General features: G+C 49.1%; 60 protein-coding genes and 2 pseudogenes. 39 read left to right on the forward strand and 23 right to left on the reverse strand.

Translation table 11 applies throughout. From position 1 onward, the window contains the following. Positions 1 to 207 (reverse strand): hypothetical protein (locus ACI2J2_RS23530; RefSeq protein ID WP_404760947.1); only part of this gene is annotated, 207 nt, incomplete at its 3' end. 527 nt (positions 208 to 734) lie between these two features. Between ACI2J2_RS23530 and ACI2J2_RS23535 the strand changes: the two genes are divergently transcribed. From ACI2J2_RS23535 to ACI2J2_RS23580, 10 genes are all read left to right on the forward strand, one after another. Then, positions 735 to 1,250 (forward strand): fimbrial protein, encoded by a 516-nt coding sequence (locus ACI2J2_RS23535; protein ID WP_404760948.1) that lies wholly within the window; start codon positions 735 to 737, stop codon positions 1,248 to 1,250. Positions 1,251 to 1,357: 107 nt separating this feature from the next. After that, the gene (locus ACI2J2_RS23540; protein ID WP_404760949.1) at positions 1,358 to 1,894 is read left to right on the forward strand and encodes a fimbrial protein; all 537 of its coding nucleotides are present in this window, start codon (positions 1,358 to 1,360) and stop codon (positions 1,892 to 1,894) included. A 50-nt stretch (positions 1,895 to 1,944) separates the two neighbouring features. After that, positions 1,945 to 4,584 (forward strand): outer membrane usher protein, encoded by a 2,640-nt coding sequence (locus tag ACI2J2_RS23545; RefSeq protein ID WP_404760950.1) that lies wholly within the window; start codon positions 1,945 to 1,947, stop codon positions 4,582 to 4,584. A 66-nt stretch (positions 4,585 to 4,650) separates the two neighbouring features. Further along, positions 4,651 to 5,403, forward strand: a complete 753-nt coding sequence (locus ACI2J2_RS23550) for a fimbria/pilus periplasmic chaperone (protein ID WP_404760951.1) — start codon at positions 4,651 to 4,653, stop codon at positions 5,401 to 5,403. 75 nt (positions 5,404 to 5,478) lie between these two features. Next, positions 5,479 to 6,144 carry a fimbrial protein gene (locus ACI2J2_RS23555; RefSeq protein WP_404760952.1) on the forward strand — a complete coding sequence of 222 codons (666 nt, stop codon included), beginning with the start codon at positions 5,479 to 5,481 and terminating at the stop codon, positions 6,142 to 6,144. A 10-nt stretch (positions 6,145 to 6,154) separates the two neighbouring features. Further along, complete coding sequence (locus ACI2J2_RS23560; protein WP_404760953.1) at positions 6,155 to 6,649, forward strand: fimbrial protein; 495 nt, start codon at positions 6,155 to 6,157, stop codon at positions 6,647 to 6,649. 12 nt (positions 6,650 to 6,661) lie between these two features. After that, on the forward strand, positions 6,662 to 7,162 hold the full coding sequence (locus tag ACI2J2_RS23565; protein WP_404760954.1) for a fimbrial protein: 501 nt from the start codon (positions 6,662 to 6,664) through the stop codon (positions 7,160 to 7,162). A gap of 13 nt (positions 7,163 to 7,175) precedes the next feature. Continuing rightward, entirely contained in the window at positions 7,176 to 7,703 is a 528-nt protein-coding gene (locus ACI2J2_RS23570; protein ID WP_404760955.1) for a fimbrial protein, read from the forward strand. Positions 7,704 to 7,811: 108 nt separating this feature from the next. Then, positions 7,812 to 8,639, forward strand: coding sequence for a hypothetical protein (locus ACI2J2_RS23575; RefSeq protein WP_404760956.1), 828 nt, complete (start codon positions 7,812 to 7,814; stop codon positions 8,637 to 8,639). Positions 8,640 to 8,931: 292 nt separating this feature from the next. Next, positions 8,932 to 10,791 carry a hypothetical protein gene (locus ACI2J2_RS23580; protein WP_404760957.1) on the forward strand — a complete coding sequence of 620 codons (1,860 nt, stop codon included), beginning with the start codon at positions 8,932 to 8,934 and terminating at the stop codon, positions 10,789 to 10,791. A 112-nt stretch (positions 10,792 to 10,903) separates the two neighbouring features. On the opposite strand, the gene ACI2J2_RS23585 is transcribed toward ACI2J2_RS23580, so the two are convergent. The 5 genes from ACI2J2_RS23585 to ACI2J2_RS23605 all read right to left on the reverse strand — a co-directional run bounded on the left by ACI2J2_RS23585 (position 10,904) and on the right by ACI2J2_RS23605 (position 14,838). Beyond that, entirely contained in the window at positions 10,904 to 11,035 is a 132-nt protein-coding gene (locus ACI2J2_RS23585) for a DUF7014 domain-containing protein (RefSeq protein WP_404761012.1), read from the reverse strand. An 18-nt stretch (positions 11,036 to 11,053) separates the two neighbouring features. After that, positions 11,054 to 12,331, reverse strand: coding sequence for an ISNCY family transposase (locus ACI2J2_RS23590; RefSeq protein ID WP_404761013.1), 1,278 nt, complete (start codon positions 12,329 to 12,331; stop codon positions 11,054 to 11,056). Between the two features lie 167 nt (positions 12,332 to 12,498). Further along, the gene (locus tag ACI2J2_RS23595) at positions 12,499 to 12,684 is read right to left on the reverse strand and encodes a hypothetical protein (RefSeq protein ID WP_404760958.1); all 186 of its coding nucleotides are present in this window, start codon (positions 12,682 to 12,684) and stop codon (positions 12,499 to 12,501) included. A gap of 222 nt (positions 12,685 to 12,906) precedes the next feature. After that, on the reverse strand, positions 12,907 to 13,839 hold the full coding sequence (locus ACI2J2_RS23600) for an S-4TM family putative pore-forming effector (RefSeq protein WP_404760959.1): 933 nt from the start codon (positions 13,837 to 13,839) through the stop codon (positions 12,907 to 12,909). 3 nt (positions 13,840 to 13,842) lie between these two features. Beyond that, the gene (locus tag ACI2J2_RS23605) at positions 13,843 to 14,838 is read right to left on the reverse strand and encodes a nucleotidyltransferase (protein ID WP_404760960.1); all 996 of its coding nucleotides are present in this window, start codon (positions 14,836 to 14,838) and stop codon (positions 13,843 to 13,845) included. A gap of 381 nt (positions 14,839 to 15,219) precedes the next feature. Here ACI2J2_RS23605 and ACI2J2_RS23610 point away from each other — a divergent pair, with 381 nt between their 5' ends. Further along, the gene (locus tag ACI2J2_RS23610; RefSeq protein WP_404760961.1) at positions 15,220 to 15,660 is read left to right on the forward strand and encodes a hypothetical protein; all 441 of its coding nucleotides are present in this window, start codon (positions 15,220 to 15,222) and stop codon (positions 15,658 to 15,660) included. Positions 15,661 to 15,733: 73 nt separating this feature from the next. Here ACI2J2_RS23610 and ACI2J2_RS23615 read toward each other — a convergent pair whose 3' ends face one another. Next, positions 15,734 to 16,342 (reverse strand): hypothetical protein, encoded by a 609-nt coding sequence (locus ACI2J2_RS23615; protein ID WP_404760962.1) that lies wholly within the window; start codon positions 16,340 to 16,342, stop codon positions 15,734 to 15,736. Between the two features lie 525 nt (positions 16,343 to 16,867). Here ACI2J2_RS23615 and ACI2J2_RS23620 point away from each other — a divergent pair. Beyond that, positions 16,868 to 18,022, forward strand: coding sequence for an HNH endonuclease (locus ACI2J2_RS23620; RefSeq protein ID WP_404760963.1), 1,155 nt, complete (start codon positions 16,868 to 16,870; stop codon positions 18,020 to 18,022). A 610-nt stretch (positions 18,023 to 18,632) separates the two neighbouring features. Here the strand turns inward: ACI2J2_RS23620 and ACI2J2_RS23625 are convergent. Continuing rightward, positions 18,633 to 19,631, reverse strand: a complete 999-nt coding sequence (locus ACI2J2_RS23625; protein ID WP_404760964.1) for a DUF4435 domain-containing protein — start codon at positions 19,629 to 19,631, stop codon at positions 18,633 to 18,635. Next, positions 19,631 to 20,599, reverse strand: coding sequence for an AAA family ATPase (locus tag ACI2J2_RS23630; RefSeq protein WP_404760965.1), 969 nt, complete (start codon positions 20,597 to 20,599; stop codon positions 19,631 to 19,633). The genes ACI2J2_RS23625 and ACI2J2_RS23630 overlap by 1 nt, the downstream gene beginning before the upstream one ends. A gap of 968 nt (positions 20,600 to 21,567) precedes the next feature. Here ACI2J2_RS23630 and ACI2J2_RS23635 point away from each other — a divergent pair. From ACI2J2_RS23635 to ACI2J2_RS23645, 3 genes are all read left to right on the forward strand, one after another. Further along, entirely contained in the window at positions 21,568 to 22,230 is a 663-nt protein-coding gene (locus ACI2J2_RS23635; RefSeq protein WP_404761014.1) for a tyrosine-type recombinase/integrase, read from the forward strand. Positions 22,231 to 22,725: 495 nt separating this feature from the next. Then, complete coding sequence (locus ACI2J2_RS23640; RefSeq protein WP_404760966.1) at positions 22,726 to 22,953, forward strand: type II toxin-antitoxin system Phd/YefM family antitoxin; 228 nt, start codon at positions 22,726 to 22,728, stop codon at positions 22,951 to 22,953. Continuing rightward, a complete protein-coding gene (locus ACI2J2_RS23645) occupies positions 22,953 to 23,303 on the forward strand; it encodes a type II toxin-antitoxin system RelE/ParE family toxin (RefSeq protein WP_404760967.1) in 351 nt (116 codons plus the stop codon). Before ACI2J2_RS23640 ends, ACI2J2_RS23645 begins: the two co-directional genes overlap by 1 nt. Positions 23,304 to 23,515: 212 nt before the next feature. Here the strand turns inward: ACI2J2_RS23645 and ACI2J2_RS23650 are convergent, their stop codons facing one another. Both ACI2J2_RS23650 and ACI2J2_RS23655 read right to left on the reverse strand, forming a co-directional pair. Next, positions 23,516 to 24,505: a replication initiation protein gene (locus ACI2J2_RS23650; RefSeq protein ID WP_404760968.1), complete on the reverse strand. Its 990-nt coding sequence runs from the start codon at positions 24,503 to 24,505 to the stop codon at positions 23,516 to 23,518. Between the two features lie 33 nt (positions 24,506 to 24,538). Beyond that, entirely contained in the window at positions 24,539 to 24,901 is a 363-nt protein-coding gene (locus tag ACI2J2_RS23655; protein ID WP_404760969.1) for a hypothetical protein, read from the reverse strand. An 892-nt stretch (positions 24,902 to 25,793) separates the two neighbouring features. On the opposite strand from ACI2J2_RS23655, the gene sopA reads away from it, so the two are divergent. From sopA to ACI2J2_RS23745, 18 genes and pseudogenes are all read left to right on the forward strand, one after another. After that, positions 25,794 to 26,960, forward strand: a complete 1,167-nt coding sequence (gene sopA, locus ACI2J2_RS23660; protein WP_404760970.1) for a plasmid-partitioning protein SopA — start codon at positions 25,794 to 25,796, stop codon at positions 26,958 to 26,960. Then, positions 26,960 to 27,922 carry a ParB/RepB/Spo0J family plasmid partition protein gene (locus tag ACI2J2_RS23665; RefSeq protein ID WP_404760971.1) on the forward strand — a complete coding sequence of 321 codons (963 nt, stop codon included), beginning with the start codon at positions 26,960 to 26,962 and terminating at the stop codon, positions 27,920 to 27,922. Before sopA ends, ACI2J2_RS23665 begins: the two co-directional genes overlap by 1 nt. Positions 27,923 to 28,391: 469 nt before the next feature. After that, positions 28,392 to 28,739: a hypothetical protein gene (locus ACI2J2_RS23670; RefSeq protein WP_404760972.1), complete on the forward strand. Its 348-nt coding sequence runs from the start codon at positions 28,392 to 28,394 to the stop codon at positions 28,737 to 28,739. Then, positions 28,736 to 29,095: a hypothetical protein gene (locus ACI2J2_RS23675; protein ID WP_404761015.1), complete on the forward strand. Its 360-nt coding sequence runs from the start codon at positions 28,736 to 28,738 to the stop codon at positions 29,093 to 29,095. The genes ACI2J2_RS23670 and ACI2J2_RS23675 overlap by 4 nt, the downstream gene beginning before the upstream one ends. Before the next feature lie 461 nt (positions 29,096 to 29,556). Next, a complete protein-coding gene (locus ACI2J2_RS23680; protein WP_404760973.1) occupies positions 29,557 to 30,051 on the forward strand; it encodes a hypothetical protein in 495 nt (164 codons plus the stop codon). 45 nt (positions 30,052 to 30,096) lie between these two features. Further along, complete coding sequence (locus ACI2J2_RS23685; protein WP_404760974.1) at positions 30,097 to 30,438, forward strand: DUF3085 domain-containing protein; 342 nt, start codon at positions 30,097 to 30,099, stop codon at positions 30,436 to 30,438. 256 nt (positions 30,439 to 30,694) lie between these two features. Beyond that, on the forward strand, positions 30,695 to 31,669 hold the full coding sequence (gene parM / locus ACI2J2_RS23690; RefSeq protein WP_404760975.1) for a plasmid segregation protein ParM domain-containing protein: 975 nt from the start codon (positions 30,695 to 30,697) through the stop codon (positions 31,667 to 31,669). Positions 31,670 to 31,671: 2 nt separating this feature from the next. Then, positions 31,672 to 32,076, forward strand: a complete 405-nt coding sequence (locus ACI2J2_RS23695; protein ID WP_404760976.1) for a plasmid partitioning/stability family protein — start codon at positions 31,672 to 31,674, stop codon at positions 32,074 to 32,076. 82 nt (positions 32,077 to 32,158) lie between these two features. Continuing rightward, the gene (locus ACI2J2_RS23700; protein WP_404760977.1) at positions 32,159 to 32,716 is read left to right on the forward strand and encodes a helix-turn-helix domain-containing protein; all 558 of its coding nucleotides are present in this window, start codon (positions 32,159 to 32,161) and stop codon (positions 32,714 to 32,716) included. Positions 32,717 to 33,140: 424 nt separating this feature from the next. Continuing rightward, complete coding sequence (locus tag ACI2J2_RS23705; RefSeq protein WP_404760978.1) at positions 33,141 to 33,539, forward strand: hypothetical protein; 399 nt, start codon at positions 33,141 to 33,143, stop codon at positions 33,537 to 33,539. 525 nt (positions 33,540 to 34,064) lie between these two features. Further along, positions 34,065 to 34,571: an antirestriction protein gene (locus ACI2J2_RS23710; protein ID WP_404760979.1), complete on the forward strand. Its 507-nt coding sequence runs from the start codon at positions 34,065 to 34,067 to the stop codon at positions 34,569 to 34,571. 681 nt (positions 34,572 to 35,252) lie between these two features. Continuing rightward, positions 35,253 to 35,912, forward strand: coding sequence for a ParB/RepB/Spo0J family partition protein (locus tag ACI2J2_RS23715; protein ID WP_404760980.1), 660 nt, complete (start codon positions 35,253 to 35,255; stop codon positions 35,910 to 35,912). Positions 35,913 to 35,966: 54 nt separating this feature from the next. After that, the gene (locus ACI2J2_RS23720; RefSeq protein WP_404760981.1) at positions 35,967 to 37,295 is read left to right on the forward strand and encodes a hypothetical protein; all 1,329 of its coding nucleotides are present in this window, start codon (positions 35,967 to 35,969) and stop codon (positions 37,293 to 37,295) included. Positions 37,296 to 37,336: 41 nt separating this feature from the next. Beyond that, entirely contained in the window at positions 37,337 to 37,801 is a 465-nt protein-coding gene (gene psiB, locus ACI2J2_RS23725; RefSeq protein ID WP_404760982.1) for a conjugation system SOS inhibitor PsiB, read from the forward strand. Continuing rightward, a pseudogene (locus ACI2J2_RS23730) lies at positions 37,798 to 38,463 on the forward strand (plasmid SOS inhibition protein A). Before psiB ends, ACI2J2_RS23730 begins: the two are co-directional and overlap by 4 nt. A gap of 177 nt (positions 38,464 to 38,640) precedes the next feature. Continuing rightward, a complete protein-coding gene (locus ACI2J2_RS23735; protein ID WP_017891116.1) occupies positions 38,641 to 38,952 on the forward strand; it encodes a type II toxin-antitoxin system HigB family toxin in 312 nt (103 codons plus the stop codon). Then, positions 38,949 to 39,392 carry a type II toxin-antitoxin system HigA family antitoxin gene (locus tag ACI2J2_RS23740; protein WP_404760983.1) on the forward strand — a complete coding sequence of 148 codons (444 nt, stop codon included), beginning with the start codon at positions 38,949 to 38,951 and terminating at the stop codon, positions 39,390 to 39,392. The genes ACI2J2_RS23735 and ACI2J2_RS23740 overlap by 4 nt, the downstream gene beginning before the upstream one ends. Before the next feature lie 330 nt (positions 39,393 to 39,722). After that, positions 39,723 to 40,151, forward strand: a complete 429-nt coding sequence (locus ACI2J2_RS23745; protein ID WP_404760984.1) for a hypothetical protein — start codon at positions 39,723 to 39,725, stop codon at positions 40,149 to 40,151. 66 nt (positions 40,152 to 40,217) lie between these two features. Here ACI2J2_RS23745 and ACI2J2_RS23750 read toward each other — a convergent pair whose 3' ends face one another. Together ACI2J2_RS23750 and ACI2J2_RS23755 are read right to left on the reverse strand one after the other, a co-directional pair. Further along, complete coding sequence (locus ACI2J2_RS23750) at positions 40,218 to 40,514, reverse strand: colicin Z C-terminal domain-related protein (protein WP_404760985.1); 297 nt, start codon at positions 40,512 to 40,514, stop codon at positions 40,218 to 40,220. Positions 40,515 to 40,543: 29 nt separating this feature from the next. Next, positions 40,544 to 40,747: a hypothetical protein gene (locus ACI2J2_RS23755; protein ID WP_404760986.1), complete on the reverse strand. Its 204-nt coding sequence runs from the start codon at positions 40,745 to 40,747 to the stop codon at positions 40,544 to 40,546. Between the two features lie 704 nt (positions 40,748 to 41,451). Between ACI2J2_RS23755 and ACI2J2_RS23760 the strand changes: the two genes are divergently transcribed. The 4 genes from ACI2J2_RS23760 (at position 41,452) to ACI2J2_RS23775 (ending at position 43,729) form a co-directional block, all read left to right on the forward strand. Continuing rightward, the gene (locus ACI2J2_RS23760; RefSeq protein ID WP_404760987.1) at positions 41,452 to 41,904 is read left to right on the forward strand and encodes a hypothetical protein; all 453 of its coding nucleotides are present in this window, start codon (positions 41,452 to 41,454) and stop codon (positions 41,902 to 41,904) included. 60 nt (positions 41,905 to 41,964) lie between these two features. Then, positions 41,965 to 42,114 carry a hypothetical protein gene (locus ACI2J2_RS23765; protein ID WP_165366321.1) on the forward strand — a complete coding sequence of 50 codons (150 nt, stop codon included), beginning with the start codon at positions 41,965 to 41,967 and terminating at the stop codon, positions 42,112 to 42,114. Between the two features lie 446 nt (positions 42,115 to 42,560). After that, positions 42,561 to 43,379, forward strand: coding sequence for a DUF932 domain-containing protein (locus ACI2J2_RS23770; RefSeq protein WP_128865575.1), 819 nt, complete (start codon positions 42,561 to 42,563; stop codon positions 43,377 to 43,379). A gap of 47 nt (positions 43,380 to 43,426) precedes the next feature. Further along, complete coding sequence (locus ACI2J2_RS23775; protein ID WP_404760988.1) at positions 43,427 to 43,729, forward strand: DUF5983 family protein; 303 nt, start codon at positions 43,427 to 43,429, stop codon at positions 43,727 to 43,729. Between the two features lie 131 nt (positions 43,730 to 43,860). Here ACI2J2_RS23775 and ACI2J2_RS23780 read toward each other — a convergent pair whose 3' ends face one another. Further along, positions 43,861 to 44,202, reverse strand: a complete 342-nt coding sequence (locus ACI2J2_RS23780) for a mobilization protein MobC (RefSeq protein ID WP_404760989.1) — start codon at positions 44,200 to 44,202, stop codon at positions 43,861 to 43,863. A 268-nt stretch (positions 44,203 to 44,470) separates the two neighbouring features. Here ACI2J2_RS23780 and mobA point away from each other — a divergent pair, with 268 nt between their 5' ends. Both mobA and traI read left to right on the forward strand, forming a co-directional pair. Next, positions 44,471 to 44,776, forward strand: coding sequence for a plasmid mobilization protein MobA (mobA, locus tag ACI2J2_RS23785; protein WP_017891124.1), 306 nt, complete (start codon positions 44,471 to 44,473; stop codon positions 44,774 to 44,776). Between the two features lie 10 nt (positions 44,777 to 44,786). Then, positions 44,787 to 46,742: a TraI/MobA(P) family conjugative relaxase gene (gene traI, locus ACI2J2_RS23790; protein ID WP_241390007.1), complete on the forward strand. Its 1,956-nt coding sequence runs from the start codon at positions 44,787 to 44,789 to the stop codon at positions 46,740 to 46,742. 58 nt (positions 46,743 to 46,800) lie between these two features. Here traI and ACI2J2_RS23795 read toward each other — a convergent pair whose 3' ends face one another. The 9 genes and pseudogenes from ACI2J2_RS23795 to traW all read right to left on the reverse strand — a co-directional run bounded on the left by ACI2J2_RS23795 (position 46,801) and on the right by traW (position 56,917). After that, positions 46,801 to 47,124, reverse strand: coding sequence for a hypothetical protein (locus tag ACI2J2_RS23795; protein WP_127147014.1), 324 nt, complete (start codon positions 47,122 to 47,124; stop codon positions 46,801 to 46,803). A gap of 9 nt (positions 47,125 to 47,133) precedes the next feature. Next, a pseudogene (locus tag ACI2J2_RS23800) lies at positions 47,134 to 47,659 on the reverse strand (phospholipase D family protein). 10 nt (positions 47,660 to 47,669) lie between these two features. Next, positions 47,670 to 49,847: an F-type conjugative transfer protein TrbC gene (trbC, locus tag ACI2J2_RS23805; RefSeq protein WP_404760990.1), complete on the reverse strand. Its 2,178-nt coding sequence runs from the start codon at positions 49,845 to 49,847 to the stop codon at positions 47,670 to 47,672. 37 nt (positions 49,848 to 49,884) lie between these two features. Continuing rightward, entirely contained in the window at positions 49,885 to 50,898 is a 1,014-nt protein-coding gene (locus tag ACI2J2_RS23810; protein WP_404760991.1) for a hypothetical protein, read from the reverse strand. Between the two features lie 13 nt (positions 50,899 to 50,911). Beyond that, positions 50,912 to 52,222, reverse strand: coding sequence for a conjugal transfer protein TrbA (locus ACI2J2_RS23815; RefSeq protein ID WP_404760992.1), 1,311 nt, complete (start codon positions 52,220 to 52,222; stop codon positions 50,912 to 50,914). Positions 52,223 to 52,350: 128 nt separating this feature from the next. Continuing rightward, complete coding sequence (locus tag ACI2J2_RS23820) at positions 52,351 to 52,929, reverse strand: hypothetical protein (protein ID WP_241390002.1); 579 nt, start codon at positions 52,927 to 52,929, stop codon at positions 52,351 to 52,353. Then, complete coding sequence (locus ACI2J2_RS23825) at positions 52,926 to 55,070, reverse strand: DotA/TraY family protein (RefSeq protein ID WP_241390047.1); 2,145 nt, start codon at positions 55,068 to 55,070, stop codon at positions 52,926 to 52,928. Before ACI2J2_RS23825 ends, ACI2J2_RS23820 begins: the two co-directional genes overlap by 4 nt. A gap of 64 nt (positions 55,071 to 55,134) precedes the next feature. After that, on the reverse strand, positions 55,135 to 55,698 hold the full coding sequence (traX, locus tag ACI2J2_RS23830) for a conjugal transfer protein TraX (RefSeq protein ID WP_404760993.1): 564 nt from the start codon (positions 55,696 to 55,698) through the stop codon (positions 55,135 to 55,137). After that, positions 55,691 to 56,917, reverse strand: a complete 1,227-nt coding sequence (gene traW, locus ACI2J2_RS23835) for a conjugal transfer protein TraW (RefSeq protein ID WP_241390000.1) — start codon at positions 56,915 to 56,917, stop codon at positions 55,691 to 55,693. The genes traX and traW overlap by 8 nt, the downstream gene beginning before the upstream one ends. Positions 56,918 to 56,937 lie beyond the last annotated feature (20 nt).

The raw sequence follows: 56,937 nt of genomic DNA on the forward strand, positions 1-56,937 counted from the left end.
GTCATTCTTGACCATATCCAAAAGCAGGAGCCGGGCTTTGTAGATACTGATGTCATGGGCATCGGCAAGTTGTCGTGTAGAAGGCCATTCCTGACACGGAGGTAATGTGTCTCCAATCATTTTGGGAGACATCTCATGCAAAGTTTTTAATAAGGCCTTCTGCAAATGTTGTTGTGCCTGACGTTTAGGCGTCGTGGCTATTGCCATAGGTATTTATCCCCTGTTGTACTTTTCACTTTTAGAAACAAGAAAGAGTTATCGTGATGATTGTAATCACGATAACTACATGGTTCATGGAGTCTGTTTTGCTTCTATTAAGGCATGTTTCCTGGGCCAACAAAGCCTCTGAGGCTTGCTCATCAATATCGTTAAGCCATTGGATTATAGCGTTTGTTTTTGTTTTGCGATCAATGATGTTGGCGTTATTGTGAAGTGCGATAGATTATGCTAATTAATTAATTTCAACGATCGATTTTCTCGTTGAATTGAATTGGTTGGGTTAAAGTCGGAATGAAGTGTTTTATTTTTTGTATTTGCTGAAAGTGATTTGTTATTTCAGTGTTCGTCTGTAAGAATATATTTCATCCAAGGGGAATGGCTACATTTCTCCTCGGGACAAACTTTTAAATTATCCTTCACATCTCTTATGGCGATCTGAGGATAGCTGGTGTTGTTTTTTTGTAATTACCATCGTCAATTTTGACATCAATAAAATATGCTAAGGAAATAAATTCATGAAACTGAATAAAATCATGCTGGCTGCTGCTGTTGCTTTCGGTCTGTCCTCTACCGCTTATGCCGATCAGGGTCATGGTAAAGTGACATTCACCGGTGCGATTATTGATGCGCCATGTTCTATTTCCCCTGAGTCGATTGATCAGACCGTTGAAATGGGGCAAATCTCTAAAGTTGCTCTGCAAAATGGCGGGCAGTCTACACCGCGTAATTTCAGCATCGATCTGGAGAACTGTTCGTTTGAGGCTGGCAATAACAAGGTGACTGCGACCTTTACCGGTATGGAGTCTGAGAGTGGTTTGCTGGGGATCCATGGTTCAGCTAGCGGTGCTGGTATCGCTATCACCGACGGTGCTGGTACGGTGATCGAACTGGGTAAACCGACCAAAGAGCAAGAGCTTCAGGCTGGTAATAACACCCTGAGCTTTGCGGCATATGTGCAGGGTGAAGCAGCTTCTGACATCATTGAGGGTGATTTCCAGGCGGTCGCCGACTTTACTCTGGCGTATAACTAAGCTCGCCACTCGTAATTTTATTTTTCAAGTATCTCCGATATTTGTGTACATGCATGCGGGTTTTCCGCATGCATTTTTATCGATGCATTATTAAAAGGTAACCACGTATGAGGGTTAAAAATCGTTATTTGATAGTGGCCCCTTGCCTATTATCCCTTTGGGCTTTTTCTGCTCAGGGAGCTCATTCCGTTCAGGGGTGGGGAAGGGTCAAAATGCAAGGGGCTATTATTGACACGGCCTGTGCCATTGCCGTCGAGAGCAGGGAGCAGACCATTGATATGGATACCGTGCCATTGGCGGATATTATTCGCGATGGTCAGGGACGCAGCAAACCTTTCTCTATCAAACTGGTGAACTGTATTACCGAACGCCCCGGGAAAGAAGACTGGAAGCAATTTCAGGTAACTTTTGACGGGGAGGCCGAGGGGAAATTATTTGGGGTTCGCGGCGATGCTTCTGGCGTTGCTCTGAGAATTACGGATGCCACCGGAAATATTGCCGAGCCAGGTATTCCTTTGCCGATGGATAACATTACCCCTGGCAGTATGACGCTAAATTACGCCATGACATTGATAGCCAACAGTCACGTATTAAAAACGGGGGATTATTTCTCGTTCGTACGTTTCAAACTGGACTATTTCTGATGAGTACGGCTATTAAATGCGACGACGTGCCGCGAATAAAGATTAAGGGTATGAGAATGTCACCAATGGGAAAACAGGCTCGTCTTCAGGTGCTGGGATTTTGTATTTCGCTGGCGCTGGGGTTACCAATGACTGTGGTCTATGCGGCAGACGATATTCAGTTCAATACTGACATACTGGACGTTAATGACCGCAAAAATATCGACCTGAGCCAGTTTTCTCGTGGAGGTTACATCATGCCTGGCACCTACGGCATGACGGTGCATATCAACAAGAATGAACTGCCGGAGCAACAAATCCCATTCTACCCGCCAGAAGGGCAACCGGGGGGCAGCCGGGCATGCCTCAGTCCGGCATTGGTCGAACTGTTGGGGTTCAAGGAAAATATGCTCAAGTCGCTAGCCTGGTGGCATGGCGGCGAGTGTCTAGATGAGAGCAGTGTTCAGGGGATGGAAATGCGCGGTGATTTGGCCACCAGTGCTCTGTATCTGAGTATTCCCCAGGCGTTTCTGGAATATACCGCCGAGAACTGGGACCCACCGTCACGCTGGGATGAGGGTATTCCGGGGCTTTTATTCGACTATAACGTCAATGCCCGCAGCCAGCATCAGCTGAAGCAGGGCACTCGTGGTTATGCCCTGAGCGGTAACGGCACGACCGGGGCCAATCTGGGGGCTTGGCGACTGCGCGCAGATTGGCAGGCCAACCTCGATCACCAGACCGGCAGCGGCCAGTCGACCAACAAACAGTTGGACTGGAGCCGTTATTACGCCTATCGCGCCATACCGGCGCTGCGCTCGAAGTTGACACTGGGCGAGAGTTACCTAGATTCCGGCATGTTCGACAGTTTTCGCTTTGCCGGTGCCAGCTTAGTTTCGGACGACAATATGTTGCCGCCGAACCTGCGTGGCTATGCGCCGGAAGTGGTGGGTGTAGCAAAAACCAACGCGAAGGTGACCATCAGCCAGCAGGGACGGGTGCTGTACGAGACCACTGTGGCCTCGGGGCCGTTTCGTATTCAGGACATTAACGATGCTGTATCGGGTGAGCTGAATGTGCGCGTAGAAGAGCAGGATGGCAGTGTGCAGGAGTTCGTGATGAATACCGCCAGCATCCCGTACCTAACACGCCCGGGCACCGTGCGCTTCAAGCTTGCGGCAGGTAAACCTTCTGATTTTAACCATCATTCCCGGGGCCCCACCTTTGGCACCGGTGAGTTCTCTTGGGGGGTGAGCAACGGCTGGTCGTTATACGGTGGTGCGCTGGTCGGGGGCGATTACAACGCCCTGTCGCTCGGTATCGGTCGTGACCTGATGGCGCTTGGTGCCCTGTCCTTCGATGCTACCCAATCGCGGGCGCAATTGCCTCAGGAAGGCGGCGCGCTCACCGGTGGCTCCTACCGCCTGAGTTACTCGAAGAACTTTGACGAGTATGACAGCCAGGTAACGTTCGCCGGGTATCGCTTCTCTGAGCGGGACTTTATGAGCATGAGTGAGTACCTGGACGCGCGGTATTACGGTACCCGTACCGGTAACGGCAAGGAGATGTACACCATCACCTTCAACAAACACTTCCGCGATTTAGGGCTGAGCAGCTACCTCAATTACAGCCACGAGACGTACTGGGACCGTCCGGCCAATGACCGTTACAACCTGACGCTGTCGCGTTACTTCGATGTTGGCCGTTTCCGCAATGTGAGCCTGTCGCTGTCGGCCTATCGCACCGAGTACAACGGTACCAAGGACGACGGTGGGTACCTGTCGTTGTCGATGCCATGGGGCGACCGTGGGACAATCAGTTACAACACTACCGTCAACCGCAATGATACCACTCATAGGGTCGGGTATTACGACAGGATTGACGAACACAACAATTACCAGCTGAGCGCCGGCAGTTCGCGTAGCGGCGCTAATCTGAGCGGTTATTACAACCATGAAGGTGATGCCGCGCGTCTGAGTGCCAACGCCAGCTACCAGCAAGAACGGTACAGTGCTGTGGGGCTGTCCGCGCAGGGCGGGATGACACTGACCGCAGAAGGCGGTGCTGCGCACCGCGCCGGTATGGCTGGAGGTACACGGATGCTGATTGATACCAATGGCGTGCCGGACGTGCCGGTGCGCGGCTATGGCAGCACCACCAACACCAACGCCTGGGGCAAGGCGGTGATTGGCGACGTAAACAGCTATTACCGCAACAAGGCGAGCATCGATCTCAACAAGCTGGGTGACAAGGCAGAGGCCACCAATTCGGTGGTGCAGGCGACGCTTACGGAGGGGGCCATCGGTTACCGCAAGTTTGACGTGATTGCCGGCGAGAAAGCGATGGCAGTCATTAAGTTGGCCGACGGCAGCGAGCCGCCGTTTGGCGCTACGGTGCTGAATGCCCGTAAACAGGAGACCGGTCTGGTGAATGATGGCGGCAGTGTCTATCTGAGCGGTATTAACGCCGGAGAGGTCATGACGGTGCACTGGAACGGCGGGGCACAGTGTGAAGTGCGAATGCCGACACCACTGCCGCCGGATATGTTGATGAACACGCTGCTGCTGCCGTGTCATCCGCTGAAAGCACCGATGCCGAAGCAGGTCAGTGACCTACCGAAACCCGGCTCATCGTCTGAGGTGATGGCGGTGTCTGCAGAGTCGGGGCCGGTCTCTTCAGCACTGAACAATGAAAAGGGCATTCGATTTTAATTGTCTGAATGGGTGACATGCCCGCGCTGGGTAATGACGAAAACAAACAACGGAGCTGAGCTCGCTATGCGAAATACTTTTTTAACGTCGACCGCGGTGACTGCCGCCCTGATAGGTGCGCTGAGTATTCAGCAGGCTGTTGCGGCCATCGCGCTGGACCGCACTCGGGTGATTTTTGACGGTGGCCAAAACTCGCTGAGCCTGAACATTAGTAACCAGAACAAACAGTTGCCTTACTTGGCGCAGGGATGGATAGAGGATGAAAAAGGCAACAAAATCCAGAGCCCCCTCACCGTGCTACCACCGGTGCAACGCATCGAGCCGGGTAAGCCAAGTCAGGTGAAAATCCAGGCGCTGCCGGCGGCCAAATTGCTGCCACAGGATCGTGAGACGGTCTACTACTTCAACCTGCGCGAAATTCCGCCGAAGAGCAGCAAGCCGAATACGCTACAGATTGCGCTCCAGACGCGTATCAAGCTGTTCTACCGTCCGTCCAGCATTGAGATGGACAAAAGCAGCGCACCACCGCAGGAGCAATTGACGCTGAGCAAGCAGGGTGACAAATACGTGGTGAATAACCCAACGCCGTACTACGTGACGATTGTCGATGCAGGCAGCAAGAAGGACGTGCCGGGCGTGAAGGGATTCGAACCGATGATGGTGCCGCCGAAGAGCAGCCTGCCGCTGACGGTGGGTGTGGCGGCAGTTGGCGGTAGTCCGGTACTGACCTATGTCAACGACTACGGCGGTCGCCCGAAGCTGAGTTTTAACTGTAGCGGTACGACTTGCACCGTGGTACCAGAGAAGAAAGGGGGGTAAGCCCCTTTCTTCTCATCAATGAATCAACGATGCCTGTCGTGGGTGCACGCCTGAAGACGGGACAGGAGAATAAAAATGACAACCAAGACCGGTCAGGTTTCAGTTTACAGAAACTGGCGGCATGAACTGGGTTATTACGGCACGCTGGGTGGCCTGGCGCTGATGTTGCCACTGACGCTGGGCATGATGTTGTGGCTGTTGCCGTCAGCCCACACGCAAGCGGCAGTGGACAACTGGGATGTTGAGGGTGCCAACGGCACGTTGTACGTACACGGCGCATTGACGGAGAGCGCCTGCCGGCTGGAGATGGCGAGTGCGCATCAGGACATCGCGCTGGGTGAGACGGGGACCGGGCGTTTGCAGACCATCGGTGCCCGCGGCGAGCCTGTGCGATTTGAGCTGCGTCTGGCGGACTGCCTGCACAGTCCGGCCGGCAGCCGTGACCTGCGCACAGGAGGGTTGACCTGGGCCAATGACCAGCCGGCAGTGACGGTGAGTTTTAACGCTACCCGTGACGCGGATAACCCGCAGCTGGTGAAAGCGGAAGGCGTCTCTGGTCTGGGACTACGCCTGGAGAACGCGCAAGGTGAGAGTGTGCGTCTGGGCAGCCGGGGCAAGCCGCTGCTGGTGTCACCGGGGCAAGAGATCCTGAGCTATACCGTGGCGGCGGAACGCACACCGGCCCCGCTGATGGCGGGCAGTTACCGGGCCGTGGTGGATTTTCACCTGAGCTATGACTGAGGTGCGTGAGATGAACAAAATAACGATACGTTGGCGAACGAGTTACTGTTTTGCTGCGTTACTGCTGGTGCTCCCATCAGTAACGCAGGCGGTCACCACCGTCACTGTGAAGGTGACTGTCATGGCACCGCCATCATGCATCATTAATGATGAGCGTCCTATTGTGGTGGAATTCGGAGAAGTGATGACCACCCGAGTGGATGGTAGCAATTACCGTCTTCCTGTGACCTATACCCTGGACTGCAAAGATGCCCCTTCCAATGCGATGAAGCTGCAGGTGCAGGGAGCAGGGGCTGATTTTGATGTCGAGGTGCTTCAAACCAACCAGGCCGGTCTGGGGATTGAACTGCAGCAGGGAGACAGTAAGTTGCCAGTGAACAGTTGGCTAAACTTCACGTACCCGAATAAACCAGAACTGTGGGCGGTACCGGTGAAACAAGGCGGCGTCACCTTGACGGGCGGTGAGTTTACGGCCGGTGCCACGATGAAAGTGGATTATCAATAACAGGAGCAGGCTATGAGAAAAAAGTTGACCCGGGATGCCCTGTTACTGGTCGTAACACTGGGATTATCGTCTCCTATCCTCGCGGAGGGGGTCGCGGATATGACGTTTCGCGGGACGTTGATAGAGCCGCCGCCCTGCATCATCAACGACGGCAATCATGTGGATGTCGACTTCGGTGAACGGGTAGGTATCAACAAAGTTGACGGCGTGAACTACCGTCAATTGGTCAACTATCAAGTCACCTGCGAAAGCGGTGGAATCGGAGGAGCAACACTTAAGCTAAGCCTGAGTGGTACTGTAACGGGATTTGATGGGCAGGCATTACAGACAAATAAAGAGAATCTGGGGATAAGGGTTTATCAGAATGACCTGGCGTTTACACCGGGGAGTTCGCTGGCCATTGACCTGGCTAATCCACCACGGCTAGAGGCCGTCCCGGTGAAAAATGTCGGTTCAACGCTCAGCGAAGGGCCGTTCGAAGCTTGGGCTACATTACAGGCAGACTATCAATGAGGAGAGAAGGCGCATGAAACACCTCATATTTCCAGTTCTATTGTTAGCGCTTACGGGGGCGTCCTCCCCTGTCGTAGCTGAGCCAAACATGCGACTGTATGGTGCCCTAGTGGCAGACCCGTGCGTCATCCCGCCGGGAGACGAAGATATCCAACTGGAGTTTGGCAGTATCGTCGACAAATACCTCTATCAAAACATGCGGACACCGGGACAGTCTTTTGAGATACGGTTGAATGACTGTGATCTTAGCCTGGTCAACATGGTCTCTGTGACGTTCGAAGGGGCGGAGAACGCCGCATTACCGGGATTTCTGGCGTTGGATGGGGGGAGTGAGGCGACGGGCATTGCAATAGGATTGGAGACACCCGAGTCGCAGCCTTTACCACTTAACCAAGCCAGTGATAAGTATAGTCTGCAGGCAGGTAATAACGTGATAGCACTCAGGGCGTATGTTCGTGGAGAACCTGAGGCAATTACAACTAGGGGGATTGGACATGGGGCATTTAATGCTGTGGCAACCTTTAGTCTGAGTTATGAATAATCATGATGCGAAGTTTTTATCAATGATTTCCTGCATGGAAATGTGTGACGCATTAAATATTAATAATATTTTGCGTCAACAATCCAATTATAACCTTGGTATTCTATCATGAATTTAAATAAAAGCTTTCCTTTAATATTTATTGCTATACTTTCAATTTACACATCTTATGTTTATGCGAATATCTATTCTAGTGTAACCAGTGTAGATATTATAGGTCCGAATAATCAATATCGATACAATTTTTCAATAGATCTTTGGGATGAAGTTGGTGACATGACCCCCAATCCTTGCTACGGAGGTACCATTTGTTGGATTAAAATAAACCATTTACATGGGGGTAATCAAACAGGAGGGAATAAACCACCAACGAATCAAGCAGCAATGGTTATTAATACATACCCAACAATAAAAGAAGTTCGAGATGCATACTTACAACAGTATCCACTGCCCATTACCGGGGCAATTGAACATAGCGGCTTGAACCCGATCGATGAATGCGTTGGGTTGTTCTTTGGGGGGGCGGAGGATAATGCTTTCACTGATAGGCTATTCCCTACTTCGGTGTGTGGGATGATTCCACCTCCTGTAGGGCGATGTGATCTGACTCCTGAAAGTGTTGTGTTAGATCACGGTGTTATTTCCGAGAATGAGATTTCATCTAGTGTAGCCAGTGAGTCTTTAACTGTGAGTTGCACGGGAGAAGGTGGTAAGGATGTTGTTATTTATAGCCTGGAAGGTACAGGCGGGATTGATTTAAGTGGAGGGGTGATATCTAAGCTTTATATTGATGGTAAAGCAGCTGTGAGCGGTGTCACAATTAGAGCTACTGAAATGGGCACTACAGTAATTCTGGAGTCAAAGTTGACTGGGATTGGGGTTGTATCCAGTGGTGAACATAGTGGTAGCACAACGTTGCTCATGGCAATACCTTAGGAATGTGCTATTTTTATATAAAATTTTGTTTTTACCAGGGAGTAACGAGATTCAGTTAATTTGCCAAAATAACAATTCTAGTAATTTAATTGAATCCTATATATGTTGCACTCAAATAAGAGAGAGGTGTTTGTGAGTGAACTCGATCTGGTAAGAAATAGTGATGTGTTAAATTTTTCTGGTGTAATAAAGGGTTTGGTTTTGCTATTTCATATCAGGCTCCAAATGTTAAGTCAAAAGACATGGGCGATGAGTTTCATTATAATAGCATTTAAACATAAAGGTGAATATCATGAGTATTACTAGTATTTCTGTGCCGAAGTGTGAATGTGCTTTCAATAGTGGCGATATAAGTTTTACATCTATCATTGATTATGAAAGTCCTGAAGATCTTGAAACCATCAATATTTACTATTATTTTGAGTCGCCGGAGGATGGTCGTGAAATCCTGTTCTATGAGTATATTTCATCTCGTCGAGCTACAATTCCATTGATTGTTATTGGTGATAAAAATACAGAAATTATCAATGATTTGGTTAAAAAACACGGGAACAGAGCTTATAAAATTATTGTAAAACTGGCAGATGCAGGGGAAGCCCAGAAAACAGTTACAGAGCAATACATTCAGTTCTCAGATGTTTCTACAAATATAAATGTGGAGTCGATTTCATCTTCAATAGGTGTTGCAGAAGTAAAAGTGTCGGCAACCTATTGGAACAATGAATGTATGGAACTATCGTTAAAAACTAGTATCCATCCGGATCCGATCAAATTTTCATTTGATTATGACGTGAATAATTACCAATGGAATGGTGTAATAACCTTCTCGACTCAGCCAGGAATTTGTAATGTTCCTATCAATTTATCACTGATTGGCTCATATAATGAGTCCCAATCATGTCCCGAACTCCCATGCAAGTCATGGAGTTACTCTAATGAGTTATCTGAAACAGTTCCAGGAGGATGTATGAATACAAATTACCCTGAAGGTTTGCACATTTTTTATGATCAATCTGGTGACGATCGTAACTGCACTGTTATCAAAACAGCTTTAACAGGACACCTCGTTGCCAGTTATACAAGCATTCGTACGGGCAAAAATCGCTCTGTCTATCTTCGTGTGCTCTCTACGAGAGGGATCCTAACCCAGCCTATTTTAGCTCCGGATGTGACAGACAATGAACAGAGAGATGCTGATCTTGCTGCGATTCCTGGTACTGATAAATTTGTTGCAGTTTGGACTAGTAATGCCATTGGCGGGGCTTACCGCATTTATGTACGCCTCTTTTCAGTTGATGCCAATGGTAATCCAAGAGCTGAAGGACCAGCGAAACAATTGAGCAATTCCAATTATAATTATCTTGCGCCACGTATAGTCTATCTTAAAGAGATGGATAAATTCTTTGTTACTTGGATTGATATTAAAGATAAGCAGTTGCAATCGATCTATCTTGATAATAATGATACGCTTTCTGAAGCAAGTTATCAGGGATCAATGGTTGGTGAGATTGATAGCCATTATTTTGTTAACACACTAGATATTCATAACAGTACTACATTGAGTATTGCTCGTGTCGCAGCAGGTGACAAAGCTATTTTTGCATATAAGTCAGCTACTAATCATATTAAAATTATCCAGTTTGAGTTAAATAGTGGTAGACCTGTGGGAACCGTTCTTTATGATTATGAAGTGACTGGTATCCAAACGTTCGATCTTGCATATGACGATTTCAATAAAAAGCTTAAGGTTGTTTTCCACCGTACCGGTAGTAATGATATCTATGGAGACACACTTGCGTATTTTGGCGTAAGTGTTTCTGATGCTGCACCTATCCGTTTGAATCAACAAGATCGTTATGCTTGCACTCGTCCTTTTATTAAGAGGACTCCAAAGCTTGCTAATGGAGAACGTCACTTTGTTGTTTGTTGGGAAAATAAAAATTACGGTGATTTCTATAATTTCTTCAACAGTGAATTTTCACAATTGCAACCAGAAAAAGAGATTAACCCTGGAGTATCTACAACTGACAGTGGTCGTATAGTTGTTACTGATAATCAGCTGGCTATAGTTGTTGAAGCAACAAAATTTGGTAGCGAATCCTTGACTGGTGTTGGGTTGCTTTATTACGTCGCTCCACGCACTGATAATTAAGTAGATCTAGAGTGCTGTTAAGTGAGTTAATTTGCTAAATCCTTGCTTGGCAAATTTATCCGTTGATAGCGCGTTTACAGGAGATGTGGCGGGTGTAGTTAAACCGCCACATCTAGCCGGCTTTATCGTTTTTGACTGACAACCTTTTTTTCGTATAACTCACTTCGCAATTAGCCAAAAACAACAGATTAGTTGCAGTTAAATGAAGAGTATAACTCGCTAAGTATTCCTGAACTTTTGTTATTTCCGCTCTGAGTTGTTCCTAGACTCTGGTCTGGGCACGTCGCTTGGGCATCTTCTTGCTACGCTCTCTTTGACCATCCTGGTCACGCTCATCCTGCTGGCGCTGCGCCAGTTTAAGTACGGCGCCAAGTCGTTTGTTGTCCACGATTGCCCCCTGGTCAACGATGGCCAGCTTGTCGAAGACCTGATAGGCCAGCGTCCTGTGACCGTATTTGAAGGCCAGCGTGCCGTCCGGATAGTCATAAACCATAATTTTCTCGCCGGCGATACGCGTGTTTTCCTCTGTGGGTTCAACGAGGTAAAGCATCTTATCGTATTGGAATGTCAGCGATTTTGAGAGGGTTCTAAGCTCCTGCCAGGCAAAGATATCATCCAGCGCCGCCGGCTGTTCGTTTACCGGCCGATGGAGATTTTTTGGGTATTTGGGGGCTTTAGCAAAGCGGCGGTTGAAATCCAGGATGAAGCTGTCCAGCCAAACATTGGCTTCTTCGATACTGCTGATGCTCTCGAGTCGCATCTCTTTGATTAATCGGTCCTGGAGCGTCAGGTTGGCACGCTCGACGCGGCCTTTGGCCTGGGAACTGTTGGCGCAGATGAGCTCGATGTTCAGGTCATGCAGAACGCGCCCAAACTGCGTCGTGCCGGTACGGCGAGTTTCAGCCTGGCTGACGCGAAAAACGGCATGCTTATCACTGTAGAACGCCACAGGTTTACCATGTTTATCAATATATTCCCGCGTCGCCAGCATGTAATCGAAAGCCGATTCCGTTTCACAGAACCGCAGGTGCATCAGCCGACCGGTAGCGTCGTCAATGTAAACCAACAGGCAGCATTTTGATGCACGGCCTTCAAACCAGTCATGGTGAGAGCCGTCGATTTGAATGAGTTCGCCAAGACAGTCGCGGCGATATCGAGGCTGATAAACGCGTGCTTTACGCCGAGCGTGTGGAACCCAAAGGCCATCAGCAATCATCCAGTGGCGCACGGTTTCAGTTGAGATCATTATCTGGTGGCGTTCGCTCAGCTTTTCTGTGGCCAATGTAGGTCCGAAGTCGCTGTATTTTTCACGTAGCAACGCCAGCACTTGCAGCTTGAGATCATCCGGAGCGCGGTTATTTGCTGGCATTCCGCGTTTACGCGAGGCGATGCCGGCTGCGCCGTACGACAAATACCTGGCAAGAACTCGCTGAAGCTGACGAACGCTGATGTTCAGCAGTTTTGCTGCAGCTGATTGTGTCAGGAGTTTGTCGCAAACTTGCTGCAGTACAGGAATGCGGTTCAGTTCTTTCTGGCTCATGGTCACCAACATAGACGCTCCGGATAGTTTGCCTGTGAGAACAGACTAACCGAAAGACGATATTTTAACTTTGGTAAAACACGACATTATTGCTTTTGGCTGACAAACCAGGTGCAGATAATACGCATTATGTTAAATTGAATATTAGGATAACCGATATCCTTAGCCTAACTGCCCGCCCCCAAGGTTAGCGCAAAGAATACCTTACCCGGTATGTTGTCGGCAGAAATGTACGGTCCAATGCCCGTTGCAATAAATGCGCTGTTGAGCACGGCGTCGTACCAGGTTATGTCTCGCGCTAATAGCATATGTCCGAGGGTGCCACCCAGTAGCGCAAATCCTAACAACAACATCCCCCCGCCTAGGCAGATTGAACTCCAAGACAAGATGTTGGCGCGTCACAGATCCCCTTGTACGCCATGGAATATTTGTTAAACGGGCCTTTCGAGAGTGAGTGTCATTCGAGATGAACGGCAAAGTGCAATGAGTGCGTTGTTGACTATTCGATGCTGAATGAGCTGTAAGCTTTGAAGGGCTCCGGGATGGAATAATGGTATACCGAAGCTCAGGGGGGATCAGTCTGGAAGGTGCATCTCTCTCAGATTGGTTTCAAAATAATCGTCGTAAATCTGCTCGTTTCTGAATTTCATGATGCGCTGAATTCCGTTGGGCACAGGGGGACAGGAAGCCCGATAGGAAAAAATTTCATCCTGAATGTTTCTCAGAGTATACCCAAGTCCATCTTCATCCACCCTGCCGGACACCCTTATCTTTGATAATTCCTTTTCAACGTACTTTTTCAACTTTTCACTTCTTTTTATGCTGCTCCGGTTATCCAGAAACTGTAACAGGAAGTACCGGATCAGGGGCAGTATGAAGACAATATAAAAGAGGACTTCGTTCAGGCTTGATTTCATGGCAATGCCATATATCAGAACAGCTAACGGAAAAATGATGACTGCAGTGAGGTATGTCCCGTAAAGGATCTCCCTAAGTGAACGGTCCCAACCGAGGTTCTTTCCATGGCACAAGAGAGCCATCACAGGCTGTGGGGCGTCATACACTTTATTGACGTACCAGCCCTCCTTGCCGAATCGACGGAGTGCCATTTCCGGCTGCCGATTAAAAAAGGATGCTGCCCGACTGATTTCATCCTTTGGAACCTCTTCCACTTTCAGATCATTACGCCGGATGCTAAGAACCCTGCAGTCATACATCTCCTGAACAGAGGCCGCCTTCTTTCGTAGCCCGTAGGCGTGATTGCTCAAGACAATATTAAACGCCAGTATCAGAAGCCCGTACAGCCCCAGGAATGAAGAGGCTAACTCGGTATCTATCAGACTTGTGCTGCGGTTGTAAGCTGCCGCAACTGACAACATTACCGGCAGTATGACGCTGAGAAATAAATTTGTCCTATTCCAGCGCTTTACCCGGTCGTAAATGCTGGCCTGCGCATAGAGCAAATCCAGGTTTTCTCTGGTCGACTGGTTTGTGTAAATAGTGTTCATGGTTCACCCGTAAAATGGAAATTGTGGGCCAAACACTTCGCGCCACTTGTTGATGGATTTTTCATAGTCTTTACTCTGCTCAAACTGTCTCGCCTCCGCGACCTTCTGGATATCCAGGTAGCATCTGCCCGTGATCTTCTGGCGTTCTTCAGTCGTTAAGGTGTTGATATCTCCTTGGATACCTTTAGGATCATTTACGGAGAACTGAATTAATAGGGCAATATGAAGGAAAAGAGCCTGAAGTTCCATATCGACAAATTCCGAGCAGGACGTCTTGCCAGCGTAATAGTCCAGGATCAACGTCTCTAGCAGATAAGAACTCATGGAAGGCATCGTAGACCGCCGCTGCCAGTATTTGACGACTCTGATAACGTTGAGAACATTACCCTCATTCCGAACGTTTATGTCCGTGACTCTGTCTCTGTCTATCCGGGGATCGGTAAATTTCCAGTGGCCATTCCCGTCGGGGATCAGATAATGGGTCTTACCAAAATCGTCTGCACGGGTGATGAAACACGGCACGATGTCAAAATTCCAGTCTTTACTGACCAGTTTCAGCGTGACGGTTTCTTGGTTACGTCTGATGTCAGCCTGGGCATATTGGGCAATATCTTGCAGGCGGTTTTTAAAGGCATTCAGAATTCTTACTGAGCAGATGGTATTTGCACCCGAATGCCTGTAGTTGTGCAAGCGCGAGTTTTCTCCGGATGACGTCAGGGTTATTCGGTCACTCAGAATGGCATATGTGGCACTCTGCGCCGATAAACCGAACATCAAATCGATATCATCCAGTGGACGAATTTTGGTTCTTCTGGCAAAGGATCCGAAGGCGATATGAATCCCGGAATGACTCACAGGAAACACTTCATCGTTCTCAAAGTCATTTATCTTGCCAATAAGCCAGTTGCGGCTGGATCGTGCATCATCAGTATCGACCTTCCTGAGATTAACCGTATCTTTTAGGAACTCGTTAAAAGCACTAATTACTGTTGTGGCCATGGTCAGTCCTTTAATCATTATTGCTAAAGGTATAGAAGCTGTCACAAACTCAAAATTTGCAGAGCTCGGAGGACGCTAGATAAATTCATTCCAAGCGGCGCAAGTTCACTATCGTTTCGTTCACCATAAAATCACATAATTAACATGTGCAATGAGGGTGAGGGATTTAATGCACAAACTATTTGATAAATATCATCATTTATTTTAGCGCAATAATGATTTACAAGTAAAGTCAACGTGTTTTTTTGCTATTCAACCATTAATCCCTTCTTCCTCTTACTAGGATCCGAAAACCCCCAGTAATGGAAGTCATTGAAGGATGACATGTCTAGCAGCTATGCTCTCTGGCCTAAAAAGGTGACTTAAACAGGAACAATAAGGATGTATATTGATCAGCTGATCGCAGCATGGCCCCGGTTAACGGTTAAGTGGAGTCTGGATCCTCAGAAATGGCATCTTGCTTTTGACGGGGACGTTCCTGATTGGGCAAAGAATCTGCGTCTGGGGCGTGCCCAATTAGCTGAAATTCACAAGCACCTGTGCTTTAACAGCAAGATCTGCTCTGTTGAAGAACTCAGGGATGGGGGCGCTGCGGATAAGGTTGAAAAGGTTATCAATCATTGGCAACAGGGAGATGCCCTGACCCCGCCGGCATTATGCATAATTAATGAAAGGAACGTGGATAAAATTCTCATTGCAGGTGGAAATCACCGGTTTAATGTGGCGTACCTGACAGGTGAGATAACGATCTATTTTCTTGCCTCTTGCAACGACTCTGCAGGTCTGCAGAATTTTATGCCTTCGCTGGTATGGATCTCTTAATGTTGACTTTTGCGCGGCACCCCGGCTGACATACAGTCAGAAGGCCGCGCATAATACCCGGCACAGGTGGCCGTCAATCAGCCGGCCCACGAAAGCCAGTGCGATTGACGGAGTCAGCCTCCCCCGGAACAAACTCCAACTGACCACCGGAGAGGCTTCTGAACGTTTCCAGTAACTCTTCGGCCTTTACGACGATCTCATCGTTCGGTATATAGCTGCGGATTTTACCGTGGCGCAGCACCTCATCCCGTTCCAGGTACACGTCGATCGCGATCAGCTGTTCACACAGGTCGGTCAGAGCAGCGGTTGAGCCCGAAGCGCCGACCCGGCGCTGCATGGTCCGAATACTTTCGAGGTGTGTTCTGAAGCGCTCAAACCACATGGTGAAGGTATAGATCGGAATACCTTCCCGCGGGTCATTCTGCACCAGTGCCTCTTTCGCACAGGCAATGGCTTCTCGACTGTCTCGGATGATCATCTGGTTCAGGGTGTGCCAGGACACGGCGACGCCGACAAATTTTTGCAGCTCATTGATGTAACCTGCAGTCTCGTCAATTCGCTTCTTGGTAAATGCCAGATGGTTGGTTTGCTGGCTGGTCAGCCTATTTGACCGAAGTCGCCACCACGCCGTTCTGTAGCATTGTTGCCGAGAATGCGCCCTCTCCTTAGGGGCAATGTGCAAGCCAAGTGTTCAGTAACATACGTATGTTGATACGGAATCATTTTTATGGCTGATTACTACTGATACACATAATACACTGTTATTATTAGATGATTTTTGTAACTTTGCATACGATAGTGATAACAAATGAATAGTTGTTCAACAAAATCATTTCACCAAGTGAAATGACGGGTTTTTAGCTAAAGATGTGGAGAAATGGATGGGAATGGACGCAGAAACGGAGTGCTGACGAGTTTGATATTTCCCTACGCTCTTATATCAGGTATGAAAAGACTGAACCGCCCAGAGTGGTACAACTGACGATAATGGCGATATCTTTAACATTCATAATGAATGATATCAATTGGCTGGATGCCAAGTTTTTACGAAAAGAATTAGGACATTAGCAAGTAGCATAAACTGATTTTACATTATGATTGCTATTTCTATATTTGCCAATTTTCATGGCAAGTACGTTTGGAATATTCGGCTTATTATTCGATGAAAATGAAACCAGGATATAAGTCGCTTACGGTAAGGATATATATGAAATGTATTATTTGTGATGTCGAAAAAAAACGTGATGAGTTATCACTTGAGCATATTTTCCCACAGTCTTTAGGCGGAGCCCTGTGCAATGCAGATTTTAAAACTCGTCTTGTTTGCCGAACTTGTAACTCTAAAATGGGACTTTTTGTTGATGCGATGTTAACAAAAACGTTTCATAGCCAACACCATATGGTGGAGACTTCTTTTAGATATTTCGATCCAGATAATCTTATGGTTATGCCTCTTACATATCTGGGGCATATGCAAAATTTAGACTTAGAAGATGGCTTTACATGTGAGCTATGGGTAGGGCCAATTGGGGGATTAGTTTATCATTTAAGAAAAGCATCAAACTCAAATTATGATTTCTACGCAGGAGGAAACCCTATAGATCTTAAAAAAGATGCCGGCGTAGTATACATTTTCACGCAACATCAGGATGATTATTGGACTATAATTTTTTTGGTTTCAGCAAGAGAAAAGTTCAAAAAATCAAAAAGAATATCAGGGAATTTGACCTTACCGAATGAACCGGATTTTTTTTCAATTCCGTCCAGAAAAGAGGATGAATTGTTGAAAAAACTTCAATCTATACAAGGAAAGAATCATGAAGTCACTTTCAAGGTGTTACATGGTTATGAGCAACGGTTTATGTGTAAGTTTGCTCTAACTTATGGATTTAACAGGTTGGGAGATGATTTTATCAATAGCAGATATGCACATTCCCTTCGTAATGCATTATGGGCTATCAGTCAAGATCTAAGAAACTCATTTGGAATTTCGTTTAGTGAGTCATTTACGACACAAGATGAGTGGGCACATCTTTCTTGGATAGGTATTCATACAATTACCATTTTACCACTAGTAGATAAGTTGTTGGCAATAATTTACCTTTTTGGTCGGCAGTGCATGACAATAGTTATTTCTGATGAACCGTCTTTGTGGCGAGGTAAGATAATAAATGATGAGGTTTATGTAATTTGCCAAACATTAAATATCTTTTTAGGGCCTTATACTATTGAGAATTTTGTTAACCATAGGACAGGTGTTGAAATAATACCATCCCTTAATGAAATTGATTTAAAGGAATTTGATGTTTCTACTTTGCCCACTATTTATGATCTTCTTGATGAGGATGTGATAAGTGAATGATAGGAATTTTTTACCTTATAACGGGAGGAGAACATCGGTGTAAGCATATCTTGTTCAACAGGCTCTCTCAGTGCTGGTCGTGATGTTGCTGACGCATAGTGCTCTGTTGGCCGATGCCCATGGGGGTGTGGTGTCAACCTTGTCACAGGCAAACCATCCTTTTCATCTCTGAGATAACGGCGTTTCCAAATCCGACTTTTCGGAGGACATTATCTCTGACCAGGAACGTGGCTTATGTTAGCTGCCACAGCGAGATTAGGCTTTCCGGTGTCTGTAGTTCTCGGAAGGTGTTCTGCCTGAACAGGGTCTCCTTTCCGTTCTCTGTAAAAGTCGGAAGACCGTTGAGCTTCCGGATGCTAACTTTCAAGTTGTGCGGGCAGTCTAAGGTGGGGATCGACACTTGAACGTCTTATTGCTATCCTGCCTACTTCACCAGCCCAATAGAGGGCGGCTGGCTAAGTAGGCTAAGGTGGTCGCCATGTGCACTGGCATACAGGAAATCTTAAGGTGCCTTGATTGTATTCTGTCCATACTCGGCGGTATCCCCATCCCTCATAAAATACCGCGAAATATCTATCGGTTTTTTGCCTCTGCCGTCGGTGGGAAGCGATTAACTGGCCACAATATCGTTGAGTTTCTGGCGGATATTTTCAAAAAATGGGGCGTCATGATAGTCTCTGTTAGACAGAAGTAATGTACCCACCTTGCGGTTGCTATAAAAGTTATTGATCTCCCCCAGACTGTTACGTCGCACGGCTGCTTCCTCAGCTTCAGGGTAGCGTATTTTAATCGCCGCCTTCTCAGAATTTTGTGTTTTCTCGACAATTTTATCCAGCATCATTTTAATGAGGCTGTCGTGCAAATAATGCCCTTGAACAAACAGATAAGCTGTCCTGGCGGTTATGTTTTTTTGCGTTAGATTATCAATAAATGCGCTGTACTCATCTTCGTCAGCGATGTGATGGCGATGGGCGTTGATATAAGCGTCTAATTTTACCCTTAACCTCTCAAGAGCATTACTATTCATGGTTAAGTCCCCATTGAGTAAACTGTCCTCAGGGGATAGCTTTGCTGCCTGGATAAAAACACCATCTTTATGTTGTTGCCAGTCTTTATTGTGTAAATACGCAAACAGATGTAAAGCGGGATAGACAGTGGATGAATAGGCATCCAGGGCTTCATTTAGTTCAGAGGGGAGCTGTTCATGAAAAAATACTGCCTCGCAAATACCTTTTATTGCATCATGACAACACTGGAAATTCTCACGAGAGTAAACATGGGTATGCAGAACAAACTTGTTTTGGTTCATAGCCTCTGCACGTTCATGTCTGTCTGGGCAAAGGTAATCAAAATCACTGTCTACACCGACAATCAGGGCTTTGTGTAAATCTGGGTACATTTTTTCAAGGGTTCTTTTTCCTTTGGCTTTATCTTGACTTATTGGTTTGACGGTATATCCGCCAGGAGCTCCGAGCTGTATGACTCCTCGCCAGAACGCAATATCAGTCGGGTTTTCAACATAGAGAAGCCCCTTGGGTATGCCGGATTGTATTGCCGTACTTGCACGAATATATGACTCTGATTGCATCATTTCGGAGAAATTCATCATTATTTCTCCGCATCTGTGGTGATGTCGCTCATTTCGACGTAAGAATCCATGTAACCATTCATAATTATGGCCGGGCTGTGTGTAACAACCACTATTTGACAGTTTTTATTTATGGCTTTAATGCTGTCGAGCAATTTCTCCTGCCAGTTTAGATGAAGTGATATTTCAGGCTCATCCATCAATAAGAAAGTTGGTGCGTTCTGCGTATTTGCGACTTTCGCCAGTATATAAAGCAATTGTCGTTCGCCGGACGACAATTGGGTAAACTTTAACTTTTCCTTTGTTATATTTACAGAAACACGAAAATATTTCCCAATGGTTATTTTCTTGCCGCAATCCTCAAAGAGTTTATTTATTTCTTTAACGAGTGCGCGGGTGTGTTTCCCAGCCGGTTTTTTTAGGATGGAATCAATTTCATCTTGTATCTCAAAGTCGAGGAAATTCCCTTCCCGGCCATCACTTTTTTTTACGCGCTGGTTTGCGTTTGCACTCATGTTTATGGTTGATATAAACTCTGTTTTTAATGAAGACAGTGAATGGCTATTCAGTCTTTCACTGACAGTAAAAGATGAAATACGAGCATTGATTGATGATAAAACTTTAGCATTCTTAACCAAAAGGTCAATGAAGCTATTGATGCGAATCTCTTCTTTTTGTGTTATTGTCTTTTCTGATTCAGTTGAAACTATATTTTTCCATAAACTTCTTTTTATTTCTTTGGTTTTATCAGAATCAGCTTCAACCTTGTAGTTAATTGTGCCTCCATCGGTGAATTTCAGCTCAACGGATGAACATGCGCTTAATTCATCACAGTGTTCTTGATTCAACATGGCATTGAGAATTTTTAAGATAGTTGTTTTACCTATCCCATTTTTTCCCACAATCACGGTCACGGGATTAAAATCCAGTGTGATATTTTTATAACCGAAGAGGTCTGCAATTTTTAATGATTTTAACGTCGGAGACATGGCCGTATTCTCTCGTAAAAATTATGCTTTATTGTATTCGATCCGACTCGTCCTTGATAGAGGCGCTGTCTTTGGGCTTGGGGGATCCCTCCAGGTTGACCGGTGTCCCCCTGGTTCACTCAGCCCTTTCCGCTCTGTGTTATTTTCCGGCAAGTCGGCACCTTGCCTCGTTGAACACCATATGCAGTGGAAAAGTCAACCGATACGCCACTAGATGCGGTGTTTTAGACCCGTTTACCCTGCACTGCGTGGTGAACCGGTGTCGATTATTTGCTTCCGAGTTCGGGGATACTTCCAGAAGTCGGAAACAAAACGGATGGACTGGCCGATCACCGGCACGAATTATTATAGGATCGCTCACCATCTGCCACCCTTACCCTTATGAATTTCTATCATTCGGTTTAACGCGAGGAAAGCCGATCCCCCACAGACGTATCCCCCGTTTCGGTGGATAACCTATATATGGTATATTTGGTGTGGTTTTTAACACTGCATAGGGTGTTTTTAACCCCTGACGGCGGTTCGACGGGCGTCAGCCGCCGCCAGTATTTCGCTCCTCCACATTCGGTATTTATCCGTTATATTCCAGTTTTACCGATATTCTGATCCGCGCGAGAAGATTTATTGCGAACGATCACCGCGACGATCTCAGGCACAATAGTGGCTGAGTTTTCTGCCCGTATCCGCCCTCCTCCGCCGAAACGGGGTAAATTTTCAGCAGATTGCGCTACGTGAAAAATAAATTTTCATCAGGGTCATAGTACTGCAGATTTTACGTAGCGCGATCGGGTGTGGTCACTGACTCCCCGCTTCCCCGGGAGCGGTTGATCGGGATAGGTGGAGGAATTTTCTGATAGGGCAATTCTGAATTTTCGAGGTGAACTGTGTCACTGATAGCCTATGAACTCGCTGCCTCCGGTACGGAAGCGCTCTCCAGCCCCTACTTTGATTTTGCACAGGCTGTGGCCATGCGCCGGATGGCACTAAACCTGTCGGATCAACCTGCCTATCTGCTGGCACCGGAGATCATCTTGTTACTCGACAATATCACCGATCTGCGCCGGCGAATGCTGTTTGATTTTTTATGGAATACTGGCGCACGGATCAACGAAGCCCTGGCCGTTACACCGAAAGACATTGTGCTCGATGCCGTCAAACCTTTTGTGGTGCTGCGAACATTAAAGCAACGCAATCAGACGGCGGGTCGCCGCGGCCGCCCCGGGAAAGATACGCCGGTGAAACGGACCCTGCCGTTACTTGATCCCGGTTTTGCACGCCGGCTGCGTGATCATCTGGCCACTTTTACCCGTTATGTCACCAAGCCGGTATGGGAGATCTCCGATGACACCGCTCGCAACTGGTTGAAAGAAGCCCTGGGTAATGCGCAACGAACAGGGATGAACTTCTCCATTGAGAGCATCACGCCGCATACGTTCCGGCACAGTTTTGCCATGCATCTACTCTATAACCGGGTGCATCCGAAGATCCTGCAATCGTTCATGGGACACCGGGACTACAAAAGTACCGAGATATACACCCGGGTTTTTGCTCTGGACGTTGCCGGTCAGCTGGGTGTGCGCTTCGAGATGACCCCGGAACACGCGTTACAGTTGCTCAGCACTAACAGATAATCTCACCACCATTGCCTATGACGGTGAATGACCTGCACAGGCAATGCCATTATTCTTGCTGCTAGTGATAACTAACTTATCCCTCACAATAGTGACAGTGTCACTTTAGGTATCATAATCAGAATAACAAGGCTCTATCGCTGGACGGCATGTTTACGTCCCCCTGGCGAGAACCTATGCATTACTGACCTTGCTGTTGGCCGCCAAGGGAACTTATGCTCACCAGGCAAGCTCCCCCTTCAGGACGATTATCACGGGATCATCAAATGGTTCTCACCACGCAATCACCGGTCGGAGACCTTCTTACGGTGATACAACAAAAACGCAGGTCCCCCTGACTTTGCCCTGCGGGACACGTATCTCAATCCGGGCAATCAGTCCGTTATCCTGAATGCGGTTTGTCCATGGCGCAACATTGCACATTGATGGCTTGTGATAAAACTGTATTAAGTCTATATTTAGACTTATTCGAATGATGCAGAAGAAGGAAATATCATGAAAATCGAGACGATCAGTTACTTAAAGCAGAATGCAGCCAAACTCGATTTGAGCGAGCCTCTGATAGTGACGCAAAATGGCCACCCTGCGTATGTTATCGAATCCTATGACGACCGTGTTCGTAGAGACGAGAGCATTGCGCTACTCAAACTGATGACATTATCTGAGAAAGATATTGAGTTAGGCCGCACGTTTACACGTGATCAGCTCCTGGACACACTTTGATGGCCAAGGGTAACGTCGCTTTTATTTATTCATCAACCGCAAAAATGACGATACAAACCATCGCCCATTTTCTGCGATCTCGCCAGGTGGATCCCAAACCGGTGATCGTGAATGTGCTGGATGAATTTGAAGAAAAAACGGGCCTCTTCCCCGAAGGAAGCCCCGTCTGTCAGGAACTCCTGGAATTGGGGTGCGCCAAATACCGGGAATGCAACACAGCCAACGGTTATCGTGTCCTGTACAGTACGCGACAGAATGAAAAAGACGGCGTGATTTATGTGCATGCCGTCTTATCCCAAAAACAACATATTGCCAGCCTGTTGTTCAATCGAATTTTGGAATGGCAGTAAGATGTTCATATTGGTTTCCTGAGCAAGACCGTCCAGTCCCCCCAGAACCGGGGTGCTAGCTGACGCTGCCGGTACCAGAGAGGCATGTGAGTCACCTGCTACGACGTAAAATGCGAAGCCAGCGACACACCTGGTAATTTTACGCAATTAAATCAATACAATACCTGACATCCCTTGCCTACCCTGCGCGGACTCGCACCCGTAAACGCCGATCACTGTGCTGTTTTCCAACGTTGTGCCCGGCGTTTGATGGCGTCCAGAGTCTCTCTTTCCTGTTCACGGTGCCCCACTTTCTTATACCAGCCGGCCAGTTTTCTTAAGTCCGGCACACTCACCTTTTCATTAGGATCATAGGCTTCCAACTGCGCCATATACTGGGTCAACAGTGCAATACATTTTCTGGCCCATTCCCCTTCAGCAGCCGTTCCTGCGGTTACATGAGGGCGACGAGGCAGGCGTGGGCGCATCGGTTTTACCGCTTCCGGTGCGGACTCATCGACATAGGTAAATTTGATGGCATGGACGGAACGGCCTATCTTCACAGGTTCCCAAATCACCGAGATATCGGTCGAGGCATTGATGCGATCGAGAGAGGGTTGCAACAGTTTTTGCCTGAAGTCCCGGTAATCCTGGTATTTTCCTTGCAGATTAGCCTTCTCTCGCATCCATTCGATCTCGAGGGTGACTTCAATGGTCCCATGACTCCGGTACCGTGTCAGGTTGCGCGCCTTGACCAGCCAGCTGTAAAGACGGATCGAGAAAGGCGTATCCAGTCTGGCCAGGTTTATAAAGTCCAGTTTGGTAAAGCTTTCTTTGAGTTCAAACAGATAAGGGGCAACGTCCTGCCCAAAACGTAGTACGACCGCACTGTGGTCATCATTGCTGACATACTCAAGGCGCGAAAACCAGGAAAGCTGAACAGTTCGGACCTTCCCATTCCGGTCTTCTTTGTAGATCGTCACCGGTTTTTTCATCAGGCTGTCAGCAGCATCGCGCAATTGGCGGTGGCTGCTGGTCGGGTTGACACCGTAAATGCGCTGGTAATCACGAGGATAAAGCGTGTACAACATGTCCGGTTGTGGCTTTCTGCTATCAATTTGCGCAAGGGCCAGATTCAGGAGGCGCATTTCGTCCAGTGTTACGCCATAGGCGCCCTCAAGAAGATCGTTCCCCTGCACCACAGTCAATGTGTCATGATTCATTCGCTCTATCCATAATGTGGAAACACAGGAACATTATTCCACATTAATGAGGGGGGCGTAAATCGTATTCACCCCTTGATCCATGATATTCCTCACAACAAATTTATGCACATCAGGAAATGATTCCACTTGTGTTCCCAACGGCAATGTCAGGACCCCCAGAGACATCACTACCACCACAGATAAACTCTCCACCTTTACCGCACGCAAACAGGAAATGTCTCCACTCATAGAAATACCCCGAATATTCCCCTTCCCTTTCTTCAGGTGAGGCGCGGAATAAAAAACCGGTACAAGAACAATCTGTATACAGAATAAGATCTCATTACGACCCTTTACATGCACATGAAATCCTTCCACCCTTTTCTGATCCCCTTCAACAGGAAATTTATCCACCCTACCTGACCGCCGGACAGGTAATTTCTACCTTTATTTACTGCATGAACAGGAACGGTTCTCCACAATGTTGTCAGTTCATGCAGGAAAACTCTCCACATACACGCTGCAGGTACCGAAAATCTTTCCACCCTAATTTATTCCCTCACGTACAGGGCCAAACAGCACTCGTGCTCAACCACAGGAAATGTCTCCACAGTTACTCACCGCCTGGTGCATAAAATTATTCCACCTGTAACTCACCTTCAACAGGAAATACGGCCACCTTTCCTGACGCGCGAACAGAAAATTCCTCCACCGATGAGAGTAACCCGTTGTACAGTAAAGAGAGATGCAACAGGAAAAATCTCCACCGGTGAGCCGTCTTCTCGTGCCGCCTACCACACCGACAGGTTAAGCCGTTCAGTATGCATAGTGTTTGGGTGCAGAAAATTGCTCCACCTTTTCCTCTGACTCCTGCAAGGTGCATAATGATGATTCAGGCCAGTCCTGTAGCAATAAAAGTGCCGTTTAGAATCCAACATCATAATTTATCAACAGAAATTCCTTCTTCATCTGGCATGAAAAGGATCCACGTAGATCATGAAATAGATCCACGGAAGACAGAAAGAAACTCCACACGTAAACATGTAACGCACTGATTACATTTAATAATTTAACCGGAAAAGAGAAAGTTAAAAAGAATAAAATAACAAATATCCTTCGGATATGTGTTTATGACCTTCGATCATTCAATCCCTTCTTTATATGTCCTCATGATCACGCAGGATCTACTTTCTGCTGACATACGTCACGTTTATGCCTTATTTTTCTCCTTATGCGTTATAACTGTTGTTTTGCGTTTTTGTTGATGATTTACTATAAAGATGCAAAAAACTGAATAAGGGATAACATGGATCTCAAGTCAACGCTGGATCGTTGTATAGAACGTGGTCAATTTATGACGCAGGAAATCGCTAAAGCGCAATTTGGTAACGACAGCCCGGAAGCTCGAGCAATTACCCGGCGTTGGCGGATCACTGAGGCTTCAGATCTTGTGGGTGTCACGGCGCAAACGATCCGAAACTATGAAGAGTCAGGAAAGTTGCCATCCCCGGAAACTGCAATGATTGGGCGGGTTGAGCAACGCACCGGATACTCAATACAGCAAATTAATGCAATGAGAGATGTATTTGGTACTCGCCCAACAAGGCCAGCCGGACAGGATCCTGTTGTCCTTGCGGTAGCTGCTCATAAAGGGGGGGCTTATAAAACATCCACATCGGTACATATTGCTCAATGGATGGCATTACAAGGGTTACGTGTCTTATTAATTGACGCCACAGATCCTCAGGCAACTGCGTCGCTTTATCATGGCTATGTTCCGGATTTGCATATTCATCCGGAAGATACCCTTCTCCCTTATTATATGGGTCAGCGTGACGATGCTGCTTATTCCATCAAACCCACGTGCTGGCCCAATCTGGACATCATTCCATCCTGCTTGGCTGTACACCGCATAGAATCCGAAATTTATCCGTTGCATGATGCGGGGAAACTCCCTGTGGCGCCGCACCTTCTTCTTCGGGCTGCCATTGAATCTGTTTGGGACAGCTATGATGTGATTGTGCTGGACAGTGCTCCCAATCTTGGGATAGGGACAATTAATGTCGCCTGTGCCGCAGATGTCATTGTCGTTCCTACGCCGGCGGAGCTTTATGACTATGTCTCTACTCTGCAATTTTTTACCATGTTGCGCGATCTGATGCTCAATATTGACTTGAACGGTTTTGAACCCGATGTTCGCGTCCTTATCACGAAATTCAGCAATGCAGTCGGTAGCCAATCTCAATGGATGGACGACCAAATCCGTAACGCCTGGGGCGGGATGGTTCTGAAGGAAGTGGTGCGTGTGACAGATGAAGTCGGAAAAGGCCAGGTGAGGATGCGTACCGTTTTCGAGCAAGCGGCGAATCAGCGTTCTACGCCGGCTGCCTGGCGTAACGCTGTGGCCATTTGGGAACCGGTTTGTGCTGAGATCTATAATCGATTAATCAAAACGCGTTGGGAGAATGCGTAATGAAAAGAGCCCCTGTATTACGTCATGCACCGACGATCAATTTTGATGAAGCTAATGCGGTTCCGGTAAAAGAGAGTGAACCCTCACCTTCGGCACCCGCAGTAAGCCAGCTTTCTTCACGTGTTAGCACGATGAAAGGCAACTCTATCACCCTGCCGGTATGTGGGGAGGATGTGACCTTTGTTCTGAAAACCATCGCTTCGGATCAAATAGAAGTCAAAACGACCATCTTTGCCGGCAACGAACGTCTTCAGGACCTATTGACCGAATCATCCCTTGATGATTTGTTGCCCTCGTTTCTAACGTCAGGTCAACAGTCCCCCGCTTTTGGACGTAGTCAGAATGGCCTTGTCGAAATTGCGGATGGCAGTCGACGCCGTAAGGCCGCCATTCTGACTGGCAGTGAGTACAAAGTTCTCGTCGGTGAATTGAACGATGCACAGATGCGTTGGCTATCTCAAATCGGAAATGATTATCGGCCAACCAGTGCATATGAGCGTGGGTTACGCTATGCCCGTCGGCTCTTTTCTGAATTTAATGGGAACGTCAGTCATCTCGCGGAAGCTGAGAACATCTCACGCAAGATTATTCAGCGCTGTATAAAAACCGCGGAACTGCCAATTGAAACCTTACAGTTGTTTACGAATCCCAATGAACTGAGCGCTCGTAGCGGTGAAATGCTCTATAAGTTTCATGAGTCTGATTTTGCAGCGCTAAAACTGCTGACTCAAGTGTTACGCGAACAGCAATCTGAAGGTGTCACATTCAGTACTGAAGAACTGCTAAAACGCCTGATGCCGGTCACTCGAACTAAACCAGATGTCACCGTGCGTAAGTTTGCTATTGGTATTGAGGCGAAATACTCAGAAAATGCAGTGTCCTTTAGTCTGACGGATGCGCCTGCTTCTCTGATTGAACGTATTGAAACTCTGCTCGCTGAGCATGCAATAACGCATGAATAATCGCTTTTGAAGTGGGATCGTGGTCCCACTTTAATTTTTGCGTCTACTTTTGATTATCCTAAGTTGCTTTTTTCAACTGATGGGACCGTGGTCCCACTTCGTGATTTAGTAAATCAACTCGATGATAAGAAAATTGAGGTCGCACTAAACTTTTAAGAGATTTCTTTATTATGTATTTCCATAATTAACTCATTCTTTCACCGCGCTTAATCTAGCCCCGCCCTGGTCTGTGGCAAGTATTCTCTGGCGCCGCCGGCATCACCCGTTCGCACTCCTTTCACGTTGTTCCACTCGTTTGCGCATACGGCTTCGGCCGTCGTACCTGCCCCATCGCCTGACTGGCGAGCTTTTTTTCGCGCCATGGCGAGAAAAATGAGTTCTTGTCTCCCAAGGGAGACACACTATGAGCAACCAACTTTCCTTCGATGCACTGTTAGCCCTCTAAACCCCGGCTCAATGTACGCCGCATATGACGCCACGCGAAGCCAGAAAACAATTCATCAAAACGTTCTCTGTTATCGCGACCTATCACCGTCGTCTCGATGTTTTCCGCGACTTCATTCGCCTGGCTGCTAACGAACTCGATTTGGCGCGAGTACGGTCAGAGGAGGGCAGGGAAGAAGCGGTTCAGATTTGTAAGCGATACGAGGCTATTGATCTGCAGAAGATGCAGCAACTGTTTTGTTTCTTAATCGACGCGATGGAAGGGGGAATGGATGACCTGCTGGGCGGGATATTTATGGAGCTTGAATTTGGCTCGTCGTCGATGGGCAATTATTCACGCCGTGCGAAGTCTCACGACTCATTGCCGCCCTGACACTCGGGGACCATGTTAAAGAGCTGGAACATCGTCCGTTTATCACGTTGGATGAACCTGCCAGTGGTTCGGGCGGTATGGCGATCGCCGCTGCTGAACACCTGCTCTCTAAAGGGTATAACCCGCAACAAGTGCTCTATATCCGTTGTACAGATATCGATCCTTTGGCTGCGGATATGTGTTTTATCCAGCTTGCGCTATTGGGATTACCGGCCTCGGTCTATACCGGAAATACGTTGACGATGAAAATGTTTAAAGTCAGGCATACCCCGATGTACTACGCCAACGGCTGGAGCGAAAGGCTTCGTATGGTTGACATGGTCACGAAATTCAAGACGTTATTACACGCTGTTTAAGGGGAAGGGGGGCATGGCCCCTTTTCTGTCTGTTTTTGCTGCCCTGTTGGTTCCAACCGGCGTTGAGCCGGCAGGAACCAATGCACCCAACGCTTGCAGCCGGCTAATCGCCGGCGCCGCTTTCACTGCCCGACCGCTTGTGCGGTCGTTCGCTGATGCCGCCAGGCAAAAGCCTGGCCCTTTCTGGTGTATCCCCTTAGCCCTGGCTACGCGCAAGGCGTCCGTCCCCGTGACTGACCCTGGGCCGGGGCGCTGACGTCACAAGGATTCGCTTCGCCGGCATCCTCACCCGTTCGCACTCTCTCCCGTTGGTCGTTCGCTTGCGCATGCGGCTTGCGGTCCCGCCCTTGCATCGTCAGCTGATACCCCGTCCCGGTCAAGTTGTCACTGCGCCAGTCACCCCGCGCCGGCAAAAAGCCAAAAGGGGTATACACCAGAAAGAAGTAGAAACGGGAGGGTTTATGACGAAATCATTGAAAGAGGTTCTGGCCGAACTGGCCACCAACCAGACGAACAGTGCGCTGCAGGATGAGGCCACTTTGGTCCGCGTCTCCGGGGCGGCGGAAGCCGTATTGGCGTTCCTGGAACGATGCCCGGGCGATGATCGCGATGTCACCACGGTTTTCACCGATTTGATGGCCGATCTCTACCACCTTGGGCAACACCTGCACACCGCCGGTGTCTATGCCGATTTTCCTTTATGGCGACAGGCAGTATTACTGACAGCGATGGGGCACTTTGACGCGGAAACCACCGGGTTTACCGCGATGGAGGCAAGTCACCCGGATGCTGCATTCGCCCTGCTGAGCTACATCAATAGTCGAAAACAGCATGATCAACATCTCAGTGTCGCCGCCCGATTACTGGCGACAGAACTGGTCCTGCTGAGTGCCCGTCTGGAGCCGTTGTCGAACCAGAATGCACTGACCACCGTCATCGCCGAAGTCTACAAATAATCATCAGGGCGATGAATGTCGCCCATTAAAAAATTGGATATCGCTATGAATAACAAGATTTGTTTCAAAGGTAAAAAGACATTTGAGGTGATCACGGAAGCACGTCAACAGGGGGGTGATGTGCTGCTGGTCAAGGATGAAGGCGTGTATTTAATGGCGGCAGCGCGTACCAAAGGAAAGCGGTTACTGGCCTATGCTGTAGGGTTGGATCCGACGATCCGTGACAGTGGTGACGTGTTTGATGACGCCTGCCGGTTATGTGGTGGGGACGACTTTATGGAGCGCCTCCCGTCGGACGATCTGACCTTTGACCACCTGCTCGAGAAACAAGGTCATCTTGAATTTCTCATTACACAAACCGAGTTCTGTATGACGTCGGTGGGTTAAAAGTGTCGCACGGTTCGCGTTCATGACAGTACCGCTGCGCGACAAAGCCCCATTGATACTCATGCTGAGTATCAATGGGGCCAGTAGGGGGCTCTTCAATCATAAAGTGACTCAGTTTGATGCGTAACGACGCGGGTGAGGACATAACAAACTCATATTAGGTGTTTTATTTTACTCAAAATGAGTAACTATATCTTGATGTAATCTATGTTTTTCTTATAATGATACTCAAATTGAGTAACTAAATGGGTGTAAAATGCATATTTGCTGTGATGATGGCTCTACCAATGTGAAACTGGCCTGGTATGTGGCGGGGGATTTACGCACGACCTTGTCACCCAATTCTTTCCGTCAGGGATGGAAAATCGATGGTATCGGCAGCCGTCGCACGTTCAACTATCTCGTTGATGGCGTGAAGTACACCTTTGACGATGTCAGCCAACAGGCGATCAGCACGACTCACATTGAGTATCAGTACGGTGATACCAATCTTCTGGCGGTGCATAATGCCTTGCTAAACAGTGGCGTGGAGCCACAAGCGGTTAAGCTGACCGTCACATTGCCGATCAGTGAGTTTTATACCGAAGACTGTCAGAAAAACACGGTTAATATTCAGCGAAAAATCGACAACCTGCTTCGACCTGTGACGTTGAACAAGGGGGAGGCCTTTACCGTGGAGGCTGTTGAAGTGATGCCAGAATCCCTGCCTGCGGTGTTTTCTCCTCTGGTGCGGGAGAATGTCGGGCCGCTGGAAACGTCCCTGGTTATCGATTTGGGCGGCACAACGCTTGATGCCGGCGTCATTGTCGGGCAGTTCGACGATGTGACGGCAATCCACGGCAATCCAACGATTGGTGTTTCGATGGTGACACAGGCCGCGCTGACAGCGTTGCGTATGGCAGACAGCGATACGAGCGCCTATGTTGCTGATACGGTGATCCAGCGCCGCCATGATCGCGCCTTTTTGTCGCAGCTGATTAATGATGCTTCCCGAGTTGATGACGTTATCGCCGCGATAGAGCACGGTATCACCCGGCTTGGCGATCGTGTGGTGAATGAACTGGCGCGATTCCGCCACGTTAACCGGGTTTGGCTGGTCGGTGGGGGCGCTCCGCTGATAGAATCCGCGGTAAGAAAAGCCTGGAAACTGCCGGCAGAGCGTATAACGCTGGTCGAAAGCCCGCAAATGGCGCTGGCGAGTGAAATGGCATTGTATAAACAAGAGGGATAACCGTGAGCGATAACAGCAGTGAGACCCGCCGTAAATTTACCAGCTATTTGCAGCTGGACTGCGAAGCCGATCGCCATGCCCTGGATGTGGTTGAATCCATTTCGCAGCGAGTCCGCGGGGATTTCCTGCGTAATGCCATCATCACAACGGCGGCATTACATCAGCTCGATCCACGGTTACCGGTGTTGTTGGCCACGATGTATAACGGCCAGTTGACCAGCGAGCAGCTGGTCAACCTGGTCAGCCAGACAACCGGCTGGAAACCCGAAATGGCGGCGATCCGCGACGTGATTACGGCGTTGTCCGGTGATGATTGTCGACCGGTGGTTCCGGTCGAACCTGTTCAGAAACCCAACGAATTGGCTCCCCTGGGAGAGGCACGCAAGAAACTGGGTAAATTGCTCTAAGGGGCAATTATTGCCGGTTTTTGTGTTTATTATTGCGTTTAAGGGTGCAAAAATTGCCTTTTTTTAGAAGGGATGGCAATGCATGGATGTTTTTGAATTGAGATTATGGCGTGCCGGTCAATATTTTACGCTGTCTGAGGCGCGTTCGCCACGTCCTGGTAGCCATTGGCGGCAAGAGGATGCTGCCCAGGCTCTGGGGGTGTCAGAACGGACTTATCGAACTTATGAAAATAGCGGCGTGTCCCGATCGGCTCGTCTGGGGATCCAGACACTGATGTTGATCCGCCTGCTCCCCGATTTGCTCCGGATGGACCAACCGCAAATTGTTTTGCAACTGCAGGCACTAACGCGGCATGACCAGACAACACCCCAGTCCAGGGGCGTGATATCGCTAGTTATGCCTTCTGCAGGTATGAAGGCATGGCGGGGTTCGCTGGGTTGGACGCAAAAACAGACCGCGGATTATCTGGGTGTTTCGCTGCGGACCGTCAAGCACTATGAGCAGGGGCTTTTGCCGCGTCGGCTGATGCTGGCCGCCCAGGCTGTTACGCTGGCCACGTTGTTGCCGGTCTGGTCAACCTATCCGTGCGCCAGGCTGCTGCAGGTGCTGGATCAACTGGTCAATATCGACGTGAACTAGCACAGGGTTTATGGTGGCCAGGGCTGGCCACGAAAAGGATCCCCGGCAGGGCCGGGGCCCCGAAACATCGCACTCCCGTCTGCATTGTCATTTTCCTTTTTCCTCCCAACGGTCACTGCCGGCCTCGAACCGGCCGCGACCGATCCCCTGATATTAACGTCCGCGCTTTCTTCCCTTTTTCCGCCCTGCAGGCGGGGATCAAAAGGGTATGGCGTCGCCTGGGCTTACGCCGTAGCCCGAACGTAGCCGTGCCGCTACGCCTGCAAGGGTTCGCGTTGCCCGTATCCTCTCCCGTTCGCACTCCCTCCCTGCGGTCAGTCATTTGCGCTGCGGCCTGCGGTACGGCCCCTGCATTCTCCGCTTTGCGCACGTCTGTGTTTTGGCTACGGCGCAAGCCGATATCCGACAACCTGACTGGAGAAGAATGATGCCGAACTGGTGTGCAAACCGAATTATCGTGACTGGAAAACCAGAACAACTGGCAGCTGTGGCCGACTTTGCAATGAGTGAAGGTTTTTTTAACTACGTAGATCCTGATGTGGCTGTATTGGACGGGACAGTGCAGATTGATTTTGATACACGATGGGCTCCTCCGGAATGTGGCGATATCAGAGCGCTCAGTAAACAGTTTTCCTGTCATGTCATTCATACGTTCAGTGAGGCAGGCGAAGGGTTCTGCGGTTATCACGTCTACGCGTGTGGTGAATATATCGACAGTGCCAGTGACGATCTGGAATGGTCAGAAGAGCGGGACGAGTACGGCTATGCCCGCGTTGTCGGCCCGGAATACGTATTGGGTAACGTCCCAAATTACGGCGGTTAAGGCGCTGGGCGCCCGTGGGGCGCCTTACCATGACATGTGGAGAATAATGATGATGCTGTCTAACCGATACCGCCGTGTTGCCTTTTATTCTGGGGATCAGCCAGCGCAGTCTGATGGTCGCGCGATTTCAGACGACGACCTCTGTGCCTGGTGCGCGCATTTGCACTATTGTCCTGGTGAGACCAGCATGTGCGCGCAGGACTGGCCGCCATTGGCGGCCGCTAAGGCAAGCCGTTGCCAACGGCTTCTGTCGGAGCTCGTCTCTGCGTGTTGTCAGCGGTGATCACTTTTGCTGTGACAGACATTGCCCTGTTCCGGTTCATCAACAAGGGTAAAGGCTAAAGCCCGCTTCCTCACCCGTTCGCACCCCCTCCCTCAGGTCGGGGTTTGCGCTGCGGCTTCGGTATCACCCTTGCTTCTGCCCCTGATGGAACTGGGCGGTCTTGTGTCACAGCAACACGTTCCCCGCACTCTGACATCGCGGATAGAGGCGCCTAGCACCATAAAGAAGCCGGAGAGAAAAATATGAATGCCCCAGTCAATATTGCCCAGTCCGACGTTGAATACGTGACTAAAATCGAAATTACCGATGCCCGTCGGCGCTTGGCGTTTATTCCAAAGCTGTTTGCAACGCCGTTGGGTGAGAGCATGGCGATGAATTTTTTGCATAGACACAGTAATTACGATGGGGGGATGTGGAATTTCTACGAGGTTCCGCGCGGGATAAACGGCCATGTCGCGCCGTGGACGGATATCATCACAACCCGGCCAACGGGGTACATTGCTCCTGCGGAAGGCACGTACAGATTGACTATTCCGGGCAACTACTTTGACGCTGATGTGTCGGCTGATGCTGCCGGGATCATCGCGACGCTGTTTATTTTGAATCATCTTTCATGGAAAGTTTCAGAAATGGGAAGTGAATATGCGTCGACCTGCCAGGGATTGGTCGATCGGCAGGATGCGCTTAAAGATTATATCAGCATCATAAAACATCCTGAAAGAGAGCTGATCTTTCGCGCCATAGATTAAAAATGTGTCCGGGTGATCAGCCCGGATCTTCTCCCTGATAGTCCTTATCTGGCCCTCTCAGCGGTGCTCCTGGTGCCGCGGTTGTTTCGATTAAAAACGCACTAATTTCATAGAATAGGGGCATTGGCCCCCTTCGGCTCCCCGGCGTTGCCGGGTCGTCAGCCCCACTCCGTCGGTCCCGCCGGCTCACCGGCGTCTCAGACTCCGCCGAACTCCTTTGGGTTTCGGGCTATCGCTAGGGTCTGATGGCGAAAAGGCTAAGGGCTGGCGCTTGCAACCGGCCGTTTGCCGGTGCCGCTCTCACTGTCCGGCCGCTTGTGCGGCCAGTCGCTAAGGCTACCAGGCTAAAGGCCTGGTGCTTTCCTGTGTCTTCCCTCTCTGCGGCTGCAGTGCAAGGTGACTGTCTCCGTGACAGACTCTGGGCCGGGGCGCAGACAGCACAAGGGGTCGCTTCGCCGGTGTCCTCACCCGTTCGCACTCTCTCATTCCCTGCGGTCGTTCACTCGCTTGCGCTGCGGCTTGCGGCACCGCCCTTGTTCCGTCAGCTGATACCCCGTCCCGGTCTTTGTGTCACGGCGCCAGACTCCCCGCGCCGGCAAAAAGCCAAAAGGGGAATACACCAGAAAGAAGCCGGATAGGGCGGATTCTGGGCACGTTTTATCAATGATGGAGGAATTACCCATGTCTAAGACCACGACCAAGCCTAGTGCAAAAAAAACCGTGAAGACGGATGCTGTTCATTTTGTTGAAGCGACGCTGGCCAAGGCCAAGTTTAAACATGTCATGCTCAAGGAACTGGCTGCGACGGCTCTCAATGCGCGCATTACGCCCCGCACGAAGGCTGATATTGAAGGGCGAGCGGCCAGTATCGAGGGTGCTGGGCTGTTGCAAAATCTCGTCGTGTACCGCATGGCTGATGGGTTATACGGGGTTGCTGCCGGTGAAACCCGCCGTTTGGGCCTCAACGTGCTGATGGAACAGGGACGATCTGCGGTAGGTGTTTCGGTGACGCCAGAATTCAGCGTTGCCGTGTTGGAGGTGAGTGAAGACGATGCTTATGCGATCTCTATCGCGGAAAACGTACAGCGTTCTAATCTGGAGCCTGCTGATCAACTGGAAAGCTTCCGCGTGATGGCGGAGAAAGGAACGTCTGTTGAGCGGATCGGTGCCATCCTTGGTTACAGCACAGCTCATGTCAAAAAGTGCCTCAAGTTGACGACCGTCGCGCCAGCCCTGCTGGAACTGCTGAAAACCAACAACATCAATTTCGACCAGTTAGCCGCATTGGGTGCCAGTGACGATCATCAGCGCCAGATTCAGGCATGGGAAAAGGGTAATTAATACGAGCAATACCGTACACCAAAAGCGCTCCGGGAAAGCGTACTGAGCGATGAAGTGTCAGCGGTAGACAGTGATTTGGTCGATTTTGTTGGGCTGGACGCCTACCAAGCGGCAGGTGGTGAAACCCGTGAAGATTTGTTCGCTGACAGCATCATCCTTACCAATCGGCTGCAACTGGAAACGATGGCGCTTGCCAAATTGCAGGACGCGGCGGACGTTGTCGCGAAAGAAGAGGGTTGGGCATGGACACAAGGCCGGTGCAAGGAAGTTAAGAGCTGGGGTGACGATGCAAAGGTTTTCGATGTGCTCTATGCCTATGCCAAATTGAACGACGAGCAGAATGCAGAAGTTAAGCAGTTGGAATCGGAGAAAGAATTGCTCGAAAGCCTGCTCGAGGGCACTGACGCCGATGACGAGTGGGAGCACGCCCCACGCATCGGGCAAATCAACGCACGTATTGCCGAGATCAACGAGCAGGCAGAAATCAACAAATGGTCGCTGGATGTACGCGACACGGCTGGTGTGGTTGCCTATCTGCAAGACGGAAAAATTCATATCCAACGCGGCTTGATGAAGATGGAGGACATCAAACTGGTCGAGAAGGCCGAGCGTGAAAAAGCCAATAAAGAAACCCCACCCTCAGAGAAAGGGCTGTCGCAGGTGCTGGTCAGCAGCTTGTCTGCCGAGCGCACACTGGCGGTTGCCGCTTCACTGGCTCAAAACTCCACGGTTGCTCTTGCCCTGCACACCTTCACTTTGACTCGCAAGATCTTTGGAAAGGGCTATTTCAGCGAGTTGCATACCTCCGTGGACAGCCAGCGCAGTAGCTGCCTGAACCAGTCGACGGACGCAGGTAGTGAAAACGGACTCGCTAATCAGAAACTGAACGCATTGCATGAGGGCTGGTTGAGCCGTTTCCCGCAGGACTGGCTTGACGGGTTCGACTGGTTGCTGGAATGGCCGCAGGAAGACGTGTTGGCGCTGCTGGCCTATTGTGTCTCCCACGGTCTTGATGGCAGAGAGTGCCAATTGCATGACAACCGCGTGGGTACCAAGCTGGCGCGTGTTGAGAAAGCGCTGAGCTTCCAGATCGGCGACTGGTGGAAACCGTCCTCTGCCAACTATTTCTCACGCATTGCCAAAGACCAGATCGTTGATGCGCTCAACAGCGCCGGTCGTGCTGGTAATGCAAGCGACGCCGAGGGCATGAAACGCAAAGAAGCGGCGGAATTCGCCGAGGCCGTACTGAAAGAGACCCACTGGTTGCCTGTCTGTATGCCACCCGCAGAGCCGTCGCAGACCGAGCTGGAGAGCACCGGTGATGTGGATACCTGCACGACCAGCCACACTGATACTGCCGCTGACTTCCGCACCGCCGCCTAACTGACAGGGATCTGCCGCCGAGAAGGCGGCAGAACAAGGCCATGAAAAACCAAAGATTGAGCCTTGAGCAGTTAACCGGAATGAGTGCTACCGAACTGGAAGAGTACCGCGATCGTGGCAGGGAGTGGCGGCGGAAATTAAACAATGTGGTGCTGGGTAGTCTGGCGCTACCGCCGGGTTGGATAGCGAATGCGGAGGAGGTGTGCGAGTTCTGTGGGCAGGTACCGGTTGTCTGCCGGATAAGCCCGAAAGGTGATGATTTGACTGCGATTTATCTGTGCAGTGCCGGGGCGGACGTGCCGGGCTGGTCAGCCGTTATTCCGTTCCAGGGAACATCGTCAACAGCTAACCAGGGTGACTGCATTGCCTGGGTGCATACCGCAGACAATTTTGAGCCGGAGACGGTTAATCGGGTATTGAAGGTTGTTGGAGAGTACTACCGTCATGGATTCACCCACCCGGAGAAACTGGTAGTTGCGCTGCGAATGGGAGGGTTTTGCGTATGATCCCGAACAATCGCTCACTGGTGCTGGTTAACGAGTATCAGCAAGCTGCCATTCATGCGGTGGTGCTGGTCGAACGTAAGAAAGAACAGGGGAAGCGGATCGCAGAATTTCCGTATGCCAAGGCATTTTTCAAAGTGTTGAACAACGGGCGGGGGCAGATTTTAGCGAACGACATCCGTCTGCTATCGTCAAATTACTCTCCGGATGAGCGGGGCGGGGCGTCCATTGCGCAATACATTAAGGCACTGGACAGGCTGATCGAAAGCGGAGGCCAATATAGCCCGCTGCCGCTGTCTGGTGACGTTGTGGCAACACTGTTCCCGGCCTATGTCGAACTTTTCCATGAGCGGCGCGAACGTAAGTGGGATATGCAGTACTAGCGCAGAGAGCGGAAGCGGTCACGGGAAGAACAGCAAAAGCGTCGGCGCTATCAGACCCTGCTGGCGCAGGCCGAAGTTGAGCTGGCATTTGCCACCCCGTCGACGGTTGGGGCGTGGTACGCGTACTGGAGTAAACAAGATATTTACGAAGACGATCTTAGCGAGGGATTTTTTGCTTGGTTCGAGCGGTTTCCGTGCATTGCAGCCAGTCAACTTTCGCACTACAAGAACGACGCTCTTTGGACTGTGATGGAAAGGCTACGGGGGTTGAAGGGGATTTGACCGAGGCCGAACGGATGTTCAACGCCTTACTTATCCCGAATAAACTGGCACGAAAGCTATGATGGGTGCGGTTTGAAATGCGTGCTCAATGAGGTGAAATCATAGTTTTCAACTTGAAAACAATACAATTGGAGAGTACAATGTTTTCAAGATGAAAACAGGGTAGAGGGATCTGCAGTGCATGTAATTAGCAGACAGCCGTTTAACGAGGCTGCCGGAAAATACCCTAATAGCGCATTGGCGCTTCTGGATTTGATGCGGGTTCTGGAAAAAAAGACCTTCAACAGCCCGGATGAAATGAAAAGAGCGATCCCGTCACTGGATAACTTCAAGTACCGTAAAAAGTGGTGGGTTATCGATGTGTCCGGCAATACGTTGCGGCTTATGGCCTTCATCGACTTTGAAAAGCAAAAAGTTTTTGTTAAGCACATTGCGACTCATGCCGAATACGACAAGTTAACCAAGTATTATAGGGAGCATAAAGAATGACTGTTGCCACTCATCTCGACGCCGCCAGTGCCGAAGGCATGATCGCGACATTTGCCAACGCGGTGAAATGCATTCCTCTGATGACGGGTGATAAAAGCGAGGCTGAATACAAAAAAGCCCTTGAGCTGATTGAGTATCTTGTCGATCGCGACGAACTGAGCAACCCGCTTTTTGAACCGCTTGCGGCCAAAATTACAGAGTATGAAAACAGCGCCCCGGAATTTGAGGCGTTTAACCGCCGCTTGGCGGAGATCCCTACCGGGGTCGCCGCGTTGCGTACCCTGATGGATCAGCATGGTTTGAAAGCGGCTGATCTGGAAGATGAATTGGGGTCTAAAAGCAATGTCAGTAACATTCTCAGTGGTCGCCGTGCGTTGACTGTGCAGCACATCAAGGCGCTGGCGACACGTTTTAATGTCCCTGCTGATTTGTTTATTTGATGGGGCAGGTGGGTACCTGGTAACTTGTCTGGCCAAACTCAGAGACTGAAACCAAGAGACGGCGCCTGCGGCGCCGTTTTTGCTCGCATACGTGATTTGAAATAAAACTTTCTAAGATGATAATTATCCAGATTTTTCGTGATAAATGAATGTTGATATTATTATCTTAGAAAGATTAATTGTTTTTGTGAAAGAAGTATCATGGATTATATCCGAATTTCTACCGGGCTGCGTCCGATAGACCACATGATTTATGGGTTTGAATAATCAGAAGTAATGGTCTATTTTAAGCTAGGTTATTTAATTATTCATATTTACAAGGATGGGAAAATGAAGGCGTTAGTTGGTTTTTGTATGATGTCAATCATTGGTATATCTGGTTGCGCCAGTGAATATAAAGAAAATGAAGTCAGACATGGAAATGTCGACGTAATGAAAACGGTTAAATCAGAAAGTTATGTACCAGTAGGTATTGCTACAGTAATGAAAACATTAGAGGATAATCTCTCATTTAACAATGAAAGCCCAGAGAAACAAAAAATTTCTCGTTTAACAAAAGGTAAAGGGTATGAGTTGTCTATCTCATTCGGTGAGAAACCTTATTCATCTTATAAAATCGTGTTAACGGAAAGTAAATATAATAGTGGTACCTATATTCAACAGACGGTTATATCTTCACAAGAAAAACACTTAACCCCAGAATTTACCAATTCATTATTTAATCACACATATCGTTTAGCTGCTGGCATGAATAAATAGAAGAAATATTCCATGATACGTATGAGCCATGATGAAATGATCATGGCTCCCTTTACTTAAATCAGATTAAAGTTGCATAGGCAGCCCGGAATCAACCCTGAGCATTTGCCCCAAGCTAAAGCTTTTCGCCTGTACCATATCAGTACCGGTTCCATAACAAGTGATGGTTGCACTTCCTGGAGGGCCTAAGATCTCGGTGATTTTCGGCCCAAGTTTAGCCCATTTGACGCGGAGTACACATGCAGACGGCGCATTCGAAACTGTATCGAAACTTACATTATAAGTTAGGGTTGCCGTATGACCGCCTAATTTCATCCACGGTCCCCAAAACATAGGGGGAGCCCAAACAACAATAGAACTCATAAATTAATCCTCTAAATAAAAATTAAAAATTAATGGGTATGTTCACTTTCCCATTGACTTTCATCAGATACATCTACAATATCTATGGATAATCCTTCGACAGCCTTAGAAAAATATTCGAGAGCTTGCTCTTTGGTTGCAATTATTTCTGATTGGCAACTAATATCCATTCCATTTTTATTTTTCAAAATAAAAAGGATTCTGTGTGTTAAAACTGAATTTTTGACTTCCATGATGACTCCTTGGTTTAATGGAAAATCAAAATTACAATTTATTGCAGGGTTTAGCATCTTGTGAAATATGTGTCTTCTATGGCACAACATCCATCCGTGTGACAGTAAAATTAATTACCCATTAATTTATTCACAATTAGAACTACATCTCTTAAATAACTTGGGGCTTGGCCCCCTTCGGCTCCCCGGCGCTGCCGGGTCGTCAGCCCCACTCCGTCAGTTCCGCCGGTTTCCCGTCGTCTCAGACTCCGCCGAACCCCTGCGGGTTTCGGGCTATCGCGAGGGTCTGATGGCTAAAGGGCAAGACAAGACGCTTGCAGCCGGCTAATCGCCGGCGCCGCTTTCACTGCCCGACCGCTTGTGCGGTCGTTCGCTGATGCCGCCAGGCAAAAGCCTGGCCCTTTCTGGTGTATCCCCTTAGCCCTGGCTACGCGCAAGGCGTCCGTCCCCGTGACTGACCCTGGGCCGGGGCGCTGACGTCACAAGGATTCGCTTCGCCGGCATCCTCACCCGTTCGCACTCTCTCCCGTTGGTCGTTCGCTTGCGCATGCGGCTTGCGGTCCCGCCCTTGCATCGTCAGCTGATACCCCGTCCCGGTCAAGTTGTCACTGCGCCAGTCACCCCGCGCCGGCAAAAAGCCAAAAGGGGTATACACCAGAAAGAAGTCGCCGCGGCTTCTGATTCACTGACTAACGGGAGTGGTTATGTCAACGATCGAGCAACAACAGCAGATGGTTTTTTATGTGCCGGGAACAATGTGGCCGGTTGGTGTGGCTATCTGGCTGGATGGGGAGTATGTCACATCCTGCGGCCAGACCTTGGCGCAGTTACAACAGGTCAAGCCAGCTTGCGAACTGATGACGTTCGACGCGGCCCTGCGTGCGATGAATGATGCGGCAAAATTGCCGGTTCAGCGCATCAGCAAAGACGAATACATGGAAAAGCTGGAAATGTTGCCGCCGCTGGATTGGCAATTTAGCGCGGGTTACTCGTCCTTCAAAATGATGGAAATGTACAGCGGTAACATAACCGACATTTACGTCAAACTCGGGGACGAACATTTCAAACTCCGCGATCATGTCACGCTGCCACACAGCCAGATCATGGCGCGTGTGAGTGCATTTCGTGAAACAGAATCGGCGCAAGTTGCTGCCTAAAACCCCTCGTTTCCCGCTGCTATAACGCAGCGGGACATCATTTCTCACGGAGAGCAAAAAATGATTATTGATGAATATATCGAGACGATCGGGCGCTACATCTTGCAACAACGTAATGCGCGTAAACCGGCGCGTGTCCCCGCCTTAAAAGTGTTTGAGTGGGCGCAGTTACTGCGCTACTTGGAAATTCAGCGTGGTTATACCTGTTAGCTTTATTGTGCCGCCCCTCGGGGCGGCAATCGGGCGCCGCCGGCATTGAGCCGGCACCTCCCGAATCACCCCCGCTCTTGCAGCCGGCTATTCGCCGGCGCCGCTTTCACTGTTGCCACAGATTGCGGCAACACTAAGGCGACCTGGCTTTGCCAGGTGAATTATTTCGGTGTCACTCCTTGCCAACAGGCAGGGCTCAGAGTGTCTTTTCCCGTGACAGACGCTAAGCCGGGGCGTCGACCCCACAAGGGTTCGCTTGCGCCTCCATCCTCACCCGTTCGCACTCATTCCTTTCAGTCATTCGCTTGCGCATGCGGCTTGCGGTGGTGCCCTTGTGGTTTCGTCTTGTACCCCGGCCCGGTCTCAATGTCACAGCACAAGACGCTCCGCGCCCGGCGACGCCGGAAAGGGGAGTAACACCAGAAACAGGGTTTGGGAGAATTAAAATGCAAAGATTATATTCAGGTTTCCGCAGCGCCAATGTCATCCGTAAAGATCGCCCGCTGACCAACGACGAGTTGGCAACATTTGTACCCAGCGTTTTTTCAGAGGAGAAACATGCCTCCCGTAGTGAGCGTTATACCTACATTCCAACGATCAGCCTGTTGGATAAACTCCGGGAAGAAGGGTTCCAACCGTTTTACGCCTGTCAGACAAAAGTTCGTGATGAAGGCAAGCGTGGGCATACACGCCATATGCTACGCCTGCGTCGTAATGGCTTCGGTCAACATGATGAAGTTCCGGAAATTATTTTGCTAAACAGCCATGACGGCAGCAGCAGTTACCAGATGATCCCCGGCGTTTTCCGTTTCGTGTGCAATAACGGTTTGGTGTGCGGTGATACGTTCGGTGAGGTTCGTGTACCTCACAAGGGGGACGTGGTTGGGCAAGTTATCGATGGGGCTTATGAGGTGCTGGGCTTGTTCGATAAAGTGACGGAATCACGTGAAGAGATGAAATCCATAACGTTAAATCGTGATGAGCAAATGCTCTACGCAGATGCTGCATTGGGTTACAAATACTTCGACACGCATCAACCAATTTCCGCAGAACAAGTGTTGCAGGCAAGGCGCAGAGAGGACAATAACCCGGACTTATGGACAACCTATCAACGTGTCCAGGAGAACATGATCAAGGGGGGTATTGATGGTCGAAATGCGAAAGGGAAACGTAGTCGAACGCGGGCAGTGAATGGCATTACGGGTGATATCAAACTCAATAATGCATTGTGGAAAATGGCCGAAGCGATGAAAGCATTGAAATAATTATTGTATATGGGCGGTGGTCACGTGCCGCCCATAAGGATTTGTAGATGAGAAAAACCGTCGAGATAAAGCGGTGTTTGGTGTGCAGCACGGCACACATGACATTTGCAGACAATGAGGCTCTTGGGCTGATTGCTAAAGAGAAGTACAACTGGATCATGGGATATGAGTATGGGTTTGTTATTGACCTGTGGGGATACCGATACATCGTTTTGCGATTAAAGGCGTTAGGATTGTCAAAGGCATTTAGAAGGTTTGTCTATTCAATGATACTTAAGCACGATTTGAATATGATTAAGTTTGATGCTGATGGGGATACAATAGACGAGATGCCCACGTATTACTGGTGAAAATCCTCTTATTCTCCTTAAGCACATCGAGTGCTAAAGGAGAATGCTGTACACATCTCAGCTATATCCATCTTTGTGCGTACATTTTACCTTTCATCTGGTTACGGTATTGAACCGTAACCAGACGATTTTTAGTTCTGTGCAGCTGAATTACCACTCTGAACTGAATCAGGTTTTACATTATTTATCGTTTTCAACTTACGTGGCGTTACTGTTTTCCTCTTCGAGGAAACTGTGCTTTTTATAATGTCCTGAATGGAACGTTCACTGACCGTGATTTCGCATGCTTCCAGGGCGGATTTAATGTCTTTGGCGGTGTACCCTTTTTGCGTAGCCAATAGAATGATTTTGTCTTTCAATTCTTCCAGAACTTCTTTTCCAGTGAGTCTTTCTTTACTCAAATCTGGAAGCTCATCAAGCTGAACTTTAGCCAATTCTAATTGCTCTGAGCTGTACTGATTTTTTGCTGCCATGTTCAACGTCTCCATTCTCATTAATCTCAATAACGACAATAGTATACGAATGCCTTCAACGAGCACAACTCCCGAAAAAGTTCTCCCATGGTGTAATGACAAAACAGATGATATCAGCCATAATACAGATATCCGGTTTCAAAGGCGGGACCAGATGTGTTTTGTAGCACCGCCTGCACGCAGTCGGTTCAACAAAACGCTGGGTCAGGGCAGAGCCCCGACACCCCACGAGACTGTTTTCTGACGAGACTAGAAGGGAAAACTCACCATGAGTAAAAGCGAAAGCCGGAACAGAACAGCCCTGCTTCCCAGTATTCGTTGTTTTCCCGAAGACAAAGATGCCGTCATGAAGAAGGCTGACGCAGCAGGTCTCAGCATAGGTGCCTTCATGCTTCGTAGCGCGCTCGGTCGTCGTATAGAAGCCAAGTGTGATACAGAGCTGATTATGGAACTCCGGCGCCTGGGTGGCTTGCAAAAGCACTTGTTTAAAGAGGGCGGTGGGGTGATGAGTAAAGAGTATTCTGATGTGTTGATGGCGATCCAGAAGGCAATATTAAAAGTGGGTATGGAGTGAGTTTGACAGCATGATTATTCGAATCCCGGAAAAACGGCGTGATGGCAAGAGCAGCTTCTTACAGCTGGTCGCCTATACCGTTGTCCGCGACGAAGATAAACCCGATACTCCACTGGAACCCGAGCACCCAGGCTGGCGACGCCCCCGTTCGAAAGACGCTATTTTTAACCACCTCGTTGATTACATCAGTCGTAATGGCGATGCGGACTTGCAGCAAATCATGCATGCTGATCCTCATGGTCATACGCAGGTGATGTTTGATGGCGTCATGTGTGAGACGAACTGCTTCAACATCACGACTGCATCGGTCGAGATGAATGCAGTCGCACTGCAGAACACGCGTTGCAAGGATCCCGTGCTGCATTATTTCCTGTCATGGCCAGAAACAGATAACCCGTCAACGGAACACATCTTTGATAGTGTTCGTCACAGTTTATCGGCACTGGGTATGTCTGAACATCAGTACGTCGCGGCGATCCATACGGACACGAACAACATCCATTGCCACGTTGCAGCCAACCGTATTCACCCAGAAACCTACAAAGCTGCCGATGATTCTTTCACTCGCATACGTCTGCAGCAAGCAGCACGTGAACTAGAACTCAAGTACAACTGGACACCGACGAACGGGTTCTTTGCAGTTAACGAGCAGGGCGAAATTGTTCGCTCCAAACGCGAGAAAAGCCTGACTCCCTCTGGTGCAAAGGCACTGGAGTATTACGCCGATGTTGAAAGCCTCCATACCTACGCCGTCACCGAGTGTGGGTTTAAAATTGATGAGGCTATGGCCGATCCTAACCTGACGTGGAAGGATGTTCACCGCATTTTAGTTAATGCCGGGTTAGCGTTGAAACCGAAAGGGAAAGGGCTGGCCATCTATTCTATCGACAATCCCGAGCTTCCTCCGGTGAAGGCAAGTAGCGTTCATCCTGACCTTACGCTGGGCTGTCTGGAGAAAGATCTGGGTCTGTTCCAGCCCTTGGAAAATGTGGGTACCTATACTAAAGATCACACTACGACAGCGACTGATGCCATTGTGCATGAATTCCGGTATGAGCCAACATTGCATGCGCGTGATTTGACTGCCCGCCTCGAGCGCCGCCTGGCGAGAGCGGATGCACGTGCAGATTTAAAGGCGCGGTACCAGGCGTATAAACACACCTGGAAACGACCAAGGTTAGATGCAAGTGTCGTCAAACGACGCTACCAGAATGAGTCAAAACGCTTTGCCTGGCAGAAAGCGCGTGCCAGAGTCGCCGTTGGCGATCCGTTGCTGCGGAAATTGACGTACCACATTATTGAAGTCGAGCGCATGAAAGCCATGGCAGCATTGCGTCTCGCGGTTAAGGAAGAACGTGCTGCGTTCAAAGCCGATCCCGCTAACCGTAGGTTGTCTTATCGTGAATGGGTAGAGCAGCAGGCCTTGAGTCATGATCAAGCCGCCATCGCTCAACTGCGTGCATTTGCGTATCGCATGAAACGGACACAACGTACCGCACCGATATCAACCAACAGCATTGTGTGCGCCGTGGCTGACGATACACCGGCCTTTGCATTAGAAGGTTATGCCACTCAGGTTACGCGTGATGGGACGGTGCAGTATGTGCGTGATGGGTGTGTCGAGCTTCAGGATAAAGGTGAGCGGATCGAAGTGGGTAATCATCGCGTGAATGAGGGAGAGCATATCGCCGGTGGGATGGCGTTAGCGGAGAATAAAAGTGGGGAGCACCTTAAGTTTGAGGGTGAGTCGGCATTTGTTCAGCAGGCCTGTTCCCTGGTTCGCTGGTTCAATGAAGGTGGGGATACACCTCTGCCATTGAGTGATCCGCAACAACGGATTCTGGCAGGCTATGACGCGTCTTCTCAGGCTATTTCAACGGGCGAGGGGCAACATAAACTTTCTGCCGCTGAACAACCGGATGTCGAACAGAGCAAACCCCGCTCGGGATATCGTCCTCAACAGTGATCGTTACAACGAAAAAAGCCGGCTGCAGTTTTCACTGCGCCGGCTTTATATTGGGTGTTCAATTGAGGTGTTTGTGCAGCTGTTGCAGCGCCGGTTGGTAAGTTAGCCAGGCGTTACTGTCGTTGCCGTTTATCTCAGTGAATATGGCCATCATACGGTGCATAATCGCATCATGCTTATCAACATCGAATTGTTCCTGGGCGACAAAGAGATTAAGCAATCTGGCGCACTCATCACGCAGGTTCTCCGCCCGCTCGGTTGTCAACACCGGTCTGGTGTCATCTTCCCTGGACTCTGTTTCCGTCAGAGCCATCAACATCATTGCACACAGCCTTACCAGTTCAGTATAGCCGCGCCGATAGTCCAGGTTTTTGTCACTCATACCGGTGCCTCAGTAGTTAGGAGAAAGGGGCTGGCTTTCCAGCCATAGCCGTTCGAATTCTTGTTGATAGACTGTCACCAACTGGGGTTGGTTGCGTACTACCAGTACATTCTCCGCATTGCGTTTATCTGCACTTGAGGAGTAGTTGTAACTGCCGGTTTGCAAGGTATGACCGTCAGCCAGAATTATCTTATTGTGAAATATAGCATATTTGTCGTTGAGGCGGACGTTGAGGCCACTGTTGGCCATAAACGTAGTTATCGCTGTTGGCCTTGCGGTCCGCGATAATTCTAACGGTGACACCTCTTTTTTTTGCGGCAAGTAGTGCCCTGGCGATGCCCTTGTCAGTAAACGAATAGGCTTCGACGTTCAACGTCTGTTGTGCCTGGTTAATCACATCCAATACGGCGGCTTTGGCTGAGTAAGAAGGGGAAAAGCCTACGCTGAATGTTGGTGAGGCCTGTACGGGAAGCGAGACGAATGGCACCGCCAGCAGCCATGCCAGTGTGAGCGGTCGGATAACAGAGCGTTGCATGTGGTTCTCTCTAGCGGAAAGTGATTTGGTTTGTGCTGGCGTTCGCCAATGACTGTGCGACTTCTTTTGAAACGCGGATGGGTTTTGGTGGTGACGGCAACTGACGCCAATTGCGTTTATTCTGATGCAGTGCTTCCCTGGCAGCTTCAAATAGCAACACACCACGTTGAGTTGGTGAGTAACTGATGTCGGCGCGGTTGTCCAGGTCGAGTGCCACTGCAGCAACGCGTTTGAGTACGGGATCCATCATGCCGGCAGATGTTGTTGTATCCATTGCCTGCTCAAGGCGTTGAAGGATGCCATCGATCTCCTGCGCGGTAGGCGGTAATTTGCGCTTCAATGACGGGTTCAGCGTAAATAACTCAGCTTCGGTGGGAGTTTCCACGTCGATGAAACGGTTGATACGCATTGGCAGCGAAGACGTCATTTTCTGGTCATCTGGGATATAAATGGCATTACTCGGTACCAGCGCGCTTTTAAAGGAAATCATGCCTTCACCGGGGCTCATATCCTTCAAGTCACCCAGGTCTAGTCGATCTTTTTCGCGAATATAGTTATTGGCTGCATCTTCGTAGTTAGGTGTAATAAACCCGCCTGCCTGTTCTACCGAACCCAGCTCGGCATAATATCCTTTACCCCCGGTGATCCTGGCCAGATCGAACGTGTCCTTCTCGTCCTGCAGTGTCATGAACCACTTGGTCAGCAGGTTGGCGTTTACTGTCATGTATTCGCCTTTGTGTTCGGCGATAAACCTCTGAATATCCTGGGCAGAAACAATGAGCATATACCCCAGACTTCGCATCTGGCTGGCCAGGTTGTCCATACCCGGGCCAAAGTAGGCACCCAACTCATCCATGGCGATCGGGTAGGGGAACTTGCCACTGTATTTTTTGACGATCAGCACATCGTTCATCATCCCTTCGAGCTCGCAGCCCAGGTCTCTGGCCATGGTCATGCGGATGGCTGAGATGTACAGCTTACCGATGTTGGATGCTTCCCCCTTGGAGAGTTCCAGCGCGGGTATGGTCGTGCAGAGAATGCGATCGTTGTGCAGTACGTCTTCGATATCAATATCGCCGGCATCGGTTGAGAAAATGTGGCCGTAGAGGTCGTTAAACATGGTGAGCATGCGGTTAAACTGCTGGATCAGGTACCCGTGTTGGTCGTATACCCCTTGTTCCCACTCCGATGGTTTGTTAATCAACTCAATGCGGAAACCAGCCAATGTGTTGAAGTAATTCTCCAATGGGTTGTATGCCTCACGGTGCCATCCGTCCCGTTTAGCTTCTTGATAGAGGTCTGCAAGTTTCCGCAGGGGTAAATATTCCTGGATAACCTTTTGCGAGATCCGGCGTTTTTCTCGTTTGCATTTGTAATAGATGGCATAAACCAAGGCAGACAGCATTGATTTTGCTTTGTCCTGCCAGCCCTGATCTCCACTGCCAGCAGGTGGCAACATGGACTCCATCAGTTGGATGATAAAGGTGGTGTTAGCGGTTCCGAACAGATTGATGGTGTTTGATGGTTGCCGTTTCTTATCGTTGAGCAACAGTTGCAGTAGCTTGTCTGTCCCCCCAGTCATGAAATTCAACACGTAGAAATCATCTTCGCGGCCAAAGCGACGAGCCAGAGACCACATGGCGAAGGCCAGAGTGTTCTGGCCCTTACCGTCCGAATAACAGATCCCACGTCCCCAGCATATCGAATTGAGAAAGACCGACAAGAGAGCCTCGGTTTTACCCGAACCCGTGGTGGCCAATAGCAGCATATGCCGCAAAGCGTCGTCCAGCGTCAGCCATAGTTCACGTGCCAGGCCTTTACCACGGGCGTACCCGAGACACATTACACCGGCTGCCGGCATGTATTTTCGGGTACGTACCACATACCGGAAAAATCCGCCCAGGCCTTTGCGGTACTTGGGCATTTCACGTTCGGTCGTGAGATCCATGCCGCCAATGTCTGTTGGCATGCGTAATGGCATACGAAACGGACGATCGGCAAACAGCATGACCAGAAGTAGTAACCCGGGGACGGTAAGTAACAGTGTGGCTGGCATAACGAAACCCACAATTAAGCCAGCTAGTAGACTGAGTTGAACCCCTATTGGAGAAAGTAACGCATCATTTATAAAGGTATAGCCTAGCGGCCTGCGCACCCGGCGCGGGTCGACTTCTACAGGACGTGACATGAGTAACCTCAATTAGAGAAAGATCGGATGGCAGGTATTACTGGACGGTTGATGAGTTCAGGAAGGCTTCCAGCGCATCGTCACTTTTCAGTGACTGCAGAGGGATGTAGCGACCATCATCTGCCAATAAAGATGGGGTGCCCGGGAGTGTGTAGTAATCAAAGGCAACGTCATTTTTGGCGATTGCGGTTTCCCCGGCTTCACATGATGCAGGTTGTGGGGCGTTTTCACCTGACGCTAAACCAGCGTCTGTGCGGAAAAGTGATTTCCATAGTGCCATACGTGACGAAGGGGCTTGGCATAGGATAGGACTCACCAAGTTCAGGGTCTGTTGCTTACCAACAAGTGTCACCGGGAAAATCTCAACATTGTATTTTTCTGACAGGGCTTCTAATGCCGGTTCAATGATCTGGCAGTTGTGACACAACGGGTCGGCAAATACATACAGCGTGCGTGCGTGGCCTGATGACAACGGGATCGTGTATTGGCCACTTTGGGCTGTCTTACGCAAAATCTCTGCCGTTTTTTGATAATCGGCGGCTTTGGGGAGGGCGCCTGCTGGTTCAACCTGGCGGATAGTTGGCGTCGAATCTGCTGATATTATTACTGCAGGAGTCGGTTGAGTCGGAGCTACGTGGGAACTAGGTAAAGATACTACTGGTGCTTGAAATGCGGAATTTTGTTTTGCCGGAACCAAAAGGGGTCGGGTTCCAGATGCACCCAGGCTCCAGGCAGTGACAATAGCCATGGTAACGGCGGCACCGAGAATGACTCCTGCGGTCAGTTTGCGACACTGAGCCCTCCTGTCGTGCTGGCGCATAACTGCGCCATTTATCGCATGTAATATTGTCTGGGCTTCCTCATGGGATGTTCCCTGATGGATCATAGCTTGGTTCAGAGCACGGCAATCGTGGTAGACGTTGTTATCTTTAATATAAAAGCGGGAATGAGCACCCAGCTCAAGAATGGCAATAGCCTGTTCGCTGCCGGATTTTCGTGAGTAAACAGACAGGGTTTTACCCTGCAGGGATGCAGTAAAATGAGTATTCATCGATTGTTTCCTGTTAAGACGGGCGTTGTGTTCTGGGGCGAGTGAATGTGCGAGTTTTGACGGGGTGTTGCTCAGGCGAACGTGTTGTTGCAATGGTGGCTGCGGATATAACGATGTCTTGATTGCGCAAAATCACCACATCTCCCACTTCGTCTTCCATATCAGCATCTGGGGTGCATTCAATAGGCTTGGTAGCTGTTTTTTCTTCTATGGTTAACCCTAGGTTCCGCAAATCAATTTCCAAGCCATGGATAGCCTTGTCCATTCGACTTTCTGGCATGGGTACCGATACTCTGAGTCGTTCTGATACTTCCCCAACCAAGGTTTCCCATTTTGAAACGGCAATCACGCCAGCACCTTCAACAAAGACTTTCGGCCGGCCGGTTGAGGTTAGGGTATACCACAATGTGCGATCCAGACCTTTTAGCCAGCGAAAGCGCGGACCAGGCAGGCGCAAGTCTTGGTCATGTAAAGCGAACATTGCGGTACGGGTAGTGCTATGTCGACCTAGCCAGGCTTTTGCCTCGGGGGTACTGATCACGCGTTGGAATGCTTTGGTCGCCAGTCCTAAAACTGGATACCCCCTGTTCCCTCTATCGCGACGGCTTTTGATGAGGCAAGAGCGATTCAAGCTATCCAGCAATTTCTCAGCTGCCTTGCGGTCCTTTAAGAATGCCTGAAGCCCGAAAACAGCGACTAAGGCGCGCTCATGGGGGCTAAAACTGGATGCATCTTTGAGTGGGGCCCCCAGTTGCTGTTCGAAGACGATGCGAGCTCTTTCATGATCAAGGCGTTCACCGATCACCAACTGGTGTTGTTTGGCAAACTCTTCCGGTGACTGCGCACTTCTATGCTCTAGAGGGTCACAGTTCAGCAGTTGTGTTTCCTTATCGCCGTAGCATAGGGCAGGTACAATATTGGGAGAGAACCGAGACATAATTTTAGGTAGGGAATATACGTTAATATCTCTTCGTGTCCGGTTACTCGCATGGTTGCGTACTGCAATCATGCTCCCTACAACTATCACTGATAGTGGTGCTAACAAAATGCCGGCTGTTTTATTCATCACGTTAATAAACTCGCTCCAACTGAGGTCGTTAACGCTATTTGCCGCCCAGGCTAATAAATTCAACCGTTCAGCAACATAACTGTGATTGCGTGGGAAGTCGCAAAGAGACCAGAGTTGATAAATTATCCAACAACTTCCATACATGATGGGTGGCTGATATATCCACATTAAAAAACAGACCATGAAAAAGATAAGAAATATCATTAGTCCGCGCTCCTGGCCTTGAGGCGTAGGAGTGGCTGTTCTTGTTGCCATATACTTTCCTGATAAAAGGATGCCCGCAAGGGAGTAATGCGGGTTATAAGTGGGTTACACCAAAGAGAAGTTTTTCTTCAACAAAGAAAAAGCGCCGGTTAGGGCGCTTGAAATGGAGAGTGGTATTATTAAAGTGCTAGTGATTTTTTTTGTACAAATTCGCTAAAATTATTTCCAACATCTCGCTCTGGCCGATAAGTAGATGAAAGTAAGACATCAAGATTATGGCCTAACTCCATACACTTCCTTTCATTATCGACGCCGACGGTGAAATTTGAGAAAAGAACATCATTGAATTTCAATGTGAGCATATTCCCTCTGCACTCGTATCCAGCCAGGTCAGCAATGCTCATGCCTTTATAAATGGACTTGGTGGTTGAAACCAAGAGCATGGTTCCATTTTTCGTATCCACACCAAAATAATTACCGTCATAGAGAGATTTAACTTCATATCCATCTGTTGGGGTGAAGTTTTTGCAAAAATAACCGCTTATAATCTGGGCTGCTTTTGTATCTGACTTTTTATTTATACGATAAAATGAATAAATACAGCCAAGCCCAAGAGCCAAGAAAGCATAGGGCCATAGAGGGTTGGTTCGAGAATCAGAGACGATGAAGAGCGCAATGGAGGAGAATATTAAATACGCTCCGGCGCAGAGTAAAGAAATTAAAAGTAAGGTTTTTAAAAACACTCTCGATTTTATCATTTTATGCCATCTCCATTTTCGCTGTTAGATCCCCTATGGTTGAATTTTACACCAGGCGATCTCTGTAGTCCATGTGAAAAACCAGCGAATATGCTTTTTGTTGACTCAACCATACCACCAAGAATGCTGGCTGCTTCTCGTCCGCCTAGCCAAGAGATAATGTAATCTGGCATGGTTACTTGCAAACTAAAAACACGCGTCACCGTCGTTGTACAAATACGGGCGTAAAGCATAAGGATTCCAAGAAGAGAAAATATTCCAGTAATTGAATTAGCTTGAACATTGGCAATTGTTGGGCCAAACATCATGTTTAATAATGAACCTAAACCTACTATCATGATGCTGGCGAATACGAAGCCAAAGACCATTAACATTGGCCTAACCATTACATCAATTAGAAATATGTAACCATAAGCTGACCTGTGTCCTCGATCTCCCTCGGAACCAATGTGAGTTGCTGCCCATAGTGTTCCGCCTGTCGCACCAACTAATACACTAACAAGCCAATTCGCTGCTGCAGCAAGCCAAAAGATAAAAGGAATGAATGGCAAGTAAATTGATAAATTGAATCCGATCCCAAATAGCAAAAATAATATAAAATAAACAAATGGAGACAATGCGTCCAAAACGGCAGCAAGTCCTTCAGTTGCATTCATCGAGAATGCGCCAATTACTTTCCCCCAAAATCCGTTTGTAGAGACCGCCGCTGCCACTTTGGCAACTGTAAACACCCCTAAGGTGGCCTCGGCAGTTCCCAGCGTAATGTCCCCAATGAATTTCATTTTTAACAAAGGATTCATTTGATCACTATCAATACCAGAAGTACCAAGGTTAGAGGTGGCAATGGTATTTGTTAGCTTTTGCATATATGAACCTGTTATACCAACGAATACTGCTGATGGTTCAGATGCATCAATGGCTTGTTGAGTATCTTTCGCTCCTTGTGTCCCCAGTGGGGGTGTGTAGGGGGAGTTCTGCAGTTGAGCTTTATAGGCTGTTTTTATATTGGAGTAGTTGTCACTGGCCCCTAAATCACCCAGGCCAGACATACCTGAAATTACAGGCTTTAACTGGACGGCGTCATTGAACTTGTTATTGGCGGTGGCAAACGTTTGGTACCAGGATCCGAGTGCCAGCCAGCCATTTTTTTTCAGCTGTGCCGAGAGAACGGAAGCCAGTTCGTCGGATTGCCCTTGTGCTTTCAATGCCTGATTTATTCTGTCTTCATAGGCTCGGGCTGCTTTCTGGATGTCAGTTTCAGCATCTGGTAATGAACCACTGCCATTCACCTGTTTGTTGGCCAGAGCAGAAACAAACTGAGATGCGTCCTGTGATAATGTGTTTTGCATCTCATTCATGGCACTGCGCTGAGCATTGATTATGCTGTCTGTGTTCACGGGAACGGGGAATAGCCAGCTGGTCGTCTGGTCTGCCAGGCTTTCCGGTAGCCGGGCGGAACCACACAAAGCGCTACCGTTGCCGATCTCAAAGCCGTCAGGTAGTGACTTGATACTCATCAGTGGAGTACCACCCTGACCATACTGTTGGTACATGTTGCTGAGTTCCGAATTAACCCCATACATGCATAAATTCATTTCGTAAATCGCTCGGGCAGCACTTACTGTCTGTGGTGCAACGGGTTGTACCACCAGTGAGTAACCTTCTTCCAATAAATCCACAATTCGATCGGTTACTACATTGGCGCTGCCTATCCCCATGATAGAGGCGGCCCAAAGGAAGATGAGCTGCGCCAAGGACCACCCAGAGACCGTAGGTACTAGGGTTAGGAACCCCGCGGTCGTTGTGACTGGGCCGACCATTGAGCTGCCCTGGTTGAATATTTTCCCGTGCTGTCCGGCTTGTACCAGATGTTTGACTGTGACCAACAAGAACCAGACGACAGCAATGGCCATGACTATCCCGTTAAACACAAAGAATAGCTGACCGATCATGCTTGATTCAGTTGATAATGGATTGGTGACAACGTCACCAAATATCATAACCAGAATTTGGCGAGACAGGTCACTCGACCGTTTGGCCGCTTGTTCTATGGTGTCAAAACTAACCGCGGTATCGGCCCAGGCACTGGCCGTAAACAGGCACAGCAAAACGCCGGCCATCAATTTTCGTATGGCTTTCATAGGATGCTCGTTTTTGAAGGCAATTGCCTGGCGGGCGCCAGGAAGAAAAGGTGATACCTGCAGATTACTGCCGAAGTGAAAGCGTTGTTTTAAGCCAGTGGTTTTCTGCCAAGAAGTCCTTAAATCCCCCACGTTCTTGCTGAGATGCCCGGCGTTCCCGGAGTTGCCACAAACGCCATGAGCAAACGAGAGCCTGAACGAAGAGGATTGCAGCTAAAGACGAGAGGGCTAACACCAGGGCTAACGTTTTGGCCAGTAACAGCGGCGTGTAGATATTGCTGGCCAGGACGACCAGCATGACACTGATGATGAGAAATGCCGGTACTGCCGACAGTGCCAGGCAAAGTTGTTTGCGACGGTGAAAGCGTTTTATCAATACCGTTGCCGACACTCCGCTGGCTGCAACGGCGTCGTCAAAGCCCAGCATGGGCTCTCTCAGTTTTTGCTCCAGTTGATAAGACGGTGAGAGGTGCCGTGCTCGTTTGAGGTGGTTAATCAGCGAGGGGCCGATTTTCGTGGCGGTATATCGCAGTTCTGAGAGTGGCAAAAAAATGTTGGCGGTGTAATACGCACCCTTACCAACACGACGCCCCCAATGTGGCGATATTTTCTCGTTTTTTTCAGTCATGACGGACAGCTCCTGCACTGACTTCACGCATTTTTGCTTGCAACTGCGGACGATAGTTTTCTGTTGCTGAGATAGACAGCTGTTGGCCCTGCAGAATATTGTTCTTTTGCAGCTGTTGCTTTATCCCCAGTAATAACCAGTTCTGCAGTGATTGGATCCGTATAGACTCACGCGCTAAATTATCCCCCTCCATTGCCTGCAGATCAGTTTGGTAGTCCGTATTGGCATAGCGTCTGCCTACTTCGAACTGTTCAAACTCACGTTCGGACATCATGCCGCTACGTTGCGCTTCCTCCGACGCAGTACGCCCAAAATACGCAGTTGCAGACGCAGTCTGCAGCGTTTCTTTCAACACATCTCGGGTAGCTTCATTAGGCTGACTGGCGGCGACCATGGCCAACATGGGTTCGCGTGCTGCAGAATTCACCGATTCATATTGTGTCATTATCCCTACGTACTGCTGACCTGATGTCGTTTTGACTTCACCTTTCCCCAACTGCTTACCTGCAGTCGCCGGTGCACTGTTGAGGGTATAGGCCATCGCTGCATCGGTTTGCTGTTGGTTGAAGGTCAAATCCGGGGCTTTCCCTTCCTGACCAGCACCATCCAACAAGGCTGTGAGTCTCTTGTCGCCACCAGGTAAATCGGAGATGCCTTTGCACAAGGCTGTTCCACCGTATGCCGCAAAATCCGTGGCATCACAGTAGTCGGCATGTATTGCGGCCGTTCGGAATTGTGTCTGCTCCGGAGGCGGGGTTGGTGAGGTAACACCCTGACGAATGGTACTGTTACTGATCCCACTACCGCTGGCCAAGGCTCCCTGGCGAGCTCGGGCACCGCTTTGCACCTGAGCGGCCATGCCTGAACCGGATTCGGTACAAATACTGTCAGGAACGCTGTAGGTACGACGTGCTTGTTCCAATCGCTCGGTCTGCCGGGCAAATATGTCCTGATCCCGCTGTGCCTGGGCTGCCTGCTCAATCTGTGCGGCAACTTTGCCACCGTTCTGGTTGATAGCGGCGCCGACCTGGTGCTGGGTACCGGCGATTTCTGACAGTGTACCGTTTATGGTTCCAAGTGCTGGCGCCACCTGCGTTTCGACTGGAAGGCTGCTCGTGACTTCAACGGGATAAGCTACCGCTTTGCCTGGCAGATATGCAGCTAGCACCAGTACTGCCAGCAGGCTGAGTTGACAGGGATGTTGACGATTCCAAAACATGACTAGCTCCAAATGTGTAG

This window comes from Serratia sp. NPDC087055 (assembly GCF_044900985.1).
Lineage (GTDB): Bacteria > Pseudomonadota > Gammaproteobacteria > Enterobacterales > Enterobacteriaceae > Serratia.

Coding starts and splice junctions, on each gene's coding strand:
- ACI2J2_RS23535 (WP_404760948.1), top strand. CDS start 735: ATGAAACTGAATAAAATCATGCTGGCTGCTGCTGTTGCTTTCGGTCTG.
- ACI2J2_RS23540 (WP_404760949.1), top strand. CDS start 1,358: ATGAGGGTTAAAAATCGTTATTTGATAGTGGCCCCTTGCCTATTATCC.
- ACI2J2_RS23545 (WP_404760950.1), top strand. CDS start 1,945: ATGAGAATGTCACCAATGGGAAAACAGGCTCGTCTTCAGGTGCTGGGA.
- ACI2J2_RS23550 (WP_404760951.1), top strand. CDS start 4,651: ATGCGAAATACTTTTTTAACGTCGACCGCGGTGACTGCCGCCCTGATA.
- ACI2J2_RS23555 (WP_404760952.1), top strand. CDS start 5,479: ATGACAACCAAGACCGGTCAGGTTTCAGTTTACAGAAACTGGCGGCAT.
- ACI2J2_RS23560 (WP_404760953.1), top strand. CDS start 6,155: ATGAACAAAATAACGATACGTTGGCGAACGAGTTACTGTTTTGCTGCG.
- ACI2J2_RS23565 (WP_404760954.1), top strand. CDS start 6,662: ATGAGAAAAAAGTTGACCCGGGATGCCCTGTTACTGGTCGTAACACTG.
- ACI2J2_RS23570 (WP_404760955.1), top strand. CDS start 7,176: ATGAAACACCTCATATTTCCAGTTCTATTGTTAGCGCTTACGGGGGCG.
- ACI2J2_RS23575 (WP_404760956.1), top strand. CDS start 7,812: ATGAATTTAAATAAAAGCTTTCCTTTAATATTTATTGCTATACTTTCA.
- ACI2J2_RS23580 (WP_404760957.1), top strand. CDS start 8,932: ATGAGTATTACTAGTATTTCTGTGCCGAAGTGTGAATGTGCTTTCAAT.
- ACI2J2_RS23590 (WP_404761013.1), bottom strand. CDS start 12,331: ATGAGCCAGAAAGAACTGAACCGCATTCCTGTACTGCAGCAAGTTTGC.
- ACI2J2_RS23595 (WP_404760958.1), bottom strand. CDS start 12,684: ATGTTGTTGTTAGGATTTGCGCTACTGGGTGGCACCCTCGGACATATG.
- ACI2J2_RS23600 (WP_404760959.1), bottom strand. CDS start 13,839: ATGAACACTATTTACACAAACCAGTCGACCAGAGAAAACCTGGATTTG.
- ACI2J2_RS23605 (WP_404760960.1), bottom strand. CDS start 14,838: ATGGCCACAACAGTAATTAGTGCTTTTAACGAGTTCCTAAAAGATACG.
- ACI2J2_RS23610 (WP_404760961.1), top strand. CDS start 15,220: ATGTATATTGATCAGCTGATCGCAGCATGGCCCCGGTTAACGGTTAAG.
- ACI2J2_RS23620 (WP_404760963.1), top strand. CDS start 16,868: ATGAAATGTATTATTTGTGATGTCGAAAAAAAACGTGATGAGTTATCA.
- ACI2J2_RS23625 (WP_404760964.1), bottom strand. CDS start 19,631: ATGATGAATTTCTCCGAAATGATGCAATCAGAGTCATATATTCGTGCA.
- ACI2J2_RS23630 (WP_404760965.1), bottom strand. CDS start 20,599: ATGTCTCCGACGTTAAAATCATTAAAAATTGCAGACCTCTTCGGTTAT.
- ACI2J2_RS23635 (WP_404761014.1), top strand. CDS start 21,568: ATGCGCCGGATGGCACTAAACCTGTCGGATCAACCTGCCTATCTGCTG.
- ACI2J2_RS23640 (WP_404760966.1), top strand. CDS start 22,726: ATGAAAATCGAGACGATCAGTTACTTAAAGCAGAATGCAGCCAAACTC.
- ACI2J2_RS23645 (WP_404760967.1), top strand. CDS start 22,953: ATGGCCAAGGGTAACGTCGCTTTTATTTATTCATCAACCGCAAAAATG.
- ACI2J2_RS23650 (WP_404760968.1), bottom strand. CDS start 24,505: ATGAATCATGACACATTGACTGTGGTGCAGGGGAACGATCTTCTTGAG.
- sopA (WP_404760970.1), top strand. CDS start 25,794: ATGGATCTCAAGTCAACGCTGGATCGTTGTATAGAACGTGGTCAATTT.
- ACI2J2_RS23665 (WP_404760971.1), top strand. CDS start 26,960: ATGAAAAGAGCCCCTGTATTACGTCATGCACCGACGATCAATTTTGAT.
- ACI2J2_RS23670 (WP_404760972.1), top strand. CDS start 28,392: ATGACGCCACGCGAAGCCAGAAAACAATTCATCAAAACGTTCTCTGTT.
- ACI2J2_RS23680 (WP_404760973.1), top strand. CDS start 29,557: ATGACGAAATCATTGAAAGAGGTTCTGGCCGAACTGGCCACCAACCAG.
- ACI2J2_RS23685 (WP_404760974.1), top strand. CDS start 30,097: ATGAATAACAAGATTTGTTTCAAAGGTAAAAAGACATTTGAGGTGATC.
- parM (WP_404760975.1), top strand. CDS start 30,695: ATGCATATTTGCTGTGATGATGGCTCTACCAATGTGAAACTGGCCTGG.
- ACI2J2_RS23700 (WP_404760977.1), top strand. CDS start 32,159: ATGGATGTTTTTGAATTGAGATTATGGCGTGCCGGTCAATATTTTACG.
- ACI2J2_RS23705 (WP_404760978.1), top strand. CDS start 33,141: ATGATGCCGAACTGGTGTGCAAACCGAATTATCGTGACTGGAAAACCA.
- ACI2J2_RS23710 (WP_404760979.1), top strand. CDS start 34,065: ATGAATGCCCCAGTCAATATTGCCCAGTCCGACGTTGAATACGTGACT.
- ACI2J2_RS23715 (WP_404760980.1), top strand. CDS start 35,253: ATGTCTAAGACCACGACCAAGCCTAGTGCAAAAAAAACCGTGAAGACG.
- psiB (WP_404760982.1), top strand. CDS start 37,337: ATGAAAAACCAAAGATTGAGCCTTGAGCAGTTAACCGGAATGAGTGCT.
- ACI2J2_RS23740 (WP_404760983.1), top strand. CDS start 38,949: ATGACTGTTGCCACTCATCTCGACGCCGCCAGTGCCGAAGGCATGATC.
- ACI2J2_RS23745 (WP_404760984.1), top strand. CDS start 39,723: ATGAAGGCGTTAGTTGGTTTTTGTATGATGTCAATCATTGGTATATCT.
- ACI2J2_RS23750 (WP_404760985.1), bottom strand. CDS start 40,514: ATGAGTTCTATTGTTGTTTGGGCTCCCCCTATGTTTTGGGGACCGTGG.
- ACI2J2_RS23755 (WP_404760986.1), bottom strand. CDS start 40,747: ATGGAAGTCAAAAATTCAGTTTTAACACACAGAATCCTTTTTATTTTG.
- ACI2J2_RS23760 (WP_404760987.1), top strand. CDS start 41,452: ATGTCAACGATCGAGCAACAACAGCAGATGGTTTTTTATGTGCCGGGA.
- ACI2J2_RS23765 (WP_165366321.1), top strand. CDS start 41,965: ATGATTATTGATGAATATATCGAGACGATCGGGCGCTACATCTTGCAA.
- ACI2J2_RS23770 (WP_128865575.1), top strand. CDS start 42,561: ATGCAAAGATTATATTCAGGTTTCCGCAGCGCCAATGTCATCCGTAAA.
- ACI2J2_RS23775 (WP_404760988.1), top strand. CDS start 43,427: ATGAGAAAAACCGTCGAGATAAAGCGGTGTTTGGTGTGCAGCACGGCA.
- ACI2J2_RS23780 (WP_404760989.1), bottom strand. CDS start 44,202: ATGGCAGCAAAAAATCAGTACAGCTCAGAGCAATTAGAATTGGCTAAA.
- mobA (WP_017891124.1), top strand. CDS start 44,471: ATGAGTAAAAGCGAAAGCCGGAACAGAACAGCCCTGCTTCCCAGTATT.
- traI (WP_241390007.1), top strand. CDS start 44,787: ATGATTATTCGAATCCCGGAAAAACGGCGTGATGGCAAGAGCAGCTTC.
- ACI2J2_RS23795 (WP_127147014.1), bottom strand. CDS start 47,124: ATGAGTGACAAAAACCTGGACTATCGGCGCGGCTATACTGAACTGGTA.
- trbC (WP_404760990.1), bottom strand. CDS start 49,847: ATGTCACGTCCTGTAGAAGTCGACCCGCGCCGGGTGCGCAGGCCGCTA.
- ACI2J2_RS23810 (WP_404760991.1), bottom strand. CDS start 50,898: ATGAATACTCATTTTACTGCATCCCTGCAGGGTAAAACCCTGTCTGTT.
- ACI2J2_RS23815 (WP_404760992.1), bottom strand. CDS start 52,222: ATGGCAACAAGAACAGCCACTCCTACGCCTCAAGGCCAGGAGCGCGGA.
- ACI2J2_RS23820 (WP_241390002.1), bottom strand. CDS start 52,929: ATGATAAAATCGAGAGTGTTTTTAAAAACCTTACTTTTAATTTCTTTA.
- ACI2J2_RS23825 (WP_241390047.1), bottom strand. CDS start 55,070: ATGAAAGCCATACGAAAATTGATGGCCGGCGTTTTGCTGTGCCTGTTT.
- traX (WP_404760993.1), bottom strand. CDS start 55,698: ATGACTGAAAAAAACGAGAAAATATCGCCACATTGGGGGCGTCGTGTT.
- traW (WP_241390000.1), bottom strand. CDS start 56,917: ATGTTTTGGAATCGTCAACATCCCTGTCAACTCAGCCTGCTGGCAGTA.